This is a genomic window from Gemmatimonadota bacterium (assembly GCA_009838845.1).
Lineage (GTDB): Bacteria > Latescibacterota > UBA2968 > UBA2968 > UBA2968 > VXRD01.
In genome coordinates this window covers 57,672-115,342 of the sequence record VXRD01000104.1, presented here as the reverse complement: position 1 = coordinate 115,342, position 57,671 = coordinate 57,672, and the positions used below count along the sequence as shown (strand labels likewise).

Genomic DNA, 57,671 nt, shown 5'->3' with positions numbered 1-57,671 from the left:
TAATCTGTAATAATAACCGCGTCAATCCCCTCCTCGGAGAGACGCGCTCGAAATCGCTGCTGCCGGTTACGACAACCTTCTATAGTGAGCATAACACATATCCTTTCCGTGAAATTATATTGGTAAATCCCTCTTTTTTTTGCATAATACAGGGCGCATTCTCACAACCCATCCAATTTAACACCAGGAGTGCATCATGCCAGAAAAAAAAGTCCGCGTATGTGTCGTCGGTATGGGCATTGGCAAACCCAATGGCCGCGCCCTTGCGAAAAATGATCGCGGCGAAGTCGTCGCACTATGCGACCTGATCCCCGAAAGAATGGAAGAATTTGCCCGCGAACTGCCCGGCGAACAGAAATTCTACACCGATTACAAAGAAATGTGTAAAGACCCCGACATCGACGCGGTATTTGTAGGCACCCCAAACCAGTGGCATGTGCCCATCGCACTCGAAGCCGTCAAAAATGACAAACACGTCATGGTCACCAAACCACTATCGGATTCTGAGCAAGCAGCACAAAAACTCGTCGAAGCCGCCGAAGCATCTGGCGTCGTCAACATGATGTCGCTCTCCACCCGATTTTCCGACCAGTGCCAGTACCTGGGCAACCTCGCGCGCGAAGGCTATTTTGGCGACCTCTACTACGCCCGCGCCCGCAGCGTGCGCCGAAGCGGCATCCCCGCGTGGAACCTCGGATTCATCCAAAAAGGCGGCGGCGCATTCCGCGACATGGGCGTCCACGTCCTCGACGCCGTGTGGTACTTGCTCGGCATGCCCAAACCCGCCACCGTCACAGGCGTGTGCGGCGCAAAATTTGGACCGCGCGGACGCGGCTATTGGGGCTTTAGACAAGTCCCGCGCAGCACCTACGAACAATACGCCGCTGACGACTATGCCGGTGGGTTCATCCGCTTTGAAAACGGCGCGGGTCTTCAGGTCGAAAGCTTCTGGGCATCTCATCAGCCCAATGAACTCCAGATCGAACTCTTTGGCGACGAAGCAGGCGCGCAATTCCGCCCGCTCAAAATCTACAAAACACAGGACGGCGTCCCACACGACATCGCCGTCGATATCCCGCTTGCAACCCAGGCATGGGACCGCATTGCGGGCCACTTTATCGACTGCATCCTCGACGGCAAAACCTGCGAAGCACCCCTGCATCACGGATATCAGGTGCAGCAAATGATGGAAGCCCTGCTCGAAAGTGGCGAAACCGGACAGGAAATTCGCATCGATTAACCCACGGAGATTCCCATGACTGGCTTACACATCACCGTCGGACAAAAAAATGCCGACATCATCGGCAATGACAACCGCGCATTGCAAGCAGCAGTCGATTACACGGCTGCGCTCGGCGGAGGCACAGTTGAAATCCTATCCGGCACGTACATCATGCGCGACGCGCTCCATCTCCGCAGCAACATCACGGTCAAAGGACAGGGCGAAAATACCACATTGCGGAAGGCAAACGGCATTGAGGCCCCACTTCTCCTCGACGGAGATTTTGGCGAAGAACAGATCACTCTTGAAAATCTCGATGGATTCAAAGTGGGCTACGGCGTCAGCATCACAGACGATAAGGGCGGTGGATTCCACACCGCCGTCGGTACCATCCTCTGGCAAAAGGACAACACCTTTGGCGTCAATGTGCCTATGGGAGGCGACTACCTCGTCTCTCGCAATGCGCGCGCTGCAACCACCTTCCCGGTCATCAGCGGCTACCACATCGAAAATGCTCGAATAGAAAATCTGACTGTAGATGGCAACGGCGAAAACAACCCGCACCTCAACGGTTGCCGCGGCGCCGGCATATTCCTCTACCGGGGGCATCATACGATCCTGCAAAACTGCGCGATCAAAAATTATCACGGCGATGGCATCAGCTTCCAGCAGAGCCAGCACGTCACAGTCGAAAACTGCACCTGCACGGGCAATACCCACCTGGGCCTGCACCCGGGCAGCGGCAGCCAGCACCCCATCATCCGCAACTGCCGCTCGGAAAACAACGGTCGCATTGGCCTCTTTCTGTGCTGGCGCGTCAAACACGGTGTCTTTGAAAACAACGACCTCATCGACAATGGCGACACGGGCATCTCCATTGGTCACAAAGACACCGACAATCTGTTTTCCAACAACCGATCATTGCGCAACGGCTGTGAAGGCATACTCTTCCGCAACGAATCCGAACCCATGGGCGGGCATCGCAACACCTTTGAGAACAATCAAATTCTCGACAATGGCGACAAAAACAAAGGCTATGGCGTGCGCATCCTGGGCGAAACCCACGATCTCACCTTCACAAATAATCGCATTGGCAACGACGAAACAGCAACCCAGCGCATAGGTGTTCACATCGGCGAAAAAGCCGACCGCATTCACCTCAACAACAACGACCTGTCGGGCAATCTCGACGCCGAAATTGAAGACACACGACAAGTCGTTTCTGTGTAATGAGCATTGGAGGTTTGGAGGCTGAGAGTCGGTTGGGAGTTGTCATTGCGGCATGGTTTTGAGCCGCAATCCAGAAGGTTTTTTGTCATTACTCCCGTTGTGGCGTAGTTACTTCTCAGGAGAACCTATCATGGGGAAATACGGAGATGCGGCGGTTAAGGCTACAAGCCTAATTCGACAAGCCGGGTATCGCCCATGCGATGCATGGAAGACTGCTACCAAACGTCAATTTCCTACTCAGAAATCCGCTCGTGAAAAAGGTTGTCCGCGTGCAGCATACCTCGGTTTATGCGAGGAAGGCATAGTCTGCGGTGTAGCCCGGGGTAACTATACGCGGTCTGTACTGAACAAACAGTATGCCCTTGAAGCAGTTCAATTGCTTTGTTCAGACCCATCCTTTGCATCTGATAAGAACAGACTATGGAAAAAGGCTTTAAAAGGAGAAGATAAGGTCGAAAATGGTCAGATGGACATTGTGCTAACTCTATGGCAGAATCGTTTGATCAAATGTAAGACGTAGCAAACTGATATCGACAGGAACAGAGTGCGAGAGCCTTATCGTAGGAAAGCCATCAGGAGAGAACCTATCATCTTTAAAGAATTGGTTGGAAAACAGATACTATCGTATAATAAAAAAGGGCGTAGAATTTAACTCTGCGCCCTTTTTTAGAATTGACAGTCCCCAAAATGCAAGAGGAGAATCAATTTTCTACTTTTTTAGTGATAGTGTTGTGTACAAACTGTTGTGTACATGACGAAAGGTTGAATATTTTAACAGGGTATCATGTTGGGTTGCAAAAATGGGTGTCAAGATTATAAACACCATTTGGATATCGTTAGATCCTATAGCAGATACACTTTCTGTTTCTGTGAGATGCTCATACACATACCTTACATCGTCTAATTTTTGGCTTTGCTGAAGAAATTTTGCCAGTTTCCAAAGAGACCCAAACTGTCTGAACCGCTGTTTCTGGATTGCTTTTTCTTCTCTTGTCTTAGATTCATGATCCCCCATACTTTTTATTTCTCGTAGATGCTTTTTTATTTGCCCATCAAATTTTTGTGTTGTTTTATGGGGGATATGACAAAGTTTGTTTTGAAAATTATGCCCGTAGATACCCATACCATCTCTTTCATTTTTGGTACGCCCCTTGCCTTCGGAATAAATAATTGATCTTAAAATGTGTTCGTACGCATTATTTATATTATGGATAACATTGCATCTGAAAAAAAAAGGGTACAGGTTTCGTGCGAACTTATCGGGGTTAAAGTAATCATCCGGATTTTCAAAACTCTTCTTAATCCGCGTCTCAAGATCGCGTGCGGCTTGCCAATGACCAAATGCATGATAGTACGCGGCGCAGGCCAATATCTCACTTGCATTCATTTGCTACTCTCTTAGTGCTGGAAATTAATGTTAAAATGCTACTATTAAATAGGGGATTACCGAGGCAATTGCAAGAGGAGCGTGTGGCAACACACCCCAGAGAAGAACAACAAGCCTTTATGAGAGAAATGTGCCATGACCCACAAGGATAGGAGGATGTATTATGCGTTACAAATGGAAAAAACTGGCATATCATGCCGAATCTCCTTATTTTTATAAATTGAGGTCTCAGAGCGCGATCTCGCGCGGCGCAGGATAGCCTTGTCGATCGCCTTTTTTCTTTTTTCAAAGAGAAAGGAGATCATACTATGGTTAACTTGATTTCTGTCGTTTTGAGTTGTATTTCGCTTATTGGTGGATTGACTGATAATGCTTTTATGGATTATCCTCTTATTTCGGAATCACTTCAGGCGATTGCCGGGGTCCTGCTCTGAGCCCTTAAACTCCAACTTGATGGATTGTAATATCAAAAGCCCTCCTGTCTTTTTCAGGAGGGCTTCTTTTCTCGCTGATCAGTCAATATACTTCTCTACGATGGCGAAAAGAGTACAAAACAACTTCCTGACCGAATATATCGTAACGCAGGCGATAGTCGCCATGCCGAATGCGCCACTGGCCCTCTCCCGATTTTATATCCTTGAGTTTTTTAATATGGTATTGCCTTGTGTGATTATAGGGATCCTCGCCGAGAATGACACGTAACCCCTCAAGGACTTCCACCAGTTCGGGATGTTGTCTAAGGCGTTTTCGAGCATCGCGCAGAAATCGAGATGAAGTACGAACAAGAAACGGTTGCGGCATTATAGATAGTGCCTATGAATGCGTTTTTACTTTTTTGGGGTCGTCGCCAGCATGGAGTTCAGACAAAAAATCATCCAGAGGTCTGGTTCTGCCTTGCCGATATTCTTTATATCCCTCCGCAATCTGCTTCTGCATCTCGGGATCCTGGAGTTCCAACCAATCTTCCATATCATCTATATCCATAATACCAGCAATGGGAATACCGTTCTTTTCCAGGATAAAACACTCGTTATTGAGATGTGCCCGCCTTACGATCTGTCCCAAATTGGTGCGGGCTTCGGTTAAAGGAACGCGATGTACCATAGGAGTTGTTTTCTTCAAGATGTCCACCTCTGTGTAATATGGATTAACATTAGCACATCTATAATCAAAAATATATACGACTATCTAAAAGGCACAAGTCTTAATCGACGACATGGTCACCCGTGTAATGCCTGGGAGACTGCCGTCAAACTTTATTTTTTTAAGTTGTCCGATATACCGTCAACATCCTTCACGCGGTATTTCACTGTGCCAATCGCGATGAAAAATTGCCTTTTCGCCTTCATGGACCACAACGTTATTCGTCAGATAAAACAGTCTCTCATCACAGCGCATGTCACTCTGCGTCTCTACCCGAACACGCCACGCGCCTCTAACAAGCTCAATTTTCCGCTCGCACTTCGCGATCGCTGAAAGTGGGTCCATCATTTCTATTTCCCACAGATCTTTCGCCCACTCATCTAACTCAAGACCATCTTCAAACCGCAAACGCCCACCATCCGTCAAAACCTCATAAATCAGTTTTTCATCAACCGCATGCCAATGTCCAATGGGAAATCGACCTGACTTCCGAAGCACGCTGTGTTTCAGTTCACAGGCACCTTCGGGTTCATCGTAAGATGCTTTCAGAGCTTGACCAGACCATATAGGCAAACGCAAACACCCACCATTAAGTCGCAAAGTCACCGGTTCAGGTGACGGCCACGCCTGGGGCCAATACGCAGGCGATAAAGATACACGTAGAGCATTCCCTTCAGATATGCGACAGCCAATGGCATTGAGCTGCACCGTGACATCCAATATCTCGTCGGGTTTGAGATATCTGACCACCTCGTGCATTTCGCCATGCGCCAGATTGAGTAACCCCCAGCTCAAAAGTGCGGATGTGCCGTCTGGGAAAACCTCACACAATCTCACGGAGATTAGCGCGCGTTCCCTATTCGCTGACAAGCGCATAGACACTTCGGGAAAACCCAGAATATCGAGCGACTCCTCTAAAGGTTGCGATGTGAAAGTCACAGACCGCCCATCCTCTGCACGCTGATCTGGCGGATAATCACCTATGACACCCATTGGACACCAATTTCCAGAATCCAGCCCGTGTGCCAGCATTCCAGAAATAACCATATCGTCCACCTCTCTCGACTCCTCGCCGAGTGATCCATCCCTGCCCAACGGATATTCGCGCACTTCACCACGGGGCCAGATATGCTCCTCTATCCAGAACCCCGGCCAGGTCTTGTGATCAACAGCTGGCTTTTTACTCTCCTGCATCCACACGCGCAATACAGGCTCTTCCATAATGCCGGTATCTATCCCCTTCAACCAGTAATCCCACCACCGCAAACATTCCTGCAAAAACCCAATCGCAGGACCGGGAGTCCCTCGTTCGGGAAATTGGTGTGCCCAGGGACCAATAAGCCCTTTTTTCGGGCAGGTCAATCCTTCGAGCAATCGGGGAATCGTGTTGGTATAGCCATCTGCCCACCCGCCAACAACATAAACCGCGCATGTGATCGCAGAAAAGTTTTCACACACCGATCCCTGTTTCCAGTAGGCATCACGCACCTGATGCGCCATCCATATATCGACAAATGGCGCGAGATGATTCAGCCTTTCAGACCACATCTCACGCCATTTATCACCTGCATTTTTGGGATCGGGTGGCAAAGCACAATTGACCAGCATCGTCGATGCCCAATACAGCATCTTAGACGCCAGCACACATCCACCCTTGTAATGCACATCGTCTGCGTAGCGATCATCGGTCGAACACAAACTGATTACAGCTTTGAGTTCAGGAGGCTGGTGTGCGGCGACCTGCAACCCATTGAACCCACCCCACGATTTGCCGTACATGCCCACCTTGCCCGTTGACCAGAGTTGCGCTGCAATCCAAGAAAGGACCTCGAGCGCGTCTTCTTGTTCTCGCGGCAAGTATTCATCTAAAAGCACGCCCTCAGAATCGCCACTTCCCCGCATATCCACGCGGATTGAGGCGTACCCATGACCGGCAAAATAGGGATGATGAACCGAATCCCGTACAGCAGTACCATCGCTTTTGCGGTACGGCAAATATTCCAGAATACCTGGCACGGGATTTTGTTCTGCATCTTCTGGCAACCAGATGCGCGCGGCCAATCGCGTGCCATCTGACAGGGGAATCCAGGTATGCTCAATCTCCCGAACAGGTCGGGGGAATTCAGTAATCACGCGCATAAATCGTATATCACCCTCTACAAATCGACAACTCGGGGTTTTGGCTGTCCTTTGCGTCCGTGCAAATACGCGTCGTTTTCCGAAGGCCAGCGCATGCCGTATTGCTTGCTGCGCTGGCGTTTGTATCCGGCATTATATCCGACTATTTCTCAAAAGGCACATGAATAGATTCGGGAAAGTCTGGAAACAGGACGGACGTCGATATTTTGCCCTGAATATCCCAAAAACTGATGGCACCCGATTCTTCGCAAATCCAGACTTCTAAAGCACCGCGCTCCATATAAAGATCTTTCTTCTCTTCCATCTCATCCATGGAATTGCTCGGTGACATAATCTCAATGCACAATTCGGGTGCAGGCGGCGTAAAAATCGGCTGTCGAGGTGGAAAAGCCATGCACTTGCTCGACTTCGCGCACGGCCAATTCCGTGGCCCACTTAGCCTCTAGTGTATCGGGAAATTCCACTCCGTCCGTGGCCTCTCGCACCAAAATGGTGTTATAGCCCCGCCCGCGCATGGCGCGAACCCCGTAGTCGCGGCCCAATATACACCAGTTGGTCGCAAAGCCGGCGAAGAGCAAATGCAGAATGCCGCGCTCTTGGCACAAATCGTGCAGTTGCTGGCCCGTGCCCACGACAAAGTCCCCTTCCTCCACGGCGATGTGGGGCGAAATATCGAGTTGCCCGGTTAGGCTCTGCCAATAAAGATCAATGCCCGGCTCTTGGTTGCGCGGCCCCCGGAAACAGGCGTACGTCCCCTGCCGGTTGCGGAACTCGGCTGGCGGCCAACTCGGCGGCGGCCCCGGTTCAGGCTCGGGCGTGCAGCCTTGGTACACCTCGTACTTATCCGGGAAATTGGCCAGTACTCCGGGACTGGGTGCCTGCACGATGGTCAGGCCATATTCGCGCGCTCGCCCGATAAGCGGCGCAATCACTTCCTTGGTCACCGCCTCGGCGCGCTCGATCCAGCTATCGATGTGATGCACGTTCCACAGGTCGATCAGCACTAGCGCCGTCTGCTCGACTGGCAGGGCGAAATCCAGTTCCCGCACGACGAAATTTTCCTCACGGCAGGGCACTTCTGGGGGCGTGCTGTCTTGGAAGTACTGCACTTTCAGTTGTAGCGTCGCCATTGCGTCTCCTCTTCTCACAAGTCTGCGATCATATTGTATGTCACCCTCTACAAATCGACAGCCCGGGGTTTTGGTTGCCCTTTGCGCCCGTGCAAATACGCGTCGTTTTCCGAGGGCCATCGCATGCGATATTGTTTGCTGCGCTGGCGTTTGTATCCGGCATTGTAATAATTGCTCGTCGCCATCCAACTGAGCAAATCTGTGAACATCTCGCCTTTCACATCGGCGTATTCAGACCTATTCCAAACATTCCACAACTCTCCGGGATCGCGATCTAAATCATACAACTCGCCTTCTGCTTGCCCGATATAATACACCATCTTATGGGTCTGTGACCGCATCATAATCTGATAATTATCCTCGCAGAAAACGTATTTTCGAGGCACGGGCGTCTCCCCATTCAAATACGGCATCAAAGAACGCCCCTCCAAATAGGTCGGAACAGCTACCCCCGCAGCGTTCAGAATCGTCGGACCCAAATCCATAAGCGAAACCAGATCGCGTGTTTCGCACGGACGATCAACAGACTGCGGCGTGCGAATCATCAGCGGAATATGCACAATCGGATCGTACATCAACCACTTATACGCCAACCCGTGATCGCCCAGCATCTCGCCGTGATCCGAACAAAAAATCAACAAACTATTCTCCAACCACCCCCGCGCTTGCAGAGCATCCATAATCTCGCCCAGCTTTTCATCAACCGTCGAAATATTCCCGTAATAATGCCGCTTCATCTCGGCGAGTTCATCATCTGTGCGCCCGCGCAAATCGATTTGCGATTCGTGATCAGTCGTCGCGTGCATATCCAGATGCGCCGCATGTTGCGGCGGCTTATCCTCCAATTCTCCATCGCGCTTTACACACGGCGGCATATCTCGATCGCGATACAAATCCAAATGTCTTGGCAAAGGATCCCAGGGCTCGTGAGGTCCCGTAAATCCAACCTGGAGAAACAGCGGTTTATCGCCCTGGTGATTGCGAATCCAGTTCAACGCAGAATTGCCGATAAACACATCGCTGTGAAACCGCGCCTCCTCGTGCCACACAACCCCCTGACATTTGTTGAGCCACTCGGGATCTGCCTTATTGCGATCATTGGGCCGCTTCACATTGTGAAACGTCATGTACCTGCCCCAATCGTCATCTGCCCCACCGCCATCCAGTGCTTTATTGGTGGGATTTTCCACAATAACGCGCTCGTGAAATCCACCGGGAATATCACGCGGAGTCAAGTGCATCTTGCCAATATTCACGCAATAGTAGCCCGCATCCGATAAATCCTGCACCCAGTTGCGGTGATTTGCCCAGTGATCAAAACTATAAACGCCCGTCGTATGCGGGTACATACCCGTAAAAATTGCCGCCCGCGACGCCACACACGTCGCACCGGGACAATACGCCTGCCGAAACGACACACTCTCTCTCGCGAGCCGATCCAGCGTGGGCGTAACCATGTAATCATATCCCCAGGCGTGAATGGTATCAAAACGCTGCTGATCTGTAATCACAAAAATAATATGCGGCTTGCCCTCAAACATCGCGCCTCCTCATGTCCCCAACGCAAAATGCGCCCCCGACAAAACCTGTGACGAAGCCACGCGATCGAGAATCCGCAGGCGCAGTTGATTCTCAACCTCGGCCATCTCGGGCAAACCCGCGAGATTATTCACCTCACCGGGATCTTCTTGCACATTAAAAAGCAAATAGGGCTGTCCCTCGCGATTCAGCGCGATTTTCCATTCGCGATCCAACAACATAATTTCCCCACCGTATTCCGATATCGCTTCTGTGCGGTGTTCTCGCGTCGGATCTTCCAGAACGGGACAGGCCGATTTGGCAAACTGTCTGAAGTCGAGTTCACCCCCTGCGAGCTCAACCAGCGTCGGTCCCGCGTCAAACCACTCAATAGGACTATCACACACCGAACCAGCAACATCACTACTCGCCGTCCCGGGCGTGCGAATCAGCAGGGGAACCCGCACCGCACCATTTAAAAGATTGCTCTTATAAATAAAACCGTAATCCCCATTCATCTCGCCGTGATCCGACGTCAGTACAACAACCGTATTATCCATCTCGCCGCGCTGTTCAATCACATCGAAAATCTCGCCAATCTGATCGTCAATCAACGTGACATTGCCCGCGTAATTTGCGCGCAACAATTTCTCTTCTCCCGGTTCAAAAGGTATCTTTTGCTTGGCATCTAACAAACCCCGTGGACGCTCGCGGTCATCCTCTGGCGCCGCAACCGGATCGGGCATATCCTCCGGGTTATACCGGCTATAATGGGGTTCTGGCGTATCCCACGGTTCGTGAGGCCCCCCAAAACTCACCCAGCAGAACCAGGGTTGATCGCGGTCATATCCCGCCAGATACTTCTTCGCCTGCTGTCCCACATACACATCCGCATAATCCTCAAAAGGCAATGTCGATGGCCGCGTCACCCAGGGCTTATTGCTAAAACGCTCCTCGAAATCCGCCTGATACGCAGCCCACAACCCCTTCTCTTCCCACATCGCCGTCATATACGACAAACATCGCGCGCTCGCCCTTGGCCCGCCAATCTCATCCACATCATCAAGCCCATAACTGTGCATCAAATGCTCGCGATCCCTCAAATCGCCTCCGTGCGGGTGTAAATGCGTCTTGCCAAACAGACTCGTGCGATACCCCGCATCGCGCACCGCCTGCATCCACGTTGGACAATCTGGCGATAACGTGTGGTCCTGATTATCCCAAACCCCCGTATTGTGCGGATAATGCCCGGTAGCCAGACTCAACCGCGTTGGAATACACACCGGGGAATTGGTCACGCAATTTGAAAACCGCACGCCCTCGGCCGCAATGCGGTCCATATTGGGCGTCTCCAGCCAATCGCTCACACAACTCAGCGCATCCCACCGCTGCTGATCAGTTATAATCATCAAAATATTCGGTTTGCTCATTCATTGTCCTTTCAGAAAGTGTTTTTGGGAACTATTTTGCCCAATATAAATGCCCATGGTAAAATAGGCAACCATTCTCAAGAAGCCGCATCGGCATCTTGATTCGCCTGCTTCAACAGCAAAATAATCTGATCTAAGCGCTTCATAAATCCATAGAGAAAGGCAAAAATCGTACACCACAATCCCACGATAAAAAGCCCTCCGGTAATCGCCATCAGAATCAAATCATAACGCGTAAATTCTGGCATCTTTCCTCCTTAAAATGGGGTATGCTTGCTTGCTCGCCTTGCTATTATAGTTCAATTGCCTTATGTTCCCCTTATTCTGAGGAACAAACATCTATCTACAATAGTCAAAAATAAAATAGCTCAAAGGATAATATCATGCGCCAATACCTGTGGATCGCGATATTTTTAATCGGATGCGGCGGCACCACTGCGCCGACACCTACCGAACCTGAACTCACCGCCCAGCACGCGCGCCTGGAACCCGTACAATTTCAAACGCCAGACGGCTTTCTGTTATTTGGCACACTCTTTTCTTCGCCCAATCACCCCGCCCCTCGCCCTGCAGTCATCCTGCTCCATCCATTTAACGAAAACCACATTCAGTGGGCGGACTTTGTTCCCGAACTCGTTGCCGAGCGAGGATATTTGGCACTCGCCTTTGATCTGCGCGGGCATGGCAACAGCATCTTTCGCAATGGGCAACCGTACACAATCCAGAACTTTTCCATTGAAGACTTCAACCAGATGCCGCTCGATGTCGTCGCTGCAATTGCATTTCTCAAAACCCGCACAGAAGCCGACCCCAACCGCATCGGTGTCATCGGTACAGACATCGGTGCCAACATCGCCTTTGTAAGCGCGGGTCTGTATCCCGATATCAAAGCAACCGTATCCGTTTCGCCCAGCTTTCGCGAAAATCAGGCTCAGGAAATTCTCATCGGCACCAATATTCCCGGTTTTGCACCCCGCAACATTCTCTATCTCGCAGCTTTTGGCGATGGATATGCCTACACCTCATCCCAAAACATGTCTGAATTGACCCGGGGGGTTACTGCCGTAATCGGCTATCAGGGAACGGGACATGGACTCGACTTGCTCGCCCAGGGCAACGCGTGGACAACCGCCCTGGACTGGCTCGACAAAAATCTTTGAAACGATGTATGAAAACGCGTCATCTCTTCACACGGGAGGCAACCATGCGACCTTCAAGATGGATATCGATCTTACTGATGGGCGCGGCACTATGCGCCTTGGACCTGTCAGATATTTACGCACAGCGCGGAGGGGGTGGACGTGGCGGTGGTGGACGCGGCGGCGGCGGTGGTGGACGCGCAGATTTGAGCCCCCAGCAACGCAGACAATTTGCCGAATACCCCTGGGATGCCCAAAAACTCCTCGAAGCCAACGCGCAGATTCTCAACCAAATGCCAGCCCCCATACAGATGTACATACTCGATCAGGCTAAAAAATGGGACGATCTGTTTCCCGTTCGCCACCAGCAACTCGAACTCTTTTTTCGCAAAATCCTCAACACCGATCGCCAGGAATTTAACGCGGTATTCGGCAATATCTTGCGCGAATTTCAGGCACTGCAGGGCGGCAGACAGGGACGTCGGGGGCAAGGGCAAGGAGCACGCAGTGGAGGACAGGAGCGCCAGGGACAAGGAGTGCGCGGCGGTGGACAGGGGGGCCGACGAGGGCAAGGAGCACGCGGCGGTGGACAGGGACGCCAGGGGCAAGGAGCACGCGGCGGTGGAGGTGGGCGCGGAGGTCCCAGTCTGAATATCACCGACTTTACACCTGCTCAATACGCCATGCTCGAACACGCTTTCGAATCTTTTGTCCTACCAGACCAGGGCTTGCCCAAAGGCGTGGTCATCATTGCGATCACCGGATCGGGGTCGGGATCGAATATCCCCGCCTATCTGACGTACAGAGGGGCATTATTTAACAATATCGACTACGGCAAAAAATCGCGCGATTGGATGACCACCGTTCAAACGGCTTCACCCAATGCAATCAAAGGCAAAAATCTCAAAGTCCCTTCGCTATTTGAATATCACAACAAAGCCGTCGAGGACAAAACCCATACGCGCACGCTGGCTTTCTATCAGTCTGGGGAAAAAGAAATCCCCCCCATAGTTAGCAAAACCAAGGGCTATGGTACCAGATACAGCCCTTCTGCCGTCAACGCACCCAGCCTCGAAAAAATCGCAGGCACCATAGAAGAACAACTCGGCACAGCCATAAAACAGGGCAAATCGCAGCGATATATCGACCGCATAGTCAAACCCAAGCTGACCCCGGAAGCTCTCAAACTCAAAAAAATCATCAAAGATGAGGCATTTGGTCGGCTGGTATCCGGCGTATTGATGGACAGCGAAGAAAGCCGCAAACTCGGTAGCACATTCATCATCGAGGTCGCGCAAAAAGCCATGGATGCCGCACTTCCCGATATTGTCTTTATCGAAATGAAAGTCGGCGATGTCTCTACTCAAACCATCTCTCAATTTCACGACACAATAAGCGCGATGGCGCGCTATGGCAGCAGCGTGACATTCGCCTTATTCGATGAACCTGCTGGCCAGGCACTCATCGTCAGTCCCAAAATCATTGGTGGTCAATCCTTCGACGGCCAAAGCCTCGAAAACATATCAGCCACCCTTGCCAGAGCGAGCAGTCTCATGCTCGAGGGGGCAGCGGGAACGCCTGTCGCTGAGGTGAGAATGCGTTAAAAGCAAAGTCAAATAGGGGCGAACTGTGTTCGCCCCTATTCTTTTTATAGCCGATGTAGAACTCGTCTCTGTTCACACCACCACTGCCTGCCTACGCCTTACCGACTCAACCTCCACAAAACACAGACGCAGCGCGTCAGCAGCACTCTCTCCAGAAATTTCTCTGGCAACTTCGCCGCTTTCCACGGCATCTACCGCAGCTTGAATCTCGTTGGTAAATGCCACCACGGGATCGGCATCGCCCAAATCAGGTACTCGCACCTCACCATCATCCGTCAACAAGGTCACGGGCATCGTCACAACCGGCTTGCCGCCCAGAGTCGCAAACTCGAAAAGCACCGTAGCGCGCTCCATATAAACCTCAAACCCGTGCGTAAACGCCCTCCCCTGCTGAGAAATAGCACCCGAAGCACACGTCACGCACAAATCCGGCTGGCTATCGTATTGATAACTCGTCGAAATATATTCCACATACCGATCTCGCACCAGCCTGCCCGAAGACACCACCCGATCTGGCCGACCGAGCAACACCAGGATATAATGCGTATCGTGAATATGCAAATCGACGCCCGGTCCCCCGCTCTTTTCCATATTGCCGAAGGCAGTCGTCCAATTGGGCTGCGAAATAACGCGCTTGAAATGCGCGCCGAGCACATTGCCGTATTCCCCACCATCGACCACCTGCTTGAGATAGGCAAACTCCGGAAAAAAGGGCAAAACCTGTGCCACCATCATCAACCTTCCCGTCTGTTCGGACACCTGTACCATGCGGTCGGCATCCTCCAGACTCAGCGCAATGGGCTTTTCGACCAGCACATGCTTGCCCGCGCGCATCGCAGCAATCGCAACCTCGCAGTGTTGCGACGTCGGCAAACAAATATCGACCAGATCAATTGAAGCGTCCGATAGCAAATCATCAATCTTCTCATACGTGCGAATACCCGAAAGATCTTCCACCCCCCCCGGCTCTCCAAAATTACCTCCCAAACCCCGCCAATCTCCCGCTCGCTTTTTGGGACTGCGCGTGCATATCGCAGCCACCTTACCTCCACGCACACTCCGAATCCCCCGGTAATGTGTCATACCCATAAATCCCAATCCAATAATACCTATCGAAACCATATCAAACCTCCAATAAGTAAATGTCAGCGTTTAGTAACGTCTATTTTTTCGCCCTGGCGGCGGGCTATCAGGGCTGTGCCACACGAATCACTCCAAACATTGACAGTGGTGCGACACATGTCCAAAATGCGATCCACAGCCAGAATCAGACCGATCCCCTCCAGGGGCAGCCCCACAGAGGATAGAACAATAGAAAGCATCACCAGGCCCGTCATAGGAATACCAGCCGCGCCGATGGAGGCCAACAAAGCGGTAAGGACGACCAGGAATTGCTGGATAAATCCTAACTCAACCCCATAGGCTTGAGCAATAAATAAGGCGGCGACGCATTCGAACAGGGCTGTACCATCCATATTGATGGTGGCACCCAGCGGCGCGACAAAACTGGTGGTGCGGTTGGAAACGCCAGCGCGTTGTGCCAGCGATTCAATGGTAATGGGCAAGGTCGCCGAAGAAGAACTGGTAGAAAAAGCAGTGAGAAGAGCCGGACTCATGGCGCGCAGGAGAGCCAGAGGCGATATGCCACCCACAAAATAGAGCACGAGCGGCAAGATAATCGCCGCGTGGACGACCAGACCAGCAAAGACAGTGAGGGCGTACAACCCCAAATCGATGAAAACCGACAGACCGGTAGTACCAACAACTTTGGCGACCAGGGCAAAAATGCCGATGGGTGCCAGACGAATAATAAAATGGGTCAATTGCATCATAGCCTCAAAGGCCGATTGGAAAAACTCACACAGACGCTTCTGGTGCGGATCGGGCAAGCGGATGATGGCAAATCCGAGAAGAAAGCAAAAGACGATCAAGGGCAAAATCTGACCTTCAGCCATGGCCTTGAATACATTATCCGGCACCATATCCAACAACATCCGCTCAAGGGCGGCTTTGGGACCGTCGCCGAATTGAGCTATGGAATGGGCCAATTGTTCAGGAGGTGCTTGCAAATGCAACTGCGCCCCCTTGCCTGGACTTATGGCATTGACCAATACCAGACCGGTGATAATGGACAACAAGCTGGAGCTCAGGTAATAGGTAAAGGTCTGAGCACTCAGGCGTCCAAAATGACCGACCTGGCCCATGCCGACCACCCCGAAAACAATGGAAGTGACGATCAAGGGGACAATGATCACTTTAAGACCCTTGAGGAAAAGGGCCCCTAAAAAGGCAAAGTGAAGAACGGATTCACCTAATAGCACGCCACTTATTGCGCCGAAGATCAACGCGATGAAGATTTGCACCTGAAGCGAACGCATATTCATTCTCTCTTGAGGTTTTGCAGTATTCTCTGATCTGATATATAAAATAAACCTACTGTCAGCCTTTACACCATTGTTTTTTCACCGTCCCTATTTCCGCAAACGGATTTGTTTAAGAACAGGTGTTATTTATTTGTAGCAACATCTCAAAATAATTCTTCACTTCAAACGCAAAATTCGGCATATTTTATATTGGTTGGTTGCTCTTATACCAACAGGCGGGAACATAGGCACCGTCTTTACGTATAACATACAACGCTCGGCTACTTCTCACATCCCAAGAGGTAATCTCATGAAAAAAGTTCTCGCACTATGGCTCTGCCTTCTCATTGCATCATCTGCCCGCGCAACAGAAGCCCCTGATTTCAACCTGCCAGGCCTCAGTGGCGAACGGGTACAATTAACCGCGCTCCTCGAAAAGGGTCCTGTGTTACTCGACTTCTGGGCCACATGGTGCAAACCCTGCATCAAAGCAATGCCCAAACTCGAAGAAATCCACGCCAAATACGCCGACAGGGGACTCACCGTTCTCGGCGTAAACGAAGATGGGCCCCGAGGTCAAAACCGCATTCGCCCATTTTTGCGAGGGCGCAACATCACATTCCCAATCGCCATTGACGCCGATGGATCGGTTATGCAACGCATGCAAGTTCGCGCCCTGCCCACCACAATTCTCATTGCGCCAGACAGAGAAATTGTATTGCGAGAAGCCGGTCTATCCGATGGGAAGGCCATCATCGACGCTTTAGAAATCCTATTACCCGAAAAGAAAGTATTAGAAAAAAAAGAAGCATCGGAGAAAAAGGAAACCCCAGATGAAAGCAAGTAGCCTGCTCCTCGTCCTGCTCTTCTCAGCCCCCATTTCTGCACAAATAACCGTCACGGGATTGACAGAAATGCAACGCGGTGAAATACCGGGATCTGACTCCACAGCCATCTCTACGGCCTACAACCAGTTGAATCTCGACTTTACGCAAAAGGGATTGCAGGTCGGTTTAAGAGCAGAAGTTTATAACACCTGGGGGGCGGACCGCGAAACGTATCAAATCACGCAAAAATACGCACGGTGGAACCATGGTGTTGCAAATGTGGAAATCGGCAATTACTACGCAATTCTCGGACGGGGCCTCACACTTCGCGCATTTGAACTGCCCGGCGTCGTGCTCGAAAGCCCCATTTATCGCCTGCGCTATGCCCCGGCTCAGGACCTCGAAGGCGCGACAGCCTCGTGGACTGGCAATCGCGTAGTAGCCAGAGCACTCATCGGCCGATCAGCACTCAGCGATATTCCCCCAGGTGCCAAAACCGGTATCCCGCCGCGCAGTGTTTCCCGACGCGGAGATTGGGTCACAGGCGGCGAACTCGCCATCAGACTCTCCTCCAATCTCAAAATTGGCAGCACGGGCATCTACATCACCCCCAGGGATTCCCTCATCGAAAAAAATTGGGCCTGGTCTGGTTTTGCCGATCTCGACCTCTCTAATATCCTGCAAAAAGCCGGCCTATACGGCAGCTTCTACGGCGAATACGCACAACGCGAAGGCGAATATGCACGAGGCGAAAACAACGAAAAAGGATCTGCCCTCTACTTATCGGGCAATGTGGGCTGGAACAATCTGGGGTTGAGTGTCGAATACAAAGATTACGACAACATGCATCTCCACTTCAATGACCCCCCATCGCTCATCCGCGAACACACCGCTTCTTTGCTCAACCGAAACACACATGTACTGCTACTCGCCAGCGAAAAAGGCTATCAAATCGAAGGCACTTATACGCCACTGAGCCTGGGTAATTTCACGGTCAATATCAGTCACGCGCGCAATGATTTAGCGCCGACTATACAGACCTTTTTCAAAGAAAGACACTTCTCTTTTGATCTGTACAAATTTGACAACATGACCGCCACCTTCTTTTTTAACTGGGGCAAAGACGACATCGAAATCATCGACAGCCACCGCACGGGCGGCGCGATTTTTGAAACCACAACTGCCCACGGCCATACCCTCGGCCTCGACCTCCAATACCAACGCGCTGTCCATTTTGAAAACGACCCGTATTTCTCCAATACTTATGGCGCGCTCTCCGCACAACACGCGCGCGGTTTTGGCGCAGCCCTTGTCGTCGATCACACAACCGACCCTTTTGAAGTTGACCGCCCAGAAACTTTCGATATCGAAACGGGCAGCCGCACCTTCGTGTCTCTCAACCTCAATGCGCGGTTTGGCACGCATTACGACGCCGTCCTCTTTGTGGGCGAACGACGGGGAGGTACCGCCTGCACATCGGGGACCTGCTATCTGGTACTCCCCTTCAAAGGCGTGGAAATGCGCCTCAATACCTACTTTTAGTCACAAGCGTATAAATCGGCTGTAAATTCACAGCCGATTTTTTTATATTTCCCATAAGTGATACGAGAAACTTCAGACGCTATTTGCGCGTCTAAACACTTGCAAAATGGAACTCGGCATGTCCCTGGATATTCTACATCGCGTTGAAGCCTATATCCAACAAGAATGCCTTCTCACACCAGGAGATGGGGTGGTCGTAGCCCTGTCTGGTGGTCCCGACTCCGTCACCTTATTCGATCTGCTCCACCGCCTCAAAGCAAAATGGGACCTCACACTTTATATCGCGCATCTCAATCATCAACTTCGCCCCAATGCCGAAAGCGATGCCGCGTTTGTCAAACAGATCGCCCGCAACTATCCCGTCTATATCGGAAAGGAAGATGTTGTGCAGCGGGCAAAAAATAAAAAGCAATCTCTCGAAGAAGCAGCGCGCGATGCACGACGGGCATTTCTCGACGCCGTAAAACAAAAAACCGGCGCAAATCGGATCGCGCTTGGCCATACAAAAAGCGATCAGGCAGAAACCGTTCTGTTCCGACTTGTTCGCGGTTCAGGACTCACCGGATTGGGGGGTATCCGTCCAATTTCAGAAGCGTGTTGGATTCGCCCTTTGCTCTCAATTTCCAGACCGGAAATTGAATCTTATGTACGCACTCGCAATTTGCAGGTGCTGCGCGATGAAACAAATAGCGATCCAAAATTTTTGCGCAATCGCATTCGCACAGACCTGATACCCCACCTGCAAAAGGCATATAATCCCCAAATTGAAGACATCCTTTCACGCTCGGCAACCCTGCTACAGAATGACGATGCACACCTCGAAAACATTGCGGAACAGGCACTTTCAGAAACCCTCCTGTACAGCGATAGTCGAAAATTTATCCTTGATGTTAAGCGATTTTTCGGTTATCATATATCACTTCGGCGTCGCCTGATTCGAAAGGTGCTCTTTGCTCTCCAGGCCAGTGCCGAAGCCGCGCGTTTCCAGGTTGTTGAACGCATTCTCGACATTTCTTCCACTCCTGGAAACAGCGTTCAAATAACACCAGAAATCTCAGCTTATCGCACGCATGACACACTCATTATAACCCAACTCGCCCGAGCTTACTGCTTTTTGGTGGAACCCGATGTGCCGCTCGATATCAACGGCAAATTCTCAATAAAAATATTAAACCGGGTCAACCAGGAGCAGGTGTACAACTGCTACAGCAGTTCAAAGACAGCGAAACACACCGTCTTTTTTGACCTGGATCAACTTCCCAACCGGGCGTTGTATCTCCGTTCACCCAGGCCGGGCGACTGGTTTCACCCTTTTGGCATGCAGGGGAAAAAAAAAGTCAGCAGATTATTCGGCGACAGCAAAATACCCCGCCCACTGCGCGGTGAAATACCACTGCTGGTGAGCGGTGCGACCATTCTGTGGGTCGTTGGACTTCGGCGTTCACAGATCGCACCTATCACACCAGATACCCGGCGCGTGCTCAAAGCAACCTATAGTAGCATGATCACACAATGCGAAAAGAGGCATTTATGACCGACCCCAAAGACAGGGACTCGAAACCGGATGAAGAAACACAGTCATCCGACGAGACGCCTGATCGCGCTCCCACACAGCCTGAAGATGAGGCGCCTGAAGAAAAAAAAGAGCGGCGCCCCAACTTGTCAGTGCTCAATCGGGATAACGCTGATCGCAATGGGGCTTCGGAGAATGGCAAGCGGCCCTGGCGGCACATCTCAAAACCACTGGCTTTCTGGATATTTTTTGTCCTGGTTGCCATCTTTGCTTCCAAATTTTTTGGCAGCGACCCTTCCAGCGATGTCGTGCTCAGCTACAAAGAGTACAAAATGCTCCTCGAAGAGGGAAAAATCCAGAGCGCGATCATTATTGATAACGAATTTCACGGCCACCTCGTCGCAGAAGAACTTACCCCACCGGGGCGAAGACAACAACACACCTTTCGCGATTTTGTCGTTGACCTTGGCGTCGTAGATGCCCAGACCCGCGAAGAATGGCTCAAATACGGCGTTGACTTTCGCTTTCAAAAGCCCTCCAACTGGCTCAACATATTTTTTAATTTTTTGCCCTGGATACTGTTCATAGGGCTTTGGCTTTTCATTTTGCGCCAGATGCAAGGCGGTCCCAAAGGCGCGTTCAGCTTTGGAAAAAGCAAGGCAAAGCTCATCTCTGAAGACAAAGCCAAAATCACATTCAAAGACGTTGCAGGTGCCGAAGAAGCCAAGCAAGAACTGCAGGAAATCATCGAATTCCTTAAGGATCCGCGCAAATTTCAACGTCTGGGTGGACGCATCCCCAAAGGCGTACTCCTGGTTGGTCCCCCCGGCACGGGCAAAACGCACATGGCACGCGCTGTCGCAGGCGAAGCGGATGTCCCATTCTTTTTAATGAGCGGCTCAGATTTTGTCGAAATGTTCGTCGGCGTGGGTGCCTCGCGCGTGCGCGATCTCTTTGAACAGGGGAAAAATCACGCCCCATGCATCATCTTTATCGACGAAATAGATGCTGTGGGGCGGCACCGAGGCGCAGGTATTGGAGGCGGTCACGACGAACGTGAGCAAACCCTCAATCAACTCCTCGTTGAAATGGATGGTTTTGAATCCAAAGAGGGCCTCATCCTCATCGCAGCTACCAACCGTCCCGACGTGCTCGATCCCGCCCTGTTGCGCCCCGGGCGCTTCGACCGCCAGGTCGTGGTAGATCGTCCCGATGTCAGGGGGCGCGAAGGCATTTTGAAAGTCCACACCCGCAACACACCCCTCTCCGACGATGTCAACTTACAGGTGCTGGCGCGCGGAACGCCCGGACTGGCAGGCGCAGACCTCGCCAATCTGGTCAACGAAGCCGCACTTCTGGCTTCCAGAAATAATCGAGATCGCGTAACCATGAACGACTTTGAAGATGCCAAAGACAAAGTCATGATGGGTGCAGAGCGACGCAGCCTTGTCATCTCCGACAAAGAAAAACGCCTCACGTCCTATCACGAAATCGGTCACGCGCTGGTTGCCAAACTCATTCCGGAAAGCGATCCCCTCCACAAAGTGACCATCATTCCTCGTGGGCGTGCTCTCGGTGTCACACACACCCTGCCCATCGACGAGCGTCACACCTATCCCCAGAGTTATTGTGAAGCGGTTCTCGCTTACGCATTGGGGGGAAGAATTGCCGAAAAACTCGTTTTTGGCGAAATCACAACAGGCGGGCAGCAAGACTACCGCATGGCCACCAATCTCGCCCGGCAGATGGTTTGCGATTGGGGCATGAGTCCAAAACTCGGACCCATTGCTTACGGGCAACAAAACGACGAAATATTCCTTGGCCGCGAAATGGCGCAACGTCGAGACCACAGCGACAGAGTGGCCGAAATGATCGACGAGGAAATCAAAAACTTCGTACTCAAAGCCGAATCCCGCGCCGAACAATTGCTCAGTGATAACATCGACAAAGTCCACATCCTCGCCAAAGCACTGCTGGAATTTGAAACTCTTGACGATGTACAGCTCAACCAGTTATTAGAAGGCAAAACACTCGAAAAACCAGTCGAGCCCGCAAAACAGCCAGAAGAATCGAAAGAAGATCGGGAAGACCAAACATCGGAACAACACACCTCTGAACCAGAAAAACAGCCATCGGATGACTAAAAAAAGAGATGGCGGTTGCCATCTCTTTTTTTTTGTACACCTCACCCATGAAACACCCGCGCCCTGTTTACCAGCTTTCATGCTGCGGCACGCCCCTTCAATTGGGTCATCGAACACTCGTGATGGGCGTTCTCAATGTCACGCCAGACTCTTTCTCAGACGGCGGCCTTTATTTTGAACCGCGCAAAGCAGTTGAGCGGGCATTGGCACTGGTTGAAGCCGGCGCCGACATGATCGATATAGGGGGTGAATCATCCCGCCCAGCCGGGCCTTATGGCAAAGGGGCACCTGTCGTATCGCTAAAAGAAGAACTGAATCGCACCATTCCCATTATTGAGGCCATTGCCCCACAACTCAACGTGCCCATCTCCATAGACACGACCAAAGCCGAGGTCGCTCGACAGGCCATAGACAACGGCGCAACCATTGTCAACGACATCAGTGCCCTGCGTTTTGACCCCGGCATGGTGCCCCTGATCGCAGAAACGGGAGTTGCTGTTGTCCTTATGCACATGCAAGGAACGCCCTCAACCATGCAGCAGAACCCCGCGTACGACGATGTTGTGTCCGATATTCTCGACTTTTTAAGCGCACAAATCAACAGCGCAGAAGCGATGGGCATTTCCCAATCTCAGATTGTGATTGATCCCGGGCTCGGTTTCGGCAAAAAATACGCGCATAATATCGAGATACTCGCGCGACTATCCGAATTTCACACGCTGGGATACCCCCTTCTCATGGGGGCATCTCGCAAGCAATTTACCGCACCTCAAAGCCACCCTCAGGAGCGCCTGCCGGGCAGCGTTTCTGCAATTGCATTGGGCGCAGTCGCAGGCGTTCACATTGTAAGGGTTCACGATGTCGCAGAAACTGTCCAGTCATTGGCACTATTGGACAGCGTCTGCCGTATCAGTTTGTGAAACGCCTTGACATCACATGGCAAAACCCTGTAGATTTTCAGATAAATAACATCTCGACCTAAATTTAACGCCCTCCAAATGTCGATGGACTATATATCTCTTTGCCGATGGCTGTGTATCATCGGCCCTCTGTGCTTTTTTTTCGCGCTCCCCAGAGCCTATTCCCGGTCTATTACACTCGAAGAGAGTTTGCAGCACGCGCTATCGCACAATGAAGACCTGCTAATAGCGCGCGAAGATCTGGAAAAATCACGTCAACGGGTTCGCCATGCAGTAGCCGATGTTCTCCCCCAACTCGATATCACCATGCAGTACACGCGCAACTGGTTGCTGCCCACCTTTTTCTTTGAAACGCCGGCAGGCCAGCAACAATTCACCGTAGGCGCGCACAACAACCTCATCGGCACAGTTGGCATCCGACAATCAGTTTGGGGCGGGGGCAAATCTTTTTCTGCCATGCGCGCCGCGCGTCTGTTTCGACAATTTTCAATGGAAAAGATGCGCGCTGCAAAGCAGCAATTACACACCCGGGTCGAAACGGCTTTTTACGACCTGCTATTGGCTGGAGAACTCGCGCGCGTCAGCAAATCTTCTGTGGCGCGTGCGCGTGCAAATTTCAAGCGCGTCGAAAAACTGCGCGAGGCAGGGCGCGTATCAGACTATGACTTGCTGCGTGCACAGGTACAGGTCGCCGAATTGCTAACAGACTCCATACGCACGGAAAATGCGCGTGTATTGGCAGACCTCGCGTTCAAAAACCAGATCGGCATTGCCCCCAACGAACCCATTATACCTCGTGGGACTTTCCGCGAAAAATCCCACCTTTTATCGACTATCACCGAGACAGACCTGATTGACCTCTCAATGCAAATGCATCCCATTGTACGTCAGTACTCCCTCGAGGTCGAAATGCTACAGCATGCAGAGACCATTGCCCAATCAGAATCTCGCCCAACCATAGATTTAATTGTCAATGGACAGTGGCAGGCTCAAAAAAACGAATTTGATTTTGTAAAAGACGATTTTCATCAGAGCTGGTTTTCGGGCATCGCCATCAACATTCCCATTTTCGATGGCTTTCGCACAAATGCACAGGTTGCACAGGCCCGCACAGACACGCGGCAAGCCGAACTGATGCAAAAACAAACCGAGCGCGACATACGTTTCAACATCCTGCAGGCGTGGCGCACTTTTCTCGAAATTCGCGCCAGAAAAAGCGCGCAAATACAGGCTGCGGATCTCGCTCGTCGGGGCCTGGAAATCGCGGAATCGCGTTATGAAAATGGCGTTGGCACCCAAATCGAAGTCATAGATGGACAACTCACTTTACAACGCGCCGAAGCCGAACTCGCGCGCGCAAAACGAGACCTTGCGGTCGCCCTCGTGCATTTAGAACTCAGTGCGGGCATTTTGGGTGAGGAGAATAAACCATGAATTTGTACAGGTTTTTGATACCCTGTCTTTTGATCGCGATCAATCTGGGCTGCGGCGACGAATCTTCGGCACAAAAAGAAATGCCATTAGAGCGCACCACCAATGTATCTACATTTGTGCTCAAACCCGATTCGCTCATCCAGTACAGCAGGCTGTCTGCCACAGTAAAAGCCTGGCGCGATGTGACCATTAATGCGCTCGAATCAGGTGAGGTCATCGGCACGTACAAAGATGTAGGCGATTACGTCAACCGCGGAGAGGCTCTCGCGCAACTCAACATGGAACTTCTGCAGGCCGCATTGATCGAAGCCGAGGCCAATCTCAAATTTCAAGCCTACAATTACGAGCGCAGCAAACAACTTTTCTCTGAAGGATCGATTTCCGAACAGGCGTATTTTGCCACAGAATACGAATTCCAAAAAGCCAGATCAACGGCGCAGACCTTAAAGCATCGACTCTCTTATGGGCGGATACAAGCGCCTTTTTCGGGCCATATCGCAAAGCGATACATCTCACAGGGGCAACATATCGCGCGAGATGACGCAACATATCGCCTCGTACAAACGGATAGCCTGCGCGTTGCGGCCTGGGTATCCGAGAGCGAAATCATCGACTTTGCCGAAGGCAGTCTCGTCACCCTCGCCCTCGACGCTCTACCGAACCAGACTTATGAGGGCACAATCGCCCATGTTGGCCCGGCAGCAGATACAGACCAGAGGGTTTTCCCCATTGAAATCCACCTGCCCAATCCAACAGGGCATATCCGTCCCGGCATGATCGGCACGCTGAAAGCCATGCGCCGCATTCACCGACATGTCGTTGTCATTCCCCGCGAAGCCATTATCGAACGCGAAACCGGGCCCGTGGCCTTTGTCGTGAAAAACAACAAGGCACTTTTGCGTCCGCTCAGCCTGGGGCCATCAGAAGCCGAGCGCGTCGTCGTCCAAAAGGGGCTTGCCTTTGGCGATCAGATCATCGTCAAAGGCGGGCGAGACCTCATTGATGGTGACCGCGTGGCAATAAAATATGCGGAACCCCTCCCATGACCATCACCGCGTACGCGCTCAAACATCGCATCACCGTTTACGTCTTTGTCGGCATCCTGATCATATCGGGCATCTCGGCTTATCTGTCGCTTCCCCGCGAAGCTGCGCCAGATATTACCATACCCCTTATCATCGTCAACACGCCGTATATCGGCGCCTCGCCCCAAGATGTTGAAAACCTCATCACCCGACCTCTGGAAAAAGAACTTCAATCCATTGAAAACGTCAAAGTAATCCGCTCGAGTTCGGTCGAAGGTGCTTCGTCAATCACAGTCGAATTTAATCCCAATGCCGACATTGACAATGCCCTTCAGCGCGTCAAAGACAAGGTCGATCTCGCCAAATCAGAATTACCCGATGATGCAGAAGACCCCTTGGTCCTCGAAGTCAACTTTTCCAATATCCCCATGATGATCGTCGCATTGTCAGGAGATTATGGACTTATTCGGCTCAAAGAAATTGCCGAAGACTTCGCCGATCATATCGAAACCATTCCCGGCATTCTCGAAGTCCGCGTGGTGGGTGGTCTTGAACACGAAGTCAAAGTCGATGTCGATCCCGACCGCCTCATCGCCTACAAACTCGCCATCCAGGATGTAATAGAAGCGATTCAACGCGAAAATTTGACCCTTCCCGGCGGCAGTGTGGATATGGGCGCATACAAATACGCCGTACGCGTACCCGGCGAACTTGAAACCGTTCCTCAAATTGGCGACCTCCTCATCAAAGCCTCGCAAGGTCGCCCGATCTATATTCGCGATGTTGCCGATGTCGTATATGGCTTTAAGGACCGCACAAATTACGCCCGCCTCAACCACAAACCCAGTGTGAGTCTCGAAATTGTCAAACGCAGCGGTGAAAATCTGATTGCCATTGCCGATCAGATTAAAAGCGCACTCGACGAATTGAAACCCACCCTTCCCGCAGGCACACAAATCACCATTTTGGGCGACCAGTCCGAAGACATTCGCATGATGGTCAAAGACCTCGAAAACAATATCGTATCCGGCCTCATCCTCGTCATTCTGGTACTCCTCTTTTTTTTGGGCCTCCGCAATGCCTTTTTTGTCGGTATCGCCATTCCCCTCTCTATGCTCATTGCTTTTGTCATTATCTCCATTATGGGCATCACGCTCAATATGATCGTTTTGTTTAGCCTGATCCTCGCACTCGGCATGCTCGTCGATAACGCCATCGTCATTGTCGAAAACATCTATCGCCATCGGCAAGAAGGCCAATCTCCCATCCAGGGAGCGTTGGAAGGCACGGGAGAAGTTGCATGGCCTGTGATCACCTCAACACTGACGACATTATGTGCTTTTGCACCCATGATTGTCTGGCCCGGCATTATGGGCGAATTTATGAAATATTTGCCCATAACCCTGATCATAACCCTGTCTTCGTCCCTCTTTGTGGGCCTCGTCCTCAATCCCACATTTTGTGCATCTTTCATGACAGTGCGCGGAACGGTCGAAGAAACATCACCCCGCCTTCAGCGCAGCCTCAACGCCTATCAGCGTCGCCTCGAACTGGCACTCAATTACCCGGGAATAACCCTCTCTCTTGCAGCGAGCACACTCATCCTCGTCATTGTGGCGTACTATTTCACAGGCCGGGGCATCGAATTTTTTCCCGAAATTGAACCCAATACAGCCTATATAGACGTGCGTGCCCCATCTGGCACAAACCTCGAAACATCGGATCAACTGGCGCGCCAAATCGAATCCGTTCTCTCCGATATTCCCGATGTTGAAACCTATGTCGCCAACGTAGGTGTTTCGGGCGGCGATGAATTTGCGTCTGGCGAAGGCGTTTCAAATGCCAGTCGCATTTCCGTTGATTTTGTCGATGAAAGCCTTCGGCAGCAATCCTCTTTTAAGACCATTGAGGAAATTCGCAACAAACTCAAAAATCTGACCGGCGCTGAAATCGAACTGTCTCAAGAACGCGGCGGACCACCTGTAGGCCCGCCCATCAGCGTTGAGGTATCCGGCGAAAATTTCGAAATTTTGGGTCAACTATCCGCACGCATCAAACGCATCGTGGCCGAAGTGCCCGGCGTTGTCGATCTCAAAGATGACTACGACCGGGGGCGTCCCGAAGTCCGCATCGTCGTAGATCGAGAAGCCGCTGCAATAGCGGGCCTCAATACGCGCCTGATTGCCGCTACGGTGCGCTCGGCTGTTTACGGCTCAGAAGCATCCGAATATCGGCTGGGCGAAGACGAATACGATATTCGCGTGAGATTCAAATCCGACAAGCGCAACACCCTCGCCGACCTCGAACGCATCACCATTGAAAAAGATGGCAAAATCACGCCCATAAGCGCGGTTGCACGCATAGAAACGGGCGGAGGATTTGGCAGCATTCGGCGCAAGGATCTCAAACGCGTTATCTCCATCGAAGGCAAAGTGCAAGACCGCACATCTGATGCAGCCATGCGCGATGTACAAGCAGCCCTATCCAATTTTCCCCTGCCACCGGGCTATCAGATCGCCTATTCCGGTGAAAATGAAGAACAACAAAAAGCCACCGCCTTTCTTTCTAAAGCTCTGCTCGTAGCATTGGCGGGCATCGCGCTCATTCTTATTACGCAATTCAATTCTCTGGCCCTGCCCTTTACCATTCTCACATCCGTCATTTTGTCTATGATTGGCGTACTGATCGGCCTGATTGTCACCGGCACCCCCTTTGGTATTCTCATGACGGGCATCGGCGTGATCAGCCTCGCAGGCGTGGTGGTCAACAACGCCATTGTTCTAATTGGCTATACCCTGCAATTGCGCCAGCGCGGCCTTTCAGCGCGCGAGGCAATCATACGCGCAGGCGTCGTGAGATTTCGCCCCGTCATTCTCACAGCCATAACCACCATTCTGGGTCTGTTGCCCCTTGCCACGGGTATCAGTTTTGACTTTCTTTCCTTTTCATGGGAAATTGGGGGACGCAGCAGTCAATGGTGGGGGCCAATGGGCGTAGCTGTCATCTTTGGTCTCGCATTTGCCACTGCCCTCACACTGATCGTTGTACCTGTTCTAATCAGCCTTATCTGGCGATGGTTTGGCGCGCCCAAAATTGAATCGACAACCCCATATCGCCACACCGCCGCAGATTGAGCCACTAAGGCTATGGAGACACCCATGTTGCTTCGTATATTTCTCTTCATCCTTATCCTCGTCCTGTTTTTTCGTTTTGTTGGTGGTTTATTCCGCGCCATACTAATGCGCGCAACCACTCGTACATCATCTAAGAAAAACCCCCTGCGCGATATTGACGATTCACAAATTGAAGACGCGGACTTTAAAGACCTTTAAACTCCTCGGATAACACAGATGGCTACCCGACGTCCTCGCAAAACCGGCCCATCGCCAGCTCAAGTTCTCGATGCCGTCCAAAAAGGCGAAATCTCATCTCTCTACTACTTCCACGGGGAAGAAGACTTTCAACGCGATCAACTTCTCAACACCCTCGTTGAAACCCTTATTGAACCCGCAGCGCGCCCCTTCAATCTCGACATCTATCGCGCCGAAGACATCGATATTCCGCAGGTCATTGCACAAGCACTCACCTTTCCAATGATGGCGCAACGCCGCCTGATTGTCCTCAAAAACGCCGACCGTTTACCCGACTCAGCCACCCCCGAACTCTTGCCCCTCATTGAATCCCCACCCGAAACAACGACCATAATCATCACAGCCACCAAACCCGATGGACGCAAAAAACTATTTGCCGAACTTAGAAAACGCGCGATTGCAATCGAATTTCGCCCGCCCTACGACAATGAAATTCCGGCCTGGATCCAGACACATGTCAAAACTCTGGACAGACAAATCGCGCCCGACGCGGCTCACCTGCTCCACATGAGCATCGGATCAAATCTGCGCGAATTGAACGGCGAAATCGAAAAACTCTTTATCGCTACCCCATCCAATCCAATCTCGCGCGAAGACGTCGCTCAGGTGATAGACAACACGCGGGGGATCACGGTTTTTGAACTCGCCGACGCACTCGGGCACCGTCAGCTGAACAAAGCACAGATCCTTATTGGACGGCTCTGCGAACAGGGAGAACATCCCGCCGGCACAATCGCGCTACTCGTCCGTCACTTTGGGATTTTGCGGCGCGCGCGATGGATATCGGGCCAGCGCCTACCCAGAAATGCAATCGCTTCACGCCTCAAAGTGCCCGCTTTTTTTCTCAACAACTATCTCGATCAGGCCCGTCTATTCGACGAACGAGCACTCTGGAATGCCCATGATGCCCTTCTCGATGCAGACAACCGCCTCAAATCCAGTGGCGGAACACCGCACGAAATACTCGCCCATCTGGCCTATCGAATCTGCCGTGCATCCCCTTGACAACCCCGTAAAAATCTGGTAGCTTAGCACATTCTCATCAGAACAAAACCCAATCCGAAAGGAGTCTCAAAGTGGGAAGTCCATTGAATGTTACAGATGAAAATTTCCAGACAGAAGTTGTCGATTCCGATCTCCCGGTACTCGTGGATTTCTGGGCAACTTGGTGCGGTCCGTGCCGGATGATTGCCCCCAGCATTGAAGAACTCGCGCGTGAATACGATGGTCGCGTTAAAATCTGCAAAGTCGATGTAGATCACGCCCAGCAGACAGCACAGGGATTTGGCATTCGCAGCATCCCCACATTACTCATCTTTAAGGACGGCAAACAGGCAGATCAGCTTATTGGCGCTGTCCCCAAAAGCGCGATAGAAGACAAACTCAAAGCTGTGCTCGCTTAAAACAAAAAAGCCGAAGACAGTGTCTCCGGCTTCTTTTTAAGAAAAAATAAAGCCCGATATCTTTTATGATACCGGGCTTTTGTTTTTTATCGCAACGCGTCCTATCGCGCAGGTTGCAAACTGCTTTGTGTGGGATATGATTCGAGAATTGCTTCAATCTCTTGCTGAAAACGCTCGAGAGGTTCTGCAACCTGATGGCGAAATTCCTTGCGGATCAACCCACAGTATTCCTGAGCTGCCTTCAACATCACCTCGGCGTTGTGTTGCAAAGTGCGATAATCGTCCTGAAAATGATCAAATCGCCCGTGCAAAGCGTGCATCAACTTGCTCGCGTAATCACCGACGCTCACCTCTTTATATCCCTCGCTAAATCGCTTCAGGTGATCCAGCGCCTCATCCAAAAATGTCTGCACATCATCGACTTGCAGAGCGTCGCGCGTGGTGAGGATCAAATGACGCCCATGAATGGACATGCGTATGGCATCGCCAAAATCTCGGGGATGGTGTACGAGCATATGGGCCATAAATTTCCAGAACGTCCACCGATAAGTCCCGGCCACACCCTGATGCCAAAAAGAGCGCAATCCCGCCCTGAGTTCTATCCAACCAATTGGCATTGATGGAATCGGTCTGCGCGCGCGGTGTGCATAGTGCGTGCGGCAGCGTTCAAAGAAAATCTCTGGGCTGTTCAGCGTTTCCACGACCTTGCGATGACGCGCCAGCAGTTCATCGGGATCGATGAGGGGCACATAACTCAACTCCCGGCTGAAAATACCCGAATCACCCGTATATTTTACATCTTCACGCAGGCGGCCCAACCGCTTGTAGCGCTTGAAGTCGGGCGTGTCGCGCAACACGCCCAAAACCCCCACCATAGCCACCGGAATACCCGCTTCTCTGATAAACGCAATCATGCGATCGGCAATATCATCTGGATCTGTATCCAGGCCCATAATAAAACCAGCCTGAACTTCCATGCCATAGTCTTGCAGAATCTTCACTTTGTCCAGCAAAGGCGTATCGCCCTGCAGATTCTTTTGCGCGCCCATAAACTTCAGGCTCTCTTCCACTGGCGATTCAATCCCCGCAAAAATTTTATCAAATCCAGCGAGGTGCATAGCCTCTAACAGCGCGGGATCATCGCTCACGCGAATGCTGGCCTGTGTAAAGAGTTGGAAAGGATACCCCCGCTCTCTTTGCCAGGGAACCACCTCTTCTTCCAGTGTTTCTCGAATCTCTTCGCGATTGCCCACAAAATTGTCATCAACCGCCATAACCGAACCGCGCCAGCCTCTATCGTAAAGCGCGTCCAGTTCTTGAATCACGCGGCTACTATTTTTCAAACGCGTTATCTTGCCGTAAAGCGCGGGAATATTGCAAAATGTACAGCTTTCTGGACACCCCCTTGTAATCTGAATCACCATCACAGTATAATCGTCAAAATTGATCAGATCCCAGCGCGGAAGCGGTGTTGTTGAGAGGCTTTGAAAATCACCTCGCCGATCAATATACTCTCGCCCCCCATGGTAGGGTTCGGCCACCAATCGCTTGACCACATCCATAAAGCCATTTTCAGCCTCGCCCAGATAAAAAACCGCATCGCCCTCAATATCTTCGCAATACTGCGTGGGCAACGGACCGCCATTGAGCACGGGCACGCCTGCGACATTGCACTGAGCAATAATCTCTTCGAGAGAATGCCAGTGAATAATCATCGACGACGTAATCACAATATCCGCCCAATCCAGATCTTCATCTGTCAGTGGATGCACATTCACATCCACCACGCGCAAACTGTAGTCATCGGGCATCATACCGGCAATCGTCAACAACCCCAAAGGCGGAAAAGCAGACTTCTTTCCGACCAACCTCAAAGCCTCATCAAAACTCCAGAACGTCACCGGATTCTTTGGATATACAAGCAACGCGTTGGGCATACAGCTATCCTTTCACAAAATGAAAAACAAAGAACTTCAAGTAATTTCAATATACTACATTTTTTTCGTTACTCATAGAAAAAACGAGAGCTTCCAGATTGAAAAAAATGTGATGCCCTGGACCATCGCGAACAATAAACCTTGATTTACACCATAATTTGAGATAATTTTTCTGTATCCATCCATGGAGACGATAGCCGGGCAAGGAGGCTAACATGAAAATGATACAAAAGCCAACCAACCATTTGCTACCTGCTATAATACTATCGATCGCACTACTCGGATGCGGTAAATTACCGGAGGTCTCTCCCACAGCACCACCTCCAACTGAGACACCTGCTACAGAGGAACCACAATCAAACGAAGTGCGATCAGAAAAGACGCGGGTAACCGTACCTCTGGCGACAGATTCAGAACTAACAGACCTGGTGCGCGGAAACAACGACTTCGCCTTTAACCTGTATCAGAAATTGCGCGAAGAAGAAAGTGGAAACCTGTTCTATTCGCCCTACAGCATCTCGTTGGCACTTGCCATGACATATGCCGGTGCCAGAGGCGAAACCGAACGCCAGATGTCAAACGCACTGCACTTCACCCTGTCCCAGGACAAGTTGCACTCCGCGTTCAACGCCCTCGATCTCCAACTCGCATCTCGCGGCGAAGGCAGCGGTGGCCAGGATGGCAAGGGATTTCGATTGAACATCGCCAATGCGATCTGGGGACAACAGGGCTATAGCTTTCTGCAGAACTTTCTGGACAAACTGGCGGAAAATTACGGTGCGGGAATGAGAATCGCAAACTTCACTGAGGCGCCAGAAAACTCGCGCGTCACAATCAACGACTGGGTTGCCCATCAAACCGAAGAGAAAATCAAAGACCTCATACCTTCCGGCGCAATTGACAACTTGACCCGCTTAGTCCTCACCAATGCCATCTACTTCAACGCGGCGTGGCTTCACACCTTCGACGAAAGAGCCACTGCTGAAGGCGACTTCTACTTGCTCACTGGCAACAGCATCAAAGTACCGATGATGCGACAGACCGAATCATTCGGCTATGCGAGGAACACGGGATATCAGGCTGTCGAATTGCTCTACGACGGCAGTGAAATATCCATGGTCATCCTGCTTCCCGACAAAGGCACTTTTGATCCGTTCGAAAAGTCGCTAAACGCCGAACTCGTCAGTCGGATTTCGAAAGACATGAGACACAAGCGCATAGAACTCACCATGCCCTCATTTGAGTTTGAAGCCCAATTCAAGCTGGGCGCAATGCTTCAGAAGATGGGAATATCCGATGCCTTTAACCCGCAATTAGCGGACTTCTCCGGCATGGATGGAACAAAAAACCTGTCCATTTCAGACGCCTTTCACAAGGCGTTCGTCCTGGTCAATGAGAACGGCACAGAAGCCGCTGCTGCCACCGGCGTAGTCATAGGCGTAACATCCCTCCCTCCCAGAGTCACGGTCGATCGGCCATTCATCTTCCTCATCCGGGACATAGCGACCAATACCACCCTATTTGTCGGGCGAGTAATAGACCCGAGATAATAAAGGATATCTCAACATGATCACAGAAGAAGACCTCTGGTATTTCAAAACCACTGGATTTTACAAAGTCCGCGAAACCTTGCCCGGCGATCTGGTCGATCGTCTAAACGAAGTCACCTCCCGGCAAATTGGAGACATGCGAGAACCCATTGTTTGGGAAGAAAAAGGAGGGCGAGAACCGAAAAATGTCCGCCGTCTCTCAAAAATTTTCTTACGAAACCCCGTCTATTTTGAAGCCGCATCTCACCCCATCATCCTCAACGCCCTCGAAGGCATCATCGGCCCAAACATCGAAGTACTCACCAACAAACACAACCACGTCATGGTGCGCCCATCCGGATCTTATCCCGTCCCCTGGCACGCCGGTGAAGAACCCTATGACCACACCCTTATCACCGGCTTGATCTACCTCGAAGAATCAACCGTTGAAAACGGCTGTGTGCGCATCGTTCCCGGCAGCCACAACCGACCATTTCTCAACCCGCGCCGACCACAGAAACAAAGAGATAATTTTTACGACAGCGACAACTATTACCGCGCAGTGCCAATCCCCATGCCGCGCGGCGGCGTACTGCTCTTTAACGACTGCTGTTATCACGGCTCTGACACAAATTGTTCCGATCATTCTCGCCGCAGCATGACGGTTGCCTATCGCGCCCACGACGCCCACGACGTAATCAAAGACGACCCGGAAAAAGTTCTCGTACGCGGCGAAAAAGTCTATACGGGACATCCCCATCCCTATTCTCTCCCCGTTCAGGAGTAGGACATGCCCTCACTCACCATGCGACAAATCCAGCTCTTCCGAAACAACGGTTTTCTCTGCCTTCCAGACCTTTTGCCAGAAGAAATGGTTGAAAACCTGAAGACCGCTATCATGGAAGACATTGACCGCCAAATCGAACCCATCGTACGCAATAAGAATGGCCGCGCCGTGCGCATCTCTGCCCTTATGGACCGCGCGTCGGTCTTTCGAGAAGCAGTCACGCATCCATACGCGCTCGACCCACTCGAATCGCTTCTGGGACCCAATATCGAAATCATCACCAACCGCCACAACCACGCCACCTTGCGCACAGCATCGGACAACAAAGGCGCATATCTCCATCGCGATGTCAGACAGTGGACGCGCAACATCTACACCATCATCTTTTACCTCGAAGAAACCACCCTCGAAAATGGATGCACCCGCATTGTACCCGGATCGCATCACTTCCCCGGCGTCTCCACATCTATTCACGACGCAGACTGGGCAAGCGATGTCCTCGGTCAAGCACTCCCCGTACCCATGCCAGCAGGTGGAATGCTCGCAATCGACAGCATGGTCGTCCACGGCGCAGGCGAAAACCACACCGACGACACGCGCATGAGCATGACAGTAGGCTATCACAGCGTCGATGAACTCATGGACATTCCCAACCCCAAGCGTCTGCTCGTACGCGGCGAGGGATTGTATAACGGAAATGATCGAAAATAGGGGCGGGATTGATCAATCTGGAACGCGCGAGGCCATTTTCTGATCTAAGAATATGAGACCGGGATCGCTTCTACATGGATGTAGGCGTATCTCTTTGTGTTCATCCGCGTTTATCTGTGGTTGCTTGGATTTTATTGTTCATCACACTTCACACTTTTCTCTTCTGGATTGCGGCTCAAAACCATGCCGCAATGACGTGCCTCTCACTTCACACTTCATCCTTCTCACTTCACACTTCATCCTTCTCACTTCACACTTCATCCTCCTCACTTCACACTTTTACCTATGACTCCCAACATTATCATCATCATCTCTGACCAGCACAATCCCCATGTAATGGGATGTGCGGGAAATCCCATTGTGCAAACGCCTAATCTGGACGCACTCTCCCGCAGCGGGGTCCGGTTTCGCAATGCGTATTGCCCCTATCCCCTCTGCGCGCCTTCGCGATCAGGCTTTATGTCCGCGCAGTACCCCAGCGACGTGGGCGTCTATGACAACAGCGGCAGCCTGTCTTTTGACACCCCCACATTTGCCCATGCATTTGGCGCGGCGGGATACGAAGCCGTACTATGCGGACGCATGCACTTTAGAAACCCCGACCAATTCCACGGCTTTGAAAAACGCATCCACGCCGACTGCGGCGGGCTATCCGCAGAAATTCTCGGCTCAGGATACAACCGCACAACGGGACAGACCAAATACGGCGTTCAAGTATCTGGTCATGGCGAAACGGGCTATCGCCACTTTGACAAATCCGTCACCGAAACAGCCTGCAAATTCATCGCCCATCGGCAAGAGGGCGACAGACCCTATGCCCTCGTCGTCGGCTATATGAACCCACACAATCCCCTGATCTGTGGCAGAGAAGACTTCGAGTATTACATGGCGCAAATCCCACCGCTCGAACCCGAATCGCCCGAATACTTAAACGCCCTGCATCCGGCCATGAAAAAATGGCGCGAAAGACGCGGCGTTGAAGACATCACCCCAGAACAAAACCGCCGCGGGTTAGCCGCCTATTACGGCCTGACAACCGAACTCGACCGATACATTGGCCAGATCATTGACACCGTACAATCCTCCTCCGATGCGGACAATACCGTCATCATCTACACCTCGGACCACGGCGACATGGCACATGAACACGGCATGTGGTGGAAAAGCAGCTTTTACGAAGGTTCTGTAGGCATTCCCTTGATCTGCTCAGGGCCAGGTCATCTTCGCGAAAACCACACAGAAGATGCCATCGTCAGCCTCATCGACGTCGGACCCACAGCTCTGGACATTGCGGGCGCTGACCCCATGCCCGATGTCTCCGGAAAAAGCTTCGCCCCATTCCTCCAGGGTACCCCGCCAGATTGGCCCAATGAAGTCTTTGCAGAATACATCGGCTTACTCGGCGACCAGCCCGCGTGCATGCTCCGCACGGGACCGTGGAAATTGAACTATTACTCTGAATTTGACTCTTGCCAATTGTTCAACATTGACCAAGACCCCGAAGAACGCCGCGACCTATCCAATGATCCCCGGTATCGTGACGTGATCCAATCGGGCCTCGAAAAAATCTTTGCACGCTGGTCTGCCGATGATATCTTGGCACAAGCCGAACGACAAGCACGCGCCCGAGCACTCATCGCACGCTGTGGGCACAGCCATATCCCCCACGCCATCCCCCCATTTGCACCAGACATCGATGAAGTAAATGAATTCGACTTCTCACAATTACCCGAAGACCCGAGATAGTATTGCACAAAACTGATATTGAGGTATCTTAAATAAAACAAAGGAGGAATTATGACACGAGGACGACTGCCAGTCTTGCTAATCGGCCTGCTGTTATTATCCGGGTGCGGCGGCGAGCGCGATCCCGTCGTTGAAATGCAAAAATCGCTGGCCTCGGCACCGGCATATATGATTGTACTGGATGACATACGCGAAGAAGGCACTCTCTTCACCACGTATTACCACCGGTATTTAATAACACAGGGAGAAAAAAAGGTACAATCGGACTGGATAGAAGTATCGGAATCCATCTATCGAAAATACGAACCATTTTTGGGAATGGCGCTCGTTGCCAAATCTGAGCAAGATGGCGTCAACAACACGCCACATCCGCCCGGATACCACTATGTGGGCAATCCGAGCTACGGGCGTTGGACGGATCGCGGGGGCACATCGTTCTGGGAATTCTACGGCCAATACGCGCTCATGAGTCATATGCTCGGTTGGGGCGGTGGATTTGGCATGAGTCGCTACGATTACGACGATTATCGGTCTTATCGCCGAGATCAACGTCCGTATTACGGACGCAATCGGGAGTATGGCACACAGGGATCTGTAACACAAAAACAAAAACCATCGACATTCCAGCGACGCCAGGCAAACATAGCACAACAGAGACAATCGTTCACACAAAAAGTGCAAAGTCGCGCGAGCCAGAGTCGCAGTGGATTTGGCAGTTCGCGTTCAACGAGTCGCAGCCGATCTGGATTTGGCAGCCGCAGTTTTGGAGGGTTTGGAAAATGATAGGACAGGACTTAATCGCAACGGGTATTTATCTCATCAGCGCGTTTGTATTATTCTGGATCGGCAAATTGGTCAAGGACTTGACGACAACGAGTTACAGCGTGCGAGAAGAACTCGTAGAAAAAGACAACGTCGCACTGGGTGTAGCCATGGCGGGATATTATTTCGGATTGATCATGGCCATCGGCGGCACCCTATCTGGTCCATCTCAGGGATTGGAAAACGATTTGATCGACATCGGCATATACGGATTGCTGGCGATCATCTTGCTAAATCTCTCGCGTCTGGTCAACGACGGAGTGATCCTGCACGGATTCAAAATTCGGGATGAATTAATCAACGATCAAAACGCGGGCACCGGTGCCGTGATTGCCGCGTCGTACATAGCAACTGGATTGGTGATCTTTGGCGCGGTATCGGGTGAGATTGGCGGAATTGTGACAACCGTGATTTTCTGGGCATTGGGTCAGGTAGCTCTGGTACTGGCCGGACTGGTGTACGAATGGATTACCCCGTATAGCATTCACGATGAAATCGAAAAAGACAACGTCGCCGCGGGCGTCGCTTTTGCGGGCGCATTAGTCGGCATTGGCATCATCGTATTTCACGCATCGGCGGGCAATTTTATTTCCTGGACTGTAAATTTACAGGACTTTGCAATCGAAGTCGTCGCGGGATTGATCTTGCTACCCATCGTCCGATTCATCTCCGATGTAATCCTCTTACCCGGACAAAAACTGACCGATGAAATCGCCAATCAAGAACACCCCAATCTCGGCGCGGGCTTCATCGAAGCCACATCTTACGTCGGTGCATCGTTTCTGATCGTATGGAGCTTGTAAAAAAGGAAGTTGTATTAAATTTCTCTAACTCGGCGGTATAAACACCCGCCGAGTATTTTTTTATGCGACAGAGCTATCTCTTAAAAGCCTGTATATTCGCCACGGGATGCGCGGGCATTGTAGCGGAATTTACATTGTCAACGCTGGCGAGCTATCTATTGGGCAACACGACATTGCAGTGGGCACTGCTCATGTCGCTGATGTTATTTGCCATGGGCCTGGGCAGCCGATGGAGCCGATTATTGACGGACAGGTTGCTGGATCGCTTTATCGCAATCGAATTTTATCTCTCAGTCCTGTGTGCCACCTGTGCGGTTGTAGCGTATTTTGGGTCGGTACTCGTGTTGTCGGCAGGTGTTTTCATCTATAGCTATGCCTTTGCCATCGGCATACTAATCGGCATGGAAATTCCGCTGGTCGCGCGCATGAACGAAGCATATCAGGATCTGCGCACCAATATCGCCTCAGTAATGGAAAAAGACTATTTTGGCGCATTGATCGGCGGACTACTATTCGCCTTTTTTTTATTGCCAGAATTGGGCCTGACGTACACACCACTCGCGTTGAGCGCGATTAACTTTATCGTGGCATCGGTATTGCTGTGGCAATATCGGCACTTATTGGCGCGTCGCTCGCTGCTATTGACGGCATTCTGGATCCTGGGCGCGGGCCTTCTGGTACTGGGGCTTTATATCCGCCCCATTGTGATATGGGGCGAGCAAAGTCGGTATCGCGACCGCGTAATCTATCAAGATCAGACCGCTTATCAACGCATTGTCATAACAGAATGGAAAGGCCACCACTGGCTCCACCTAAATGGCAACGTGCAATTCAGCACCTATGACGAAGAACGCTATCACGAATCGCTGGTACATCCGGCCATGAAACTATCGGGATCGCGGAACAACGTACTCATCTTAGGCGGGGGGGATGGACTGGCTGTGCGCGAAGTCGTAAAATATGCAGACGTGAAAGCGATTACCCTTGTAGATTTAGACAAAGCGATAATCAATCTGGCGCGCACACACCCGGTCTTTGTGGAAGCGAATGCGCGGGCATTGGACGACCCGCGTGTCAATGTGGTAATCGGCGATGCGGGCGCGTTTTTGGCGCATTCAGATGCATTATTCAACATCATCATCATCGACTTGCCCGACCCCAAAGGACCAGACCTCGCCAGATTGTATTCGCGGGAATTTTATCGCCTGTGTGCGCGTCACTTAACACCCGATGGCGTACTGGTAACCCAGGCATCGAGTCCCCTCAACGCGCGCCTTGCATTTCTGTGCATTGAGCGCACGATGACAGACGCCGGTTTTTCCACCATACCCTATCACACCTATATACCAACAATGGGAGATTGGGGATGGGTATTGGGAATGAAAGCCGAAGAAATGGACCTCATTCGCCGAATGCGGCAACTCACCTTTGAGGACATTGAAACGCAATTTTTGAATGCAGAAGCAATGCGGGGAATGTTGCACTTCTGGAAGGGCATGTTTGATGAAAAACATGCAATCGAGGTCAGCACGGAAATGGAGCCAACAGTAGATCGATACTATCGGAAATCAGAATGGGGGTTTGAGTAAAGATATTAATCTACAGGCAATATATTGCTAAATTGATATTCTTCGACAATCTCCCCCACCGCGGCATCAAAAGCGTCTTCGTCCCATTGCTCGATAGATAGGGTGTGTTCCTCCGACTCGTCGAGATAATTCCAGATGATAAACTGCTGTCCCTCGTCCCCGCTATCTTTGTAAAAAGATCCAACGGCTGACGATATGCCATAGAACATAACCCCCTGGCATCTAACTTCATCTGGAGGATCATCATTGTCGTGGTCGCGCATGTGCCCACGGATATCGCCCTCAATATCGGAAAGGGGGATCTTGCGCGTCAGGGCCCAGGAGATACTATCGTCTTCTGACCGCTCGAGATATGCCACATCATCGCCGCAGGTGAGTTCCCATTCATCCGCGCGGTCACCCTCGTAATCGTAATAATGCTGCGCTGTAACCTGCCATGTTTTGAGATCGTAGTCGAGGACATAACCCAGCTTGAGATCGGACAGCGTAACACTGAGGGGATCGAGAGCTTCGGGTTCTTGTTTCTTCTTCTTAAAAGGATTCCAATTCATTTGAGATCTCCAGGCAACCCATGAACCTTCTGCGACAGATAGAACGGGTGCGCCAGCGTCTCTCCTACAGGCACACCCAGCGTCAGTCTTTCGAAGCCATCCCCATCTTTGCTTTGAGTTCAGCAAGGCGTTGATCTGTGTCACCCGATGAGGTACTCAGTGCCGCGTCAATCTCCTCATCAACGCTCTTGGATTCACCGGCTATTTCGCCATAAGCCTGCGAGAGCGATTCATCCTCTTCAACCCGTTCTTTCATACGCTCGAGCATGGCAATTGTACCAGACGAATCGACTTTGGCGAGCTGCTTGTTGATTTTCTTCGTCGCAGCCGCTGTTTTCGCCCGCGCGCGCAGTGAAATGAGTTCATTTTCGTGTGTTGCAATGGTAGATTTGAGTTTCTCCACCTGACTTTGAAGCTTAGCTGCCATATCTTCCTGCATCTCGGCATCTTGCTCAAACTGAGAGATGCGGCTGTCGGCCTCTGTTTTGCGACTAAGGGCTTCGGTTGCCAACCGGTCGGCTTCCCCAGCATCCAGATCACCGCTCTGGGCTTTTTGGAGCAAAACCATGGCCTTACGCTCCCAATCAGCAGAGGCCTTCTTGTTGTCTTCGGCTTGCTTTCGCAATCGAATGGCCTGACCTTTGACCTCAGCCAGGCTGGTCATCGCGCTATTGAGATCATTTTTCAGGTCGCGGATACCCTGTTCGGTCATTTTTATCGGATCTTCAAATTTGTCAATAGCCGAATGGACTTCGGCCTTGCCCACACTGAAGAGACGTTGAAAGATGCTCATAAAATACTCCTTTTTTGGAAATGGTCAGTGTTCAACTGACTACTGATGGCTATATTCGAGTAATTCTGCGGCATTATCGGCCAAGGCGAGTTCGAGCGCGGTGATAGAGCCTTCAAGCTCAGAGCGATCAAGGGTATCGAGGCGCAGGGTATCGCGGAAAAGAACCGTGCCGGTTTCATCGTCCAGGGCAAACGCCCCGTGGACGAGTGTGCGATTCATTTCGAGCAACCTTTTGTACAGATCCCCAGGGACGTTGGGAATAGGCATAATAGCCTGCTCAATAATGAGGATGGGATCTTCGCAATCGACAATGAGGTGATTGACACCGCGGTCTTCGTCGCTCACCACAACGAGTTCTTCAGCGGTATCTTCCTCGTCAACCGCGAGATTGAGGTCTTGAAGATAAGATTTGACTGTATTGAAATATTCTGACATTTTAAACTCCTGAAAGCGGTTAGCGGAAGGTGTAACGTGACCCACCGTCCTGCCTATGAGATACGCAAGCGAAATATTGGTTTCAAAAATTAACGTTCAAATTGACTTCAAGTCAAGTAGAGATCGCATATACGCACTCTGATCAACCACTCTGGAGATTTTATGGAACCCAGGTACCCGATATGGAACATACGCCATAAGGGCGACTATCATTCTATTGCCGATGTCATTCTCACAAACCGTTCATTAAAAATAGAAGATTTGGCCGATTCTCCCGATATTTTGAATGACCCCTATTTAATGCAAGACATGCACCGCATTGTCGAACGCATATCAGAAGCCATTCGCAAAAAAGAGCGCATTGTGGTTTTTGGCGATTACGATGTAGATGGTGTCACGAGCACCGCTGTCTTGCTGGATTTTTTTGATCTGGTAGGTGCCAATGCCACATTTTTGTTACCCGACCGGTTCCGAGATGGGTATGGCATGAAACCGTCGGGTGTAGAGACGGCATACGCACAAGGAGCACAACTCATTGTAACCGCGGACAATGGCATTTCAGCATTTGAGGCTGTTGACACGGCTAATGACGCCGGAATTGATGTGGTAGTCATTGACCATCACCATCCACAGGACAAATTGCCAGACGCTCTGGCACTGGTGAATCCCAATCGCGCAGACTGTGAATATCCCTTCAAAGGACTGGCTGCCGTAGGGGTGGCATTTAAAGTAGTACAGGCACTGGCACCAGAATTCCTGCCCGATTCGGAACGCCGCCGATATTTGAACTCGCTTCTGGATCTCGTCGCATTGGGCACTGTGGCTGATATGGCCCCCATGGTTGCAGAAAATCGCCTGCTTACGCGAAAGGGGATGCAGGTCCTCGATACCACCGCGCGCCCGGGCTTGCAGGCACTCAAAGCCGTCGCGGGCACGACCAACCGCCCCGTTGACACAATCTCTATTGGATTCTTTCTGGGACCGCGCATCAACAGTGCAGGGCGCCTATCATCGGCAGATTTGGCACTCGATTTGTTGCGCTGTCAAAACCGAGAACAGGCTGCAAAACTCGCCGAAGAATTAAACAGTCTAAATGGCGAAAGGCAGACCCTGCAAAACGACGGCATAGCCGAAGCAGAACGCATGGTAGAAGATAACTGGTTGGATCAGTATCGCATTCTGGTCGTGCGCGGTGAAGAATGGCATCTGGGTGTGGTCGGGCTGATCGCCGGGCGATTGGTCGAAAAATTTTCGCGACCCGCACTGGTATGTACCAACTTTCGGAAAAATGGCATCTACACGGGTTCTGCGCGCACAGCAGGTGGATACAATATCGTCGAGGCGATTTTCCGCGTCTCAGATCTGCTCACCGAATTTGGTGGACACGCCGATGCCGCCGGATTTTCAGTCCCCGCTGAAAATTATTTCGAATTTCAAGAGCGGTTGATCGCAGATGCTCAAGCGCGGCTATCAGAGGAAGCACTGACGCCCCAACTGGAAGTCGATGCCACCCTCAAACCGTCCGATATTTCGCTGACAACCGTTGACTCCCTGGACAAATTGGCCCCTTTTGGTGCAAAAAACGAGTTGCCGCGTTTTGTAGCTCGCGATTGTCGAATTGCAGATGCGCGCGCCATCGGCCGCGGGGCGCATTTGAAACTCAGCGTAGATACAGGTGCTGACCTGTGCGATGCAATCTGGTTTCGCCAGGGCGAGCGGGTTTACGAATTGTCAGTAGGCGACCGCGTCGATCTCGCCTTTGCTCTACAGGCCAATACCTGGCAAGGCAGAACCAATGTGCAAATGCTGGTAGAGGACATGCGCTTGTCGAGTTCTGATAAGGGTTGAAATCATAGCGATCAGCAATCAGCAAAGCATGAGCACCTGAAAGCCGTCATCGCGGCATGGTCCCCTGCTTAAACCATGCAGGGGCATGCTTGAGCCGCGATCCAGAAAGTTTTTTATCATTAATGTCGTCGTGCTACCCTCGTGTGTTGCTTGCGACAGAATTTGTTAATAAAGGTATTTTTAATGCGTCTTAAAGACTTATCTGAGGGAAACTCCCTTGTGGGTATTGAACCGTCAAAGGATCTGAAAACGTTGCTTCAAAAAGGTACACTTGCCCAATAAGCCATCCAGGATATTCAGAGGAGGCAGCAATGGCGACATCACAAGACAGAAATCTGATGCTATCGGTCAGGGATTTAGGACCGATTTATCGTGCAGAAGTTGAACTGCGCCCACTCACTGTGTTCGTCGGACCGAGCAATACGGGAAAGTCTTATTTGGCGATTTTGATCTACGCGCTGCATAAGTTTTTTAATAGTCACGAAGGAAAGGAGCCTCCTTTTTTATATATTAGCAGTCAGAGTTTCCCCCACGAGGCTGTGATATACGGGAAAGACATCACGCGTTTTATTGACAGAGCAGACGAAATCGTTTCACAAGTGAACGAGAATTCTTCTAATATTCCACCAGATAAAATTGCGTCGCTGATCCGTGCTGTGTTCAGTAATTTTCTTTCTGCCAATGATCTCGCCGACGAAATAATGCGGTGTTTTGGCATTGACGAGACCAGAAGACTTATTCGCTATGGAAGTAAGGAAAGTGCTAAGATCACTCTCTCACCGGTCTCCTCACAAGCCGAGTATAACCACAGTTCATTGTATAAATTCACTATTGCAAAAGGGGCTTTTACCACTTCAATTCCCGATACCAATTTGCAGATCGGAAAAGATGCTCTTGAGGAGTATATCCAAGACGCATCCGAAGGCAAAATAAGGTCTGGACGAAAATGGGCAGATAGTGATGAAAGAATGTCTTTTGTGGCTAAATTGATGAATGGCATTTCTGAGAATATCGCTTCTTACCTCGATAATCCAATAAGTCAGCCCGCCTATTATCTCCCTGCAGATCGCACGGGCATTATGCACGCACACAAGGTTGTTGTAGGTTCTTTGATCCGGGGTGCATCGCGAGGTATCCACCCCAAACGGGCATTACCGGCACTCTCTGGCGTTATCGCAGACTTCATCGAACAACTCCTTGAATTGGGCGATTTGTCAAGCAGAAGGAAAAGGCTGAATGAGAACCTCACCCAACGTCTTGAAAAAGAGATCCTGAGTGGTTCAATTCGCAACGAAAAATCAGAAACGGGGTATCCCGTATTTTCCTATCAACCAACAGGGTGGAAAGAAGACATGCCGCTGATGAATACTTCATCCATGGTATCTGAACTCGCGCCTGTTGTATTGTACCTTCGCCATGTCGTCTCACCTGGAGAAGTTCTGATCATCGAAGAACCCGAATCCCACCTACACCCTGGTATGCAAGTCGAATTCATCCGGCATCTCGCTGCGGCGGTGCGTTCTGGCATACGTGTTATAATTACCACACATAGTGAGTGGGTGCTGGAAGAACTCGCCAATCTGGTACGCCTCTCCGAACTTTCAGAATCTGATAGAAAAGGGATCGGTGGGGCGGATTACGCGCTCAGTCCCGACCAAGTAGGCACCTGGCTGTTCGAACCTAAAAAACGCCCTAGGGGTTCGATTGTGAAGGAGATACCCCTTGATGTGGATTATGGCGGATTCCGATCCGATTACGACGATGTCGCGATCGGTACCCACAACGACTGGGCAACAATCTCCAACCGAATTGAGGAAAATTGAACCAGATGACGATGATGGAATCGGTACGAGAGAAATTGGATGCTCGATGCTAGAGAAAGCAGTGTAGGGCAGGAAAGTGTTCGATTTCGCTCAAGGGGATTTCGCGTCAATTCGTCCTGATCCACATGGATTCTCCTGGTTCACCTCCAAGCCAACATGAAACACGATGCGACTACCTGTACATCGGATATTTAGATGATAAAGATGGAAGTCCGTGGACCGTACCCATAGAGTTGAAATCGGGTGGGATCAGTGCCAGTGAGGCCGCAAGGCAACTTCAGGCTGGTGCTGATGTCGCTGATCAGATCATTCCACATAACGCAGGTACGAAGTTTACCCCGGTTGTTGCATCAGGCAGGATTTCGAAAATTGAGCAAAGACGACTGAGAAACACGTCTAACAAAGTCCGCTTTCGCGGGAGATCGGAAATCATTCAGAGAATCAGATGTGGAGATCCTATGACACGAGTGCTAACAAATCCGTGATGAATGAAATACACCTACATTGTCGACAAATTCTACAATATTGAAAACGCCAATCATCTGAACTTTACGAACAAAACATGGGAATAAAATCATGGGCATTGCTGAAAAATTAAACGTGGGCATTGTAGGGGCTGCCGGGCGTGGGGGCAGTTTTCGGGTCGCTTTTGAAGCCCATGAAACGGCTCGCATTCACGCGGTATGCGATGTGCGCGAAGAGGAACTCGACGCTGCTGCTGAACGATTGGGAGCCTCTGAAAAATACGCGGACTACGAAACCATGCTCGCGCGCTCTGAACTCGATGCAGTAGTCATCGGCACGCCCATGCATTTTCACGCTCAGCAAGCAATTGAGGCACTGCACCGCAACATCCACGTCTTGAGCGAAGTCACAGCCGGGATCTCTGTGGAGGAATGTCGCGCCCTGGTACACGCCGCAAAATCGTCAAAAGCAATCTATATGATGGCTGAAAATTACACCTATACCCGCCCCAACGTACTGGTAAAAGAACTCGTGCGGCGGAATTTGTTCGGCGATGTATATTACGGAGAAGGAGAGTATTTGCACGAATTAAAAGCCCTGAATGAAATCACAAAATGGCGGCGCAAGTGGCAAACGGGCATTGATGGTATAACCTATTGCACGCACAGCCTGGGACCTCTCTTGCAGTGGATGCCGGGCGACCGCGTAGTGCGCGTGTGTTGTGCGGGCAGCGGACACCATTATACAGACCCGCGGGGAGACCAGTATGAAAATCAAGATTCGTGCGTCATGTTGTGCCAGATGGCGAGCGGCGGGCTGGTAAAAATCCGGGTAGATATGCTATCGGAACGCCCCCACGCAACCGGCAATTTTCAACTGCAAGGGACAAAAGGATGTTATGAATCGGCGCGCACGCGCGGCGGTGTCAATCGCATATGGCTCGCAGATATCTGCGGCGAAAAAAATGAATGGATAGATCTGACAGATCTGGAAGAAGACTATCTACCCGACATGTGGCGCGATCCCTCTGAAGCGGCATTAAAAGCCGGACACGGCGGGGGCGACTATTTCGAAATCATGGATTTTATTCAAAGCATCAACGGCGAAATCGCCTGTCCAATTGGCATTCACGAAGCCATGGACATGACCTTACCGGGACTACTCAGTCAACAATCAATTGTACAAGACGGAGCGTGGTTAGATGTACCCGACTCGCGCTCGTGGATAGAGGAGTAAAATATGGAAATCATGGATGCTATTGATCTAAAACAAAGAATAAAAAAATCGGACTACAACGCCCGCATGGAAAAACTGGAAATAAAAATGGGCCAGCTCGAGCGAAAGGCACTGGAAAACAAAGTCCCCATCACGATTGTATTCGAAGGCTGGGGTGCTTCTGGCAAAGGACGACAAATCAATGAGTTGTTGCAAGTACTCGATCCCCGGGGTGTCAAAGTATATTCGACGCAAGTTTCCAATGAAGAAGAGATTTACCGACCATTTATGTGGCGGTTCTGGACCAAAATCCCCGAACGCGGGCGCATGGCGATTTACGGTCGGAGTTGGTACAGTCGATTTATTGTGGAAAAATTAGATCCGATGATGAGCAAACTGCCGGTTGATAAGGCGTATCAAGAAGTGAATAATTTCGAGCGACAACTTGTAGATGACGGCCATGTAATCATCAAGTTTTTTCTGCACATCTCGCGCAAAGAACAAAAAAAGCGTTTTAAGCAACTCGAGAAAAATCCCCTGACGTCCTGGCGCGTAACAGATTACGACTGGAAAAAAAATAAACAATACGAATGGTATGGAGAAGTCATAGAAGAAATGATCTCACGTACGGATAGCAAATATGCCCCATGGCATATTGTGTCGGCTGAAAACTGGCGTTTTGCAACAGTTTCAGTATTTGAAAAAGTGATTGAAGTCCTCGAAAAAAAACTGGCATCTCTGAACAAAAAGACGCGGACCAAAGCGGTTTCCCTATCCTCAATCCCGCATTCTATGCTCGAAACATCTGATTTGTCCAGAGAACTCACGCGCAAAGAATACGATCGCCTGCGCCGCATTTATCAAAAAAAGATATGGGAAATCGAGCACGAAGTGTATTTGCAAAGGCAGTCGGTCGTCATTGTGTACGAAGGCTGGGATGCTGCGGGAAAGGGAGGCAATATCAAACGCCTGGTGCGCCGCATGGACCCGCGGGGATACGACGTGTTCCCCATCGCCGCGCCAAATGATATTGAACTGGCACATCACTATTTGTGGCGGTTCTGGATCAAAATGCCCAAAGCCGGTCATTTTGCCATCTTTGACCGATCGTGGTACGGGCGCGTTCTGGTCGAGCGCGTAGAGGGATTTGCGACAATACTGGAATGGCAACGCGCGTACCGCGAAATCAACGAAATGGAAGAACAGATGGCAAATTACGGCACCTTATTATTCAAATTCTGGATCGATATCGACAAAGACGAACAATTGAAGCGCTTTCAAGACCGCGAAAAAGTACCGTCCAAACAGTGGAAAATTACGGATGAAGACTGGCGCAATCGAGAGAAATGGGATCAGTATCGCGACGCAGTGGATGACATGTTGTATCGCACGAATACAGATTACGCGCCGTGGACCATTGTCGAGTCCAATTGCAAGCTATATGCGCGCATTAAAACGCTGAAAACCGTGGTCAAGACCCTGGAAAAGCACTTGATCAAACATTGAAAAGGTAAGACGCGAAGTGAGTGAATTAGCCATTGAACTGCGGGATATTCAAAAGGTTTTTGTGACCGACAGCAACCGGGTAGAAGCACTCGCACAAATTTCTCTGCAAATAGCGCAGGGGGAATTTGTCAGTATGATCGGACCCTCGGGATGTGGCAAAACGAGCTTAATGCGGATTGTCGGCGACCTGGAAACACCGACAAAGGGCACGGTTCGCGTACTGGGGAAAATACCCGAAACCGCACGGCGCGAACGGTTGGTGGGCTTTGTATTTCAACATCCCTCGCTTCTCGCCTGGCGCACAGTAGAAGAAAATGTGCGCCTACCCGCCGAGGTCTTTGGAGACGCAGAAGTTTTAAGCCGGGTCTCTGAGATGATCGACATTGTTGGATTGGCTGGATTTGAGCAGGCGTATCCGCGCGAACTATCGGGCGGCATGCAATCGCGGGTCGCCATAGCCAGAGTCTTGACCTTCCGCCCATCCGTTTTGCTTATGGACGAGCCTTTTGGGGCACTGGACGAAATGACGCGGGAAAAGATGCAAATTGAACTATTGCGAATATGGCAGGCAACAGGTGCTGCTGTCTTATTTATCACCCACAGCATCTCCGAAGCATTGCTCCTCTCCGACCGCGTTGTGGTAATGTCTGCCAGACCCGGCAAAATCGCGGAAGACCTGAGCGTTAACTTTCCCCACCCTCGGGAAAACACCTTGCGCGCTGACCCACAATTTGTGGCAATGGAAGCCCATTTGCGCGAGCGGCTGGAAGGATGAACTCCTTCACACTTCCTACTTCTCACTTTCCACTTCCGACATATCCGCTCCCCAGGGCTGTATGAGCGCGAGTTTTTTGTCCAAAGCGTGCATCAAATCGGGCAGATCATAAGATGTGAGAACGCCCCGAGGGATATTGGCAGCAGGCCAACTGACCAGGGGCGTTTGTGTCCAGACCTGATAGGACTGTGGATAGTTTTTCAGCGTAACAGTCGTCACTGCAGAATGCAGAAATCCGGCAAATAGCGCGTGAATTGCACCCTGTCCGCGACCGTAAAGATGGATTTTTTCCGCACCTTCATAAGCCAGCAGGTCGAGTGTGGATAACACATCGTGAATCCGCCGTCCGAGAAAGCTCTGACCGAGCATCAGGCCATATCCATTGCACATATAGTCGTTGCCATAAGGGTGAAAAAAGTCGCGTTCATCATCGGCAAGTGATTCTCCCAGACCGCGCACATCGAGAGCATAGAGCGGATGCTGTTCTTTCAGCCTTTTTGCAAAAGGATCTTCTATCAAATCTTCTTCCGCAGAAACATGTGGCAAATAGAGATGAACCTCGCGCTCGACATCGAGCGTATGCGAATAAGAAGGATTGGACAGACGCTTCCGCATAATAGCGCGAATATTGCCCTCGGTTTCAATCGCATACCGCGCCAGGCGAACACCATCTTCCGTCGTGCTGCGCAACCAGCGGTGGTGGGGCAGGTCGCGGTTGTCAGACAAATTGAGCGTACTCTGCACACAACGGATGAGTTCATCCTTACCCAACTTTTTGCGTTTTGATGCAAGAACATCTGCGTTTTGGGCAATCAGATCGTAAATGGGCGTAGCCCCTTCGGGCACAACCTCGCCTTTTGGGGTGACATTTAAGACATCGCTCAAGTCTTCGGTCTCTTCCAAACGGGTAACCTCCTGAATGCCCGCATGTGTTGCAAAAAATTGCACCATAGCTTCCTGATTATCGCGGAAAAATCCGTGGCCTTCTGACCCGATAAAAATATCAGTCGCATTGGTTGGCGCGCCAATGATATCGTAGAAACGACGGATTTCAGAATAGGCTTGTTTGAGACCGCGTCGGTCAAAAAAGCAATAGGCTTGCCCGAGCAAAATGACGGGAGCAGGTGCTCGGGCAATAAAAAAATCAGCCATATCCAGGCCCGCGCCAATCACACCTGGCGGATACTGTTCCGAATCGGCGGGCAATTCATTTTCGAGATTGGCGGCAAACGTAGTGACAAAGCAACTGGGGGCAGCCATAGTAAAACGCGCTTCCACCGGCCAGATCCAACTGGTCATAGTACCGCCGCCCGAATTGCCCGTAAGCCCGATGTGCGCGGGATCGACTTCGGGACGGGTAAGCAAATAGTCGAGTGCGCGGATACCATCCCATGCGCGCCACGCGCCAAACCACTCGCCCACGAGTTCGAGTTGTTTGCCCATCATATTGTGGGCATGTGTTGACGACCGCACACTCTCGCGGCTGTGCAGGGCATAATATTGATCGCGCTCGCCCTGATTGAAGGGGTCGTAGATCAAGACGACAAAACCATTGCGCGCCAGACGCTGACAAAATGCCTGATAAAGCGGTGCATTTTTGCCATCGGCAGCATGACCGCAAGAGCCAATAATACCAGGTGCTGGCCCGTCGAGGTTGCTGGGCACGTAAAGGTGGGCAGTGACCAAACACCCCGGACGGCTCTCAAAAAGGATTTTTTCAATGCGGTAATGGCGGCGTTCAATTGTACCGACGACACGCGCATTGAGCGGTGTTTTACTCGGCCAGGGGCGATAGGCTTTGTCAATCGCCTCGCGCACTTCATCGCGGTATGCGAAAGCTTCTTTTTTACTGCGGATAGATGATAGGCGTTTTGCGCGATCGGCATTTACAGCCCGCACGCGCGCAACATAATCATCCAGCACCATGTGTCCATAACCATTTCGCGGCATAAGAATAGCTCCAGATTTGAAAGAGAGAAAGGACCCTTACACTGCGCTCTACGATACATATATCCCCTGTATAAGGTCAACGATTTTTTGGCCTATATGGCAAAAAACCTCGTGCGGCTCACCTCAGTATTCCAAGCCGTTTTTGTTGCCATTACACTGTTTTTTACATAAATTAGGAAATCTATATTTCACTTGAGACCGAAACCTATGTCGGCAATTGCTGAGAACTTAAAGCGCGTCCAGGACCGCATAGATAGGGCTATCCATCGGTCCGGGCAGTCGGCAGATGCGGTTAAATTGATTGTTGTAACAAAGACCTGGCCTGCCGATGTCGTGCAACAGGTCGTAGATGCGGGAACATGGGTTTTAGGTGAAAGTCGCGTACAAGAGGCACAGCACAAGGTCCCAGAGGTGGACGGCGTGGTATCATGGCATTTGGTTGGACACCTACAGCGCAACAAAGTCAAACAGGCGTTGCCTTTATTCGACCTGATTCACTCGGTTGACACATTGCGCCTGGCGAAAGAGATCAGCCGGTGCGCCGTGCGGAGAAACACCCCAACTCGCGTATTAGTACAGGTAAATACATCGGGCGAAACATCGAAGTTCGGCATATCGCCCAACGCGGCATTGGATCTGGTCGCGCAGGTCGATGACCTGCAGGGCGTTTCGGTGACAGGGCTGATGACAATTGGCGCATTTGATCCAGACCCCGAAACAGCGCGACCAAATTTTGTCTTATTGCGACAAATCAGGGACCGCATTGCAATTCACAAGCCCCATGTATCTGCCCTGTCTATGGGGATGACCAGCGACTTTGAAGTCGCAATTGAAGAAGGCGCGACAATGGTTCGCGTGGGCACGGCGATTTTTGGCCAGCGGGCGGTATAGACTATGGTTGATGTGGTTGCTCAGGCGATTATTTTAATACAACAAGCCATTGACTGGATGCTTGTTGCATTGGTAATCGGCATGGTGACGTTATTGCTATTACGCGCTATTTTGGTGCGTATGAGTTCTTTTGGCTGGTCTCAATATTATGTTCGGCGCATAACCGATCCGCTCGTGTGGCCCATTGCGCAACACATGCCTGGAAATACCGCTGCGGCACCGTTGATTCTGGTGATTGCGACATTGATCGGGGCATTTTTTTTTAAGTGGTTGACCAACGATGTGCTGCGTTCACTTATAGGATTGTTACACGGTATTTCTTCTGGCGAAATCCTGCATATCATCGGATGGTTGCTCTATGGAGCCGTTGCGGTTTTGCTGGTTTTAATTATCGCGCGTATCGTATTTTCGTGGTTGCCCTTTGTGCGCGGGGGCAGATTTATGTGGACCCTTTATAGCTTGACTGAGCCCATTATGGGACCTTTTCGACAGATCGTTCCTCCACTGGGCATGTTCGATTTGTCGCCCATTTTGTTAATTTTACTTCTGCAGGTTGTTCAAAGTGCCATTCAAAGTGTATTTGAGTTATAGCCCTTAGGGGAGGGGAAATGTGAACATCACACCACTGGATATTCGCAAGCAGATTTTTAAGAAGTCTTTTCGCGGTTATGATCAAGAGGAAGTGCAGGCATTTCTCGACATGCTGGCTACAGAAGTCGAACATCTCGGCGCCGAAAATATCGAACTAAAAGAACATCTCAATGCGTTGCAATCAGAAGTGCATCACTATCGGTCAATAGAGCAAACCCTCCAGGAGATGCTCAGAACTGCCCAACAAACGGCTGAGGAAGTCAAGGAAAATGGACAAAAAGAAGCGCGGCTGATTGTGAAAGAAGCAGAGATCCGCAGCAATCGGGCCATTGAAAAAGCGCGCACGCAGGTGCATGAGATCCGCACAGAGATTGTGGAGTTACAAAATCAACGCGATATGTTCTTGTCCAGATTTAAAGCTCTGATACAGGTTCAGACTGATTTTTTAGACCAATTGAAAGTGATAACCTTCGATGTGGTGCAAGAGGATATCCCGAAAGTAGAAGATGAAGCCACAGATCAGGACGATGAAGATGCCTGAACAGATTGTTCGACTGGGTGTTATGGGCGGATCTGGTGTTTATCACATGGAAGGTGTGGAAATCGTAGCCGAACATCGCCTTGCCACACCTTTTGGCGCGCCCTCAGATGCAGTTGTCGAAACGCGTATAAGCGACCAATCGGTATATTTTTTGCCCCGTCATGGACGCGGGCATGTGCTGTTGCCTTCTGAAGTGCCCTATCGCGCCAATGTATATGCCATGAAACAGATGGGCGTGACGCATCTGTTGGCGATAAGTGCTGTGGGAATTATGCAGGAAACCATAAAACCGGGTGATATGGTAGTGCCCGATCAAATTTTTGATCGCACCCGCGGCATCCGTGCGAGCACATTTTTTGGCGGGGGCATCGCCGGACATGTGGCTTTTGCCGATCCTTTTTGCGGCGAATTGCGCGATTTGCTGTTGGCTGCTGCAAAAAATTCCGGAGTGACCACCCACGATGGCGGAACGTATATCTGTATGGAGGGACCGCAGTTCTCCACGCGCGCAGAGTCCCATTTTTACCGCCGAGAAGTCAATGCGACCGTGATCGGGATGACGGCTTTGCCCGAAGCCAAGCTCGCGCGCGAGGCCGAAATGTGTTATGCGATGCTGGCTACTGGCACCGATTACGATTGCTGGCATGAAGCCGAAGAAGATGTGTCGGTCGAAGCTGTGGTCGCTGTGTTAAAAGCCAATGCCGAACACGCAAATCAAATTGTATGCACATTGGCTGCACAGTTGCCCAGAACATCGGATTGCGATTGTCTCAATGCCGCACAATTTGCGATTATTACATCGCCAGATGCTATTTCCAGCGCGGCAAAAGAACGTCTCAGTCTTTTATACGACAAGTACTGGACCTGACGTAGATGTGGGTTTCAAACCCACATCTACAATAACTTTTATGATCGACGATAGCTGGTACAGACGCCCCAAAGGGTTGCGAGAACGTCACGCTGCGGGCGGTGTGGTGGTGCGTTGGGATGGCCATCAGATATTGCTGGCTCTGGCCAGCGAAAGAGGGCACACCGACTATGTGTTGCCCAAAGGACACATTGAAGCGGGCGAGAAAATCGAATGTGCTGCCCGACGAGAGATCGAAGAAGAAGTTGGGGTATCAAAACTGCAACTCGTGGAAAAACTCGGTACAAAAGAACGACTTGATTTCCACAAGAAAGAGTGGAAAATAACACATTATTTTTTGTATTCGACCGAGCAGATTGATGCCGTGCCAACCGACACAACGCACCACGAAAGCATGTCCTGGGTGCCACTCGATCCACTCCCTGTGTTTTTCTGGCCGGAACAACGCGCGCTAATCGAAGAAAACGCGCGTCAAATTCGGGAAGCTGTGGATAGAAAGGATTAAAATGACAAACCGTGATCTGGAGTATTTCAGAAATCTTTTAGAGACCAAACGCACCTCTATCGTTAAAGACCTGGGCACTTTGCAGAGCCATTCCATGCAGATCACCTCGGCAGAATCGTCGGGCGACCTGACGTATTCAGATCACATGCCCGATTTGGGCAATTCGACCATGGAACGCGAAAAGGCTTTTCTATTTGCAGCACGCGACGGTGCTTATCTGGACCAAATTGAAGCCGCTTTAGCGCGCATCAAAAAACGCGAATTTGGCACGTGTCGAGCGTGTGGAACTCCCATCCCAAGAGAAAGACTGGAAGCGGTGCCGACCACGGAAGTTTGCGTTCCTTGTAAAGAAAAACAAAACAAATCGGCATGAGGTGTACTTGTGAGATTTTTATGGATTACAGGTGTGGCACTGATGCTGGATCAATTCACCAAATGGTGGGTGTTGCAAACCATGACCTTGGGAGAATCTGTACCGGTATTGGGATCGTTTTTTAAGCTGACCTACATTCACAATCCGGGTGCAGTATTCGGCATCCGATTGGGCAACCCATACCTGCACCTGTTACTGGCTTGTGTGGCACTCATAGTGGTTGGTGGGTTACTGTGGCGGATCTCTCCAGAAGACCGTCTCGCAGCCATTGGTTTGACTCTGGTACTGGGAGGTGCAATTGGCAATATCATCGACCGCGTGCGATTTGGCGTCGTAATTGATTTTCTCGATTTTGGCATTGGAACTGCGCGGTGGTGGGTTTTTAACCTCGCGGATACCTGCGTCAGTGTGGGAACCGCCCTTTTAATTTTTGCTTTTGGCATCACATCTAAACACCGTAAGACGGTGTACAACCGTGATTCATCTAAAAATTCTGCCCCAACATGAAGGCCAGCGTCTGGACCGCTATTTGACCGACCAACGCCCAGAATTTTCGCGTTCACGCCTTCAAAAATTGATTGTCGAGGGTGCTGTATGCATCAATGGAAAGACGACGCGGTCGAGCTATCGGCTGGTGGTTGGCGATAGCATCACAATAGATATACCCCCTCCAATAGATAGTACAATTAATCCAGAGGATATTCCTCTGGATATTTTTTTTGAGGATGACCATGTGCTGGTGCTCGACAAACCTGCGGGTATGATTGTACATCCAGCGGGAAGAGTGACATCGGGAACACTCGTCAATGCCCTCCTGTCACATTGCACGCATTTGTCGGGTATCAACGGGGTTTTACGACCGGGTATTGTACATCGGCTGGACAAAGACACATCGGGGCTGATGGTCGTCGCCAAAAGTGATGAAGGGCATCGCGGATTGGCTGCCCAGTTGGAAGCCCGTGCAATGGAGCGGCGTTATCTCGCGTTGATATGGGGGGGCTTTGAAGCGGATGAGGGGCGCATAGAAGCACCAATTGGAAGGCATCTAAAAAATCGAAAGCGAATGGCCGTTTCTCAGAATGGGAGATATGCAGCAACGCGCTGGAAAATAAGAGCGCGTTACGATTTTCTCTCTTTGCTATCTCTCGCGCTGGAGACCGGACGTACCCACCAGATCAGAGTGCATCTAACGCACCTCAATCGCCCTGTATTTGGTGACCCGCTATACGGCGGACGCGAGGATCGGCTGTCTGGGATTGCCCCCCTGTTTCGCAGGAGAGCAACCCACCTGCTCGCACAAACAAATCGACAGATGCTCCACGCGACTCAATTGACATTTGTGCATCCCGTAACAAAAAAAGAAATGGCGTTTAGAGCACAACCCCCCGGGGATATGCAGAAGATTCTTGCCGACGCTTATTCCTCATCATCTTCTTCTGGCATAAGCACAAATTCGGGATAGGCGTCAATTCCCAATTCCCCGACATCCTGACCCAATTGTTCGACCTGGCGCGACACGCGCGCACTCAACATCATATCAATCACGCGCCACAAAACCCACGAGGTCACAAACACGAATGCGCCAATCGCTACGATGCCGATCAATTGCACGCCTAAGTTGCCGCCGCCAACAATGCAGACCGCTATGGTGCCCCAGATGCCAGCGAACAGGTGAGCCGGTATCGCCCCAACCACATCATCCAGCTTGACCTTCTCCAGCAACTTGATTCCGGCAGTACACACAACTGCGCCAATAGCACCAATAATGACCGACCAGTAATGAGCAACAATATCAGGTCCGGCGGTAATCGAGACCAGACCGGCGATTGCGCCATTCAGCCCTGCAAACAGATCTATGCGCCCCAGGATCGGTCGAGAAACTAAAAGAGCTGCCATAACACCGGCTGCGGCCGCCAGATTGGTATTGACCAGTACATGACTCATCGCGACCGCGTCAAGCGCGCTTCCCAATGCCAGTTGCGATCCACCGTTGAAGCCAAACCAGCCTAACCACAAGATGAAGACACCCAGCGTCACCACAAGAATATTGGATGGTGGCGTGGATTTGACCGTACCATCGCTGCGGAATTTACCCAACCTCGGCCCAACGACTATCGCACCAGCAAGAGCCGC

Annotated in this window: 51 protein-coding genes and 1 pseudogene (2 of these 52 cut by a window edge); 35 read left to right on the top strand and 17 right to left on the bottom strand. The window is 51.0% G+C overall.

The features are described 5' to 3' along the window. Positions 1-92, bottom strand: the 5' end (the start) of a protein-coding gene (locus F4Y39_13570; GenBank protein ID MYC14753.1) for an aminopeptidase P family protein. 1,033 nt of this gene lie to the left of the window's left edge; only the first 92 of its 1,125 coding nucleotides appear in the window; the start codon lies at positions 90-92; its stop codon lies beyond the left edge, outside the window. A gap of 104 nt (positions 93-196) precedes the next feature. Between F4Y39_13570 and F4Y39_13565 the strand changes: the two genes are divergently transcribed. The 3 genes from F4Y39_13565 to F4Y39_13555 all read left to right on the top strand — a co-directional run bounded on the left by F4Y39_13565 (position 197) and on the right by F4Y39_13555 (position 2,972). After that, positions 197-1,240 carry a Gfo/Idh/MocA family oxidoreductase gene (locus F4Y39_13565; protein MYC14752.1) on the top strand — a complete coding sequence of 348 codons (1,044 nt, stop codon included), beginning with the start codon at positions 197-199 and terminating at the stop codon, positions 1,238-1,240. A gap of 15 nt (positions 1,241-1,255) precedes the next feature. Further along, positions 1,256-2,452, top strand: coding sequence for a hypothetical protein (locus F4Y39_13560; GenBank protein MYC14751.1), 1,197 nt, complete (start codon positions 1,256-1,258; stop codon positions 2,450-2,452). Positions 2,453-2,582: 130 nt separating this feature from the next. After that, a complete protein-coding gene (locus F4Y39_13555; protein MYC14750.1) occupies positions 2,583-2,972 on the top strand; it encodes a hypothetical protein in 390 nt (129 codons plus the stop codon). Between the two features lie 189 nt (positions 2,973-3,161). Here F4Y39_13555 and F4Y39_13550 read toward each other — a convergent pair whose 3' ends face one another. The 8 genes from F4Y39_13550 to F4Y39_13515 all read right to left on the bottom strand — a co-directional run bounded on the left by F4Y39_13550 (position 3,162) and on the right by F4Y39_13515 (position 11,199). Next, positions 3,162-3,839 carry a hypothetical protein gene (locus tag F4Y39_13550; protein ID MYC14749.1) on the bottom strand — a complete coding sequence of 226 codons (678 nt, stop codon included), beginning with the start codon at positions 3,837-3,839 and terminating at the stop codon, positions 3,162-3,164. Positions 3,840-4,355: 516 nt separating this feature from the next. Next, positions 4,356-4,640, bottom strand: coding sequence for a hypothetical protein (locus tag F4Y39_13545; GenBank protein MYC14748.1), 285 nt, complete (start codon positions 4,638-4,640; stop codon positions 4,356-4,358). Positions 4,641-4,652: 12 nt separating this feature from the next. Further along, a complete protein-coding gene (locus F4Y39_13540) occupies positions 4,653-4,961 on the bottom strand; it encodes a type II toxin-antitoxin system Phd/YefM family antitoxin (protein MYC14747.1) in 309 nt (102 codons plus the stop codon). Positions 4,962-5,123: 162 nt separating this feature from the next. Further along, entirely contained in the window at positions 5,124-7,121 is a 1,998-nt protein-coding gene (locus F4Y39_13535; GenBank protein MYC14746.1) for a CocE/NonD family hydrolase, read from the bottom strand. Positions 7,122-7,263: 142 nt separating this feature from the next. Beyond that, positions 7,264-7,515, bottom strand: coding sequence for a Uma2 family endonuclease (locus F4Y39_13530; protein ID MYC14745.1), 252 nt, complete (start codon positions 7,513-7,515; stop codon positions 7,264-7,266). Beyond that, complete coding sequence (locus F4Y39_13525) at positions 7,457-8,371, bottom strand: isochorismatase family protein (protein MYC14744.1); 915 nt, start codon at positions 8,369-8,371, stop codon at positions 7,457-7,459. The genes F4Y39_13530 and F4Y39_13525 overlap by 59 nt, the downstream gene beginning before the upstream one ends. Further along, complete coding sequence (locus F4Y39_13520) at positions 8,299-9,792, bottom strand: sulfatase-like hydrolase/transferase (protein ID MYC14743.1); 1,494 nt, start codon at positions 9,790-9,792, stop codon at positions 8,299-8,301. Before F4Y39_13520 ends, F4Y39_13525 begins: the two co-directional genes overlap by 73 nt. Before the next feature lie 9 nt (positions 9,793-9,801). Then, positions 9,802-11,199 (bottom strand): sulfatase-like hydrolase/transferase, encoded by a 1,398-nt coding sequence (locus tag F4Y39_13515; protein ID MYC14742.1) that lies wholly within the window; start codon positions 11,197-11,199, stop codon positions 9,802-9,804. 383 nt (positions 11,200-11,582) lie between these two features. Between F4Y39_13515 and F4Y39_13510 the strand changes: the two genes are divergently transcribed. Both F4Y39_13510 and F4Y39_13505 read left to right on the top strand, forming a co-directional pair. Beyond that, entirely contained in the window at positions 11,583-12,359 is a 777-nt protein-coding gene (locus F4Y39_13510; protein MYC14741.1) for an alpha/beta fold hydrolase, read from the top strand. Between the two features lie 440 nt (positions 12,360-12,799). Next, a pseudogene (locus F4Y39_13505) lies at positions 12,800-12,979 on the top strand (pseudouridine synthase). A gap of 1,035 nt (positions 12,980-14,014) precedes the next feature. Here F4Y39_13505 and F4Y39_13500 read toward each other — a convergent pair. Continuing rightward, positions 14,015-15,064, bottom strand: coding sequence for a Gfo/Idh/MocA family oxidoreductase (locus F4Y39_13500; GenBank protein MYC14740.1), 1,050 nt, complete (start codon positions 15,062-15,064; stop codon positions 14,015-14,017). Positions 15,065-15,087: 23 nt separating this feature from the next. After that, positions 15,088-16,326, bottom strand: a complete 1,239-nt coding sequence (locus F4Y39_13495) for a dicarboxylate/amino acid:cation symporter (protein ID MYC14739.1) — start codon at positions 16,324-16,326, stop codon at positions 15,088-15,090. A 289-nt stretch (positions 16,327-16,615) separates the two neighbouring features. Here F4Y39_13495 and F4Y39_13490 point away from each other — a divergent pair, with 289 nt between their 5' ends. The 10 genes from F4Y39_13490 to trxA all read left to right on the top strand — a co-directional run bounded on the left by F4Y39_13490 (position 16,616) and on the right by trxA (position 30,484). Continuing rightward, positions 16,616-17,152, top strand: coding sequence for a TlpA family protein disulfide reductase (locus F4Y39_13490; protein ID MYC14738.1), 537 nt, complete (start codon positions 16,616-16,618; stop codon positions 17,150-17,152). Next, the gene (locus tag F4Y39_13485) at positions 17,139-18,674 is read left to right on the top strand and encodes a hypothetical protein (GenBank protein MYC14737.1); all 1,536 of its coding nucleotides are present in this window, start codon (positions 17,139-17,141) and stop codon (positions 18,672-18,674) included. Before F4Y39_13490 ends, F4Y39_13485 begins: the two co-directional genes overlap by 14 nt. 106 nt (positions 18,675-18,780) lie before the next feature. After that, positions 18,781-20,208, top strand: a complete 1,428-nt coding sequence (gene tilS, locus F4Y39_13480) for a tRNA lysidine(34) synthetase TilS (protein MYC14736.1) — start codon at positions 18,781-18,783, stop codon at positions 20,206-20,208. 311 nt (positions 20,209-20,519) lie between these two features. Next, positions 20,520-22,331: an ATP-dependent zinc metalloprotease FtsH gene (locus F4Y39_13475; protein MYC14735.1), complete on the top strand. Its 1,812-nt coding sequence runs from the start codon at positions 20,520-20,522 to the stop codon at positions 22,329-22,331. Between the two features lie 47 nt (positions 22,332-22,378). Then, positions 22,379-23,251 carry a dihydropteroate synthase gene (folP, locus tag F4Y39_13470; GenBank protein MYC14734.1) on the top strand — a complete coding sequence of 291 codons (873 nt, stop codon included), beginning with the start codon at positions 22,379-22,381 and terminating at the stop codon, positions 23,249-23,251. Between the two features lie 78 nt (positions 23,252-23,329). Continuing rightward, entirely contained in the window at positions 23,330-24,685 is a 1,356-nt protein-coding gene (locus F4Y39_13465; GenBank protein MYC14733.1) for a TolC family protein, read from the top strand. Continuing rightward, positions 24,682-25,731 (top strand): efflux RND transporter periplasmic adaptor subunit, encoded by a 1,050-nt coding sequence (locus F4Y39_13460; protein MYC14732.1) that lies wholly within the window; start codon positions 24,682-24,684, stop codon positions 25,729-25,731. The genes F4Y39_13465 and F4Y39_13460 overlap by 4 nt, the downstream gene beginning before the upstream one ends. Further along, the gene (locus tag F4Y39_13455) at positions 25,728-28,844 is read left to right on the top strand and encodes an efflux RND transporter permease subunit (GenBank protein MYC14731.1); all 3,117 of its coding nucleotides are present in this window, start codon (positions 25,728-25,730) and stop codon (positions 28,842-28,844) included. The genes F4Y39_13460 and F4Y39_13455 overlap by 4 nt, the downstream gene beginning before the upstream one ends. Before the next feature lie 216 nt (positions 28,845-29,060). Beyond that, positions 29,061-30,086 carry a DNA polymerase III subunit delta gene (gene holA, locus F4Y39_13450; GenBank protein ID MYC14730.1) on the top strand — a complete coding sequence of 342 codons (1,026 nt, stop codon included), beginning with the start codon at positions 29,061-29,063 and terminating at the stop codon, positions 30,084-30,086. Between the two features lie 71 nt (positions 30,087-30,157). Continuing rightward, complete coding sequence (trxA, locus tag F4Y39_13445) at positions 30,158-30,484, top strand: thioredoxin (protein ID MYC14729.1); 327 nt, start codon at positions 30,158-30,160, stop codon at positions 30,482-30,484. A 101-nt stretch (positions 30,485-30,585) separates the two neighbouring features. On the opposite strand, the gene F4Y39_13440 is transcribed toward trxA, so the two are convergent. After that, positions 30,586-32,421, bottom strand: a complete 1,836-nt coding sequence (locus F4Y39_13440) for a DUF4070 domain-containing protein (GenBank protein MYC14728.1) — start codon at positions 32,419-32,421, stop codon at positions 30,586-30,588. Between the two features lie 215 nt (positions 32,422-32,636). On the opposite strand from F4Y39_13440, the gene F4Y39_13435 reads away from it, so the two are divergent. The 7 genes from F4Y39_13435 to F4Y39_13405 all read left to right on the top strand — a co-directional run bounded on the left by F4Y39_13435 (position 32,637) and on the right by F4Y39_13405 (position 40,408). Further along, positions 32,637-33,971 (top strand): serpin family protein, encoded by a 1,335-nt coding sequence (locus F4Y39_13435; GenBank protein ID MYC14727.1) that lies wholly within the window; start codon positions 32,637-32,639, stop codon positions 33,969-33,971. A gap of 16 nt (positions 33,972-33,987) precedes the next feature. Further along, the gene (locus F4Y39_13430) at positions 33,988-34,737 is read left to right on the top strand and encodes a phytanoyl-CoA dioxygenase family protein (GenBank protein ID MYC14726.1); all 750 of its coding nucleotides are present in this window, start codon (positions 33,988-33,990) and stop codon (positions 34,735-34,737) included. Between the two features lie 3 nt (positions 34,738-34,740). Further along, positions 34,741-35,448 (top strand): phytanoyl-CoA dioxygenase family protein, encoded by a 708-nt coding sequence (locus tag F4Y39_13425; GenBank protein ID MYC14725.1) that lies wholly within the window; start codon positions 34,741-34,743, stop codon positions 35,446-35,448. A 285-nt stretch (positions 35,449-35,733) separates the two neighbouring features. Beyond that, a complete protein-coding gene (locus F4Y39_13420; protein MYC14724.1) occupies positions 35,734-37,194 on the top strand; it encodes a sulfatase-like hydrolase/transferase in 1,461 nt (486 codons plus the stop codon). 51 nt (positions 37,195-37,245) lie between these two features. Then, positions 37,246-37,977 (top strand): hypothetical protein, encoded by a 732-nt coding sequence (locus tag F4Y39_13415; GenBank protein ID MYC14723.1) that lies wholly within the window; start codon positions 37,246-37,248, stop codon positions 37,975-37,977. Then, positions 37,974-38,819 carry a DUF350 domain-containing protein gene (locus tag F4Y39_13410; protein ID MYC14722.1) on the top strand — a complete coding sequence of 282 codons (846 nt, stop codon included), beginning with the start codon at positions 37,974-37,976 and terminating at the stop codon, positions 38,817-38,819. Before F4Y39_13415 ends, F4Y39_13410 begins: the two co-directional genes overlap by 4 nt. Before the next feature lie 62 nt (positions 38,820-38,881). Then, positions 38,882-40,408 (top strand): polyamine aminopropyltransferase, encoded by a 1,527-nt coding sequence (locus F4Y39_13405; GenBank protein ID MYC14721.1) that lies wholly within the window; start codon positions 38,882-38,884, stop codon positions 40,406-40,408. A 5-nt stretch (positions 40,409-40,413) separates the two neighbouring features. Here F4Y39_13405 and F4Y39_13400 read toward each other — a convergent pair whose 3' ends face one another. The 3 genes from F4Y39_13400 to F4Y39_13390 all read right to left on the bottom strand — a co-directional run bounded on the left by F4Y39_13400 (position 40,414) and on the right by F4Y39_13390 (position 42,187). After that, a complete protein-coding gene (locus tag F4Y39_13400) occupies positions 40,414-40,959 on the bottom strand; it encodes a DUF4178 domain-containing protein (protein ID MYC14720.1) in 546 nt (181 codons plus the stop codon). An 82-nt stretch (positions 40,960-41,041) separates the two neighbouring features. After that, on the bottom strand, positions 41,042-41,752 hold the full coding sequence (locus F4Y39_13395; protein MYC14719.1) for a PspA/IM30 family protein: 711 nt from the start codon (positions 41,750-41,752) through the stop codon (positions 41,042-41,044). 39 nt (positions 41,753-41,791) lie between these two features. Next, positions 41,792-42,187, bottom strand: coding sequence for a YbjN domain-containing protein (locus F4Y39_13390; GenBank protein ID MYC14718.1), 396 nt, complete (start codon positions 42,185-42,187; stop codon positions 41,792-41,794). Between the two features lie 162 nt (positions 42,188-42,349). Here F4Y39_13390 and recJ point away from each other — a divergent pair, with 162 nt between their 5' ends. The 5 genes from recJ (at position 42,350) to F4Y39_13365 (ending at position 49,819) form a co-directional block, all read left to right on the top strand. After that, positions 42,350-44,035 carry a single-stranded-DNA-specific exonuclease RecJ gene (gene recJ, locus F4Y39_13385; protein MYC14717.1) on the top strand — a complete coding sequence of 562 codons (1,686 nt, stop codon included), beginning with the start codon at positions 42,350-42,352 and terminating at the stop codon, positions 44,033-44,035. A gap of 311 nt (positions 44,036-44,346) precedes the next feature. Further along, positions 44,347-45,858 carry an AAA family ATPase gene (locus F4Y39_13380; GenBank protein ID MYC14716.1) on the top strand — a complete coding sequence of 504 codons (1,512 nt, stop codon included), beginning with the start codon at positions 44,347-44,349 and terminating at the stop codon, positions 45,856-45,858. A 576-nt stretch (positions 45,859-46,434) separates the two neighbouring features. Then, positions 46,435-47,559, top strand: coding sequence for a Gfo/Idh/MocA family oxidoreductase (locus tag F4Y39_13375; protein MYC14715.1), 1,125 nt, complete (start codon positions 46,435-46,437; stop codon positions 47,557-47,559). A 9-nt stretch (positions 47,560-47,568) separates the two neighbouring features. Next, the gene (pap, locus tag F4Y39_13370; GenBank protein MYC14714.1) at positions 47,569-49,044 is read left to right on the top strand and encodes a polyphosphate:AMP phosphotransferase; all 1,476 of its coding nucleotides are present in this window, start codon (positions 47,569-47,571) and stop codon (positions 49,042-49,044) included. After that, positions 49,040-49,819, top strand: coding sequence for an ABC transporter ATP-binding protein (locus tag F4Y39_13365; GenBank protein ID MYC14713.1), 780 nt, complete (start codon positions 49,040-49,042; stop codon positions 49,817-49,819). Before pap ends, F4Y39_13365 begins: the two co-directional genes overlap by 5 nt. A 15-nt stretch (positions 49,820-49,834) precedes the next feature. On the opposite strand, the gene F4Y39_13360 is transcribed toward F4Y39_13365, so the two are convergent. Then, positions 49,835-51,769: a hypothetical protein gene (locus F4Y39_13360; protein MYC14712.1), complete on the bottom strand. Its 1,935-nt coding sequence runs from the start codon at positions 51,767-51,769 to the stop codon at positions 49,835-49,837. A 207-nt stretch (positions 51,770-51,976) separates the two neighbouring features. Between F4Y39_13360 and F4Y39_13355 the strand changes: the two genes are divergently transcribed. The 8 genes from F4Y39_13355 to F4Y39_13320 are packed head-to-tail and all read left to right on the top strand — an operon-like array spanning position 51,977 to position 57,000. Further along, on the top strand, positions 51,977-52,660 hold the full coding sequence (locus tag F4Y39_13355) for a YggS family pyridoxal phosphate-dependent enzyme (protein ID MYC14711.1): 684 nt from the start codon (positions 51,977-51,979) through the stop codon (positions 52,658-52,660). Positions 52,661-52,663: 3 nt separating this feature from the next. Beyond that, entirely contained in the window at positions 52,664-53,251 is a 588-nt protein-coding gene (locus F4Y39_13350; GenBank protein MYC14710.1) for a YggT family protein, read from the top strand. A 19-nt stretch (positions 53,252-53,270) separates the two neighbouring features. Further along, entirely contained in the window at positions 53,271-53,792 is a 522-nt protein-coding gene (locus tag F4Y39_13345; GenBank protein MYC14709.1) for a DivIVA domain-containing protein, read from the top strand. After that, a complete protein-coding gene (mtnP, locus tag F4Y39_13340; GenBank protein MYC14708.1) occupies positions 53,785-54,660 on the top strand; it encodes an S-methyl-5'-thioadenosine phosphorylase in 876 nt (291 codons plus the stop codon). The genes F4Y39_13345 and mtnP overlap by 8 nt, the downstream gene beginning before the upstream one ends. A 40-nt stretch (positions 54,661-54,700) precedes the next feature. Next, entirely contained in the window at positions 54,701-55,165 is a 465-nt protein-coding gene (locus F4Y39_13335; GenBank protein ID MYC14707.1) for an NUDIX domain-containing protein, read from the top strand. Between the two features lies 1 nt (position 55,166). Continuing rightward, on the top strand, positions 55,167-55,538 hold the full coding sequence (locus tag F4Y39_13330) for a TraR/DksA family transcriptional regulator (protein MYC14706.1): 372 nt from the start codon (positions 55,167-55,169) through the stop codon (positions 55,536-55,538). 42 nt (positions 55,539-55,580) lie between these two features. Continuing rightward, positions 55,581-56,045: a signal peptidase II gene (lspA, locus tag F4Y39_13325; GenBank protein MYC14705.1), complete on the top strand. Its 465-nt coding sequence runs from the start codon at positions 55,581-55,583 to the stop codon at positions 56,043-56,045. Further along, positions 56,014-57,000, top strand: coding sequence for an RluA family pseudouridine synthase (locus F4Y39_13320; protein MYC14704.1), 987 nt, complete (start codon positions 56,014-56,016; stop codon positions 56,998-57,000). The genes lspA and F4Y39_13320 overlap by 32 nt, the downstream gene beginning before the upstream one ends. On the opposite strand, the gene F4Y39_13315 is transcribed toward F4Y39_13320, so the two are convergent. Next, a protein-coding gene (locus tag F4Y39_13315; protein ID MYC14703.1) for an ammonium transporter crosses the window boundary here: on the bottom strand, positions 56,955-57,671 show its 3' portion. Its footprint extends 681 nt past the window's final position; the window shows 717 of its 1,398 coding nt (coding positions 682-1,398); its start codon lies off the right edge, out of view; its stop codon occupies positions 56,955-56,957. The genes F4Y39_13320 and F4Y39_13315 overlap by 46 nt on opposite strands.

Coding starts and splice junctions, on each gene's coding strand:
- F4Y39_13565 (MYC14752.1), top strand. CDS start 197: ATGCCAGAAAAAAAAGTCCGCGTATGTGTCGTCGGTATGGGCATTGGC.
- F4Y39_13560 (MYC14751.1), top strand. CDS start 1,256: ATGACTGGCTTACACATCACCGTCGGACAAAAAAATGCCGACATCATC.
- F4Y39_13555 (MYC14750.1), top strand. CDS start 2,583: ATGGGGAAATACGGAGATGCGGCGGTTAAGGCTACAAGCCTAATTCGA.
- F4Y39_13550 (MYC14749.1), bottom strand. CDS start 3,839: ATGAATGCAAGTGAGATATTGGCCTGCGCCGCGTACTATCATGCATTT.
- F4Y39_13545 (MYC14748.1), bottom strand. CDS start 4,640: ATGCCGCAACCGTTTCTTGTTCGTACTTCATCTCGATTTCTGCGCGAT.
- F4Y39_13535 (MYC14746.1), bottom strand. CDS start 7,121: ATGCGCGTGATTACTGAATTCCCCCGACCTGTTCGGGAGATTGAGCAT.
- F4Y39_13530 (MYC14745.1), bottom strand. CDS start 7,515: ATGGCTTTTCCACCTCGACAGCCGATTTTTACGCCGCCTGCACCCGAA.
- F4Y39_13525 (MYC14744.1), bottom strand. CDS start 8,371: ATGGCCCTCGGAAAACGACGCGTATTTGCACGGGCGCAAAGGGCAACC.
- F4Y39_13520 (MYC14743.1), bottom strand. CDS start 9,792: ATGTTTGAGGGCAAGCCGCATATTATTTTTGTGATTACAGATCAGCAG.
- F4Y39_13515 (MYC14742.1), bottom strand. CDS start 11,199: ATGAGCAAACCGAATATTTTGATGATTATAACTGATCAGCAGCGGTGG.
- F4Y39_13510 (MYC14741.1), top strand. CDS start 11,583: ATGCGCCAATACCTGTGGATCGCGATATTTTTAATCGGATGCGGCGGC.
- F4Y39_13500 (MYC14740.1), bottom strand. CDS start 15,064: ATGGTTTCGATAGGTATTATTGGATTGGGATTTATGGGTATGACACAT.
- F4Y39_13495 (MYC14739.1), bottom strand. CDS start 16,326: ATGAATATGCGTTCGCTTCAGGTGCAAATCTTCATCGCGTTGATCTTC.
- F4Y39_13490 (MYC14738.1), top strand. CDS start 16,616: ATGAAAAAAGTTCTCGCACTATGGCTCTGCCTTCTCATTGCATCATCT.
- F4Y39_13485 (MYC14737.1), top strand. CDS start 17,139: ATGAAAGCAAGTAGCCTGCTCCTCGTCCTGCTCTTCTCAGCCCCCATT.
- tilS (MYC14736.1), top strand. CDS start 18,781: ATGGAACTCGGCATGTCCCTGGATATTCTACATCGCGTTGAAGCCTAT.
- F4Y39_13475 (MYC14735.1), top strand. CDS start 20,520: ATGCTCCTCGAAGAGGGAAAAATCCAGAGCGCGATCATTATTGATAAC.
- folP (MYC14734.1), top strand. CDS start 22,379: ATGAAACACCCGCGCCCTGTTTACCAGCTTTCATGCTGCGGCACGCCC.
- F4Y39_13465 (MYC14733.1), top strand. CDS start 23,330: ATGTCGATGGACTATATATCTCTTTGCCGATGGCTGTGTATCATCGGC.
- F4Y39_13460 (MYC14732.1), top strand. CDS start 24,682: ATGAATTTGTACAGGTTTTTGATACCCTGTCTTTTGATCGCGATCAAT.
- F4Y39_13455 (MYC14731.1), top strand. CDS start 25,728: ATGACCATCACCGCGTACGCGCTCAAACATCGCATCACCGTTTACGTC.
- holA (MYC14730.1), top strand. CDS start 29,061: ATGGCTACCCGACGTCCTCGCAAAACCGGCCCATCGCCAGCTCAAGTT.
- F4Y39_13440 (MYC14728.1), bottom strand. CDS start 32,421: ATGCCCAACGCGTTGCTTGTATATCCAAAGAATCCGGTGACGTTCTGG.
- F4Y39_13435 (MYC14727.1), top strand. CDS start 32,637: ATGAAAATGATACAAAAGCCAACCAACCATTTGCTACCTGCTATAATA.
- F4Y39_13430 (MYC14726.1), top strand. CDS start 33,988: ATGATCACAGAAGAAGACCTCTGGTATTTCAAAACCACTGGATTTTAC.
- F4Y39_13425 (MYC14725.1), top strand. CDS start 34,741: ATGCCCTCACTCACCATGCGACAAATCCAGCTCTTCCGAAACAACGGT.
- F4Y39_13420 (MYC14724.1), top strand. CDS start 35,734: ATGACTCCCAACATTATCATCATCATCTCTGACCAGCACAATCCCCAT.
- F4Y39_13415 (MYC14723.1), top strand. CDS start 37,246: ATGACACGAGGACGACTGCCAGTCTTGCTAATCGGCCTGCTGTTATTA.
- F4Y39_13410 (MYC14722.1), top strand. CDS start 37,974: ATGATAGGACAGGACTTAATCGCAACGGGTATTTATCTCATCAGCGCG.
- F4Y39_13405 (MYC14721.1), top strand. CDS start 38,882: ATGCGACAGAGCTATCTCTTAAAAGCCTGTATATTCGCCACGGGATGC.
- F4Y39_13400 (MYC14720.1), bottom strand. CDS start 40,959: ATGAATTGGAATCCTTTTAAGAAGAAGAAACAAGAACCCGAAGCTCTC.
- F4Y39_13395 (MYC14719.1), bottom strand. CDS start 41,752: ATGAGCATCTTTCAACGTCTCTTCAGTGTGGGCAAGGCCGAAGTCCAT.
- F4Y39_13390 (MYC14718.1), bottom strand. CDS start 42,187: ATGTCAGAATATTTCAATACAGTCAAATCTTATCTTCAAGACCTCAAT.
- recJ (MYC14717.1), top strand. CDS start 42,350: ATGGAACCCAGGTACCCGATATGGAACATACGCCATAAGGGCGACTAT.
- F4Y39_13380 (MYC14716.1), top strand. CDS start 44,347: ATGGCGACATCACAAGACAGAAATCTGATGCTATCGGTCAGGGATTTA.
- F4Y39_13375 (MYC14715.1), top strand. CDS start 46,435: ATGGGCATTGCTGAAAAATTAAACGTGGGCATTGTAGGGGCTGCCGGG.
- F4Y39_13360 (MYC14712.1), bottom strand. CDS start 51,769: ATGCCGCGAAATGGTTATGGACACATGGTGCTGGATGATTATGTTGCG.
- F4Y39_13355 (MYC14711.1), top strand. CDS start 51,977: ATGTCGGCAATTGCTGAGAACTTAAAGCGCGTCCAGGACCGCATAGAT.
- F4Y39_13350 (MYC14710.1), top strand. CDS start 52,664: ATGGTTGATGTGGTTGCTCAGGCGATTATTTTAATACAACAAGCCATT.
- mtnP (MYC14708.1), top strand. CDS start 53,785: ATGCCTGAACAGATTGTTCGACTGGGTGTTATGGGCGGATCTGGTGTT.
- F4Y39_13335 (MYC14707.1), top strand. CDS start 54,701: ATGATCGACGATAGCTGGTACAGACGCCCCAAAGGGTTGCGAGAACGT.
- F4Y39_13330 (MYC14706.1), top strand. CDS start 55,167: ATGACAAACCGTGATCTGGAGTATTTCAGAAATCTTTTAGAGACCAAA.
- lspA (MYC14705.1), top strand. CDS start 55,581: ATGCTGGATCAATTCACCAAATGGTGGGTGTTGCAAACCATGACCTTG.